Origin of the sequence: Colwellia sp. MB3u-41, from assembly GCF_014076845.1 — a bacterium.
Lineage (GTDB): Bacteria > Pseudomonadota > Gammaproteobacteria > Enterobacterales > Alteromonadaceae > Colwellia_A.
In genome coordinates, this window is the sequence record NZ_JACGUT010000047.1 from 346,030 (window position 1) to 403,700 (window position 57,671).

Here is a 57,671-nt window from a genome sequence, read left to right on the forward strand (position 1 = left end):
CGGTAATAACATCCGGATCACGTATGCATGAAACACCAATACTCACGGTGATCTTTGGTCCATTTTCCGAGCAGTATCTACTCACTTCCATTCGTAACCTTTCTGCCATTTCAGCGGCTGAATCAATCGCAGTATCAGGGAAAACAATAACGAACTCTTCACCTCCATAACGTACAGGGAAATCGGCATCACGAATAGTTTTTTTGGTTATTCTCCCCAGTTTTTGTAGTATCTCGTCACCAAATTGGTGACCATAAACATCGTTCACTTGCTTAAAGTCATCGATATCTAACATAAGCAGGGAAAGACTTTTGTTATATCTACTATGTTCAGCAACCATCTGTTCCAACATAAAGTCCAATACACCATGCAAGTATAGTCCGGTCAACGCATCACGGGTTGCCATAGCAGCTGCGGCTTCAATGCGCAGATCCCCCATTATTTTTGGGCTCGAAATATCGCCAGAAATATTAGAGAGATAGTCAAGCGCGGACACAAGCATACCCATATCACGGTTAAGTTTATTTTTTAAATCTTTCCTATGTTTAACGATTTTATGCCAAAGATTCGATGCTTTTTTTTCTGTATAAATTTCATGCGTCAAACGAAACATCAATTCTGAAAAGGTATGGCCAGTAGAAGCGTCCAAATAGCTCTTTAACAAAGCAGGTTTACGCGAGAACTTATCAATTGAATCTGAGGTAAGTCTGTCAGTTGATTCAATATCAACGAGCATTCGTTTTGTATTATCATCCGGTAATGAATTGTTAGAGTTCATGAGAGCCTCCTTTATGTCTAAAGCGCTAAGTAAAATTCATAAAAACCTAATAAAAAATACCAAGCGAATGGTGAATAATTTTTTGTTTAACTCATTTGTCATCTCTGTTTATAATCTGTCCTTGAGATCTTGTGAGTATTTTGAATTTTTCGAAAGATCATAATACTGACGAAGGTGAACCTCATACTGAGGATCAACAAGTCGTTATAAATCAAAAGGTGGACTTTCCTTTATATTTTTAGCACTTACATTAACCTCTATAGATCCCCCAGCCCAGTTTACTGCTTCGATACATTTATGACTAATCAGAACTTTATATCCACTGGGTAACCAATTACGCGTATCAACAATAATATAAGGAAGACTCCAATCCTCATCATTTAAAATAAAACCGTCAATATGGCCAATTTTTTGGTCCGTAGCATGTATCTCATATCCCTTTACCTCATCTGTTGATCGCAAATGCCAATCTTCAGCTTCATCCGTCCAATGATTACCGTAACCATAGTATTTAAAAAACTCAGATTCATATAAATGAGATACCGATTGATGATCATTAAGGACAGGACTATTTTTAACTTCTTCTCGGGTTAAATTAATCGGAAATTAATGTTCTTCCCAGTTAGGAGCAAAGAGTGATATGGGCTGATTAATATTTTTCTCCCACCAGGAAGCCATTTATTGGTGTCAGCCACCATATAACTTACTCTCCCAGAACGTGTGTCAAAGAGAAAATATTTACAACGGCCTATTTCTTCATCAATACCTTGACGTTGGAAACGTATAATTTCATTAAAACTTCGTAACATCCCCTACCCTCCTATATTCATTAAGGTTTTATTTATAAATAAGTAATACCTTTACCATACAAGGTGGTATGACTTTTTGTATGTACGCCAGAACACAGAGGCTTAAAACTTTTAACCATAAACATTCAGTGTGATCATGACGGGTTCACTATTAACTTCACTGTCTATGCACAGCCTTAATTTTCAATGATGTTGCCAATATAACGTGACGTATTACTCGTTGACTAAGCGGCTTTTTTCTTGGATCTCGTGATGCAATATTCTGTCATTTTCTGAGTAATCCACAGCAACATCAATAACATGAACCCCTGCTGTGGCAAAGCAAACGTCCAGTAAGGGAATAAGTGCATCACTACTTTCAACTCGATGACCATATGCACCGTAGCTTTCAGCATATTTTACAAAGTCAGGGTTACCATAATCTAAGCCGAAATTTTTAAACCCCATATTTTCCTGTTTCCATTTAATCATGCCATATGCATCATCTCGAAGAATTAGCACGGTGATATTTACTTTTAAACGTACCGCAGTTTCAAGTTCCTGAGAGTTCATCATAAAACCACCGTCACCACAGATCGCCATCACTTTTCTATCTGGGTAAACAATACTTGCGGCTATTGCAGAAGGTAACCCGGCTCCCATTGTAGAGAGTGCATTGTCGAGTAAAACCGTATTCGTTTGATAGGCTTTATAATTGCGAGCAAACCAGATTTTATATACTCCATTGTCTAGTGCTATGATCCCATTTTCTGGCATTACTTTTCTGATATCGGCAACAATACGCTGTGGATACATCGGGAACCTACTGTCATTTATTCCTTCACTTAAATGTTGTTCAACATGTTCTTTTACGCTCAAAAAGTATGAGAAATCCCATGTTTCTTGCACGTTAATATTTTCACATAATTGCCAAACACTATTAGCAATATCACCAATAACCCCCTGTTGTGGATAGTAAACAGCATCTACTGATGCCGTGGTGTAATTTACGTGAATAACCTTAAAGCCTCCTTTTTCCATAAAAAAAGGCGGCTTTTCAACTACATCATGGCCTACGTTAATGATTAGATCAGAATGTTCTATAGCGCAGTGTAAAAAGTCCCCTGAAGACAAAGCGGCATTACCTAAAAAGAGCGGATCACGTTCATCAATCACGCCTTTACCCATTTGTGTACTAAAAAAGTGAATGCCAGTTTTACTGACAAATTCACGTAACATCTTTGAGGTAGTTTTTCGGTTAGCCCCTGCACCAATTAATAGCAGCGGGGATTTGGCTTGTTCAATCATTTTAACCGCCGCGCTGACTGATTTTTCTTCTGCTATTGGTCGGCGAAAAGAGCTCTTTTGAATGATAGGTACATCAGTAACATCACTGGCAATATCTTCTGGAAGTTCTATGTGTGTCGCTCCTGGGCGCTCTTCTTCTGCGAGTCGAATAGCCTCACGCACCCTAGCGGGAATTAAATCAGCGCCGCCGATCTGACGAGTATATTTTGTGATTGGCCGCATCATGTCAACCACATCAATAATTTGGAATTGCCCCTGTTTACTGCTCTTAATGGGTTTTTGCCCCGTAAGCATCATCATAGGCATAGCACCTAATTGTGCGTAAGCTGCCGCTGTAACTAAATTAGTTGCGCCCGGTCCAAGTGTAGACATGCAGACCCCAGCTTTTCCTGTCAAACGACCATAAGTGGCTGCCATAAATCCAGCCGCTTGTTCATGACGAGTTAAAATAAGTTTGATTTTAGAGTTGACAAGTGAGTTAAGAATATCGAGATTTTCTTCACCAGGTATACCAAAAATGTATTCAACACCTTCAGCTTCTAAGGCTTTTACAAATAGATCTGATGCTTTCATAAAGCGTCTCCATTAGACAAAAAGTCACGGCCTTTTTGGTTATTCTGCTGACCGACATTTATTTCAACTTCATCTTATACTACTACATAAATTAGCTTATACATTTAATCAGCTGACTTAAATAGCAAATGAAATAGCAAATGAAATAGCAAATGAAATAGATCTATAGTTAAAAAAATGTAGGTCGAGTTAAATGAAGTTTATGTGTAAAAACGACTAAAGCGGATAATAAAAAGTGGGTAATAACTTACTGCACTCATTATTCTGCGTTGCCCTAATCCATTCATAGGGCAATGAGTGGTGAATCAATCATTAGCAAAGATAAGAATTGAATGAACAATTTTGTGACTACGCATAATGATTGATATTAGTCTCATTTACGGTTGTCTATTTTTAAAGGGATACAGCCAAGATCGCTTTTCTCAAAAGACGACTTTTCAGTTATAATACTTGAGACTCAATCAGCAATATTTAGGATCACTTTGTGCGCATTCCTGACATAAAGACTTCCTGAATGTTAAGGACAACTTTCCGATCATATAGCGGACATAAATTTCTACTTCTATGGCGAATAGGGGCACAGAGCAAGATAGAGTTACAATACTTCTAGTCGTATTTCCTATTTTATTTTAAGCAACACTTTTATTTAGATAAATTTTTACGCTAAGAGAAAACAATGCGGAGTAAAGGATTGGTAATAACATGGCAGCGGCATAAGGTCCTACATTTTCAATACCCATATCCGATGATAAACCATACATAAAGTAGCTAACACCTAATAGGATACAAATATTAAAACTAAACGACGATACACTTGATAATTTTTGTGATTTATTATTACTTCCTCTGTATACGTAGAATGAAACTAACAGCGCAATAATAAAAATTGGGATTGCAATAAAGTCTGTAAAAATGTGAATAATTAACATAGGTTGTTTTTCCTTTAGTTACCTAAAACGCCTCACTAAGAGGCAAATAATTGTTGGTTAAAATTAACGAAGAAGCAAAAAAAAGCAACTGCTTTTTTCCTTGTTTAATGGCTTACTATGTTTCTGAATTAGAGCTTTGTATATACCTGAATACACCATAAATCACTTCAGCCATCTTTTCATAATTAAGCTTATCAAAGGTATCCGCATCAGTATGATAAGATTTATTCCGATAAAACGATGTGTTTGTAATCATTACAGCAGGAAACCCCATGGCCCAATAATTTCGGTGATCAGACCAATCAACTCCGGTTAAACTGTGTGGAGCATTAATCGAATAAGCATTAATATTAGTATGCATATTTATTGCTGATTTAACTTCAAACGCTTTATTTGAAAAAATCTGATCAACTATAGCGACGAAATTACCAGTTGATGGGTACATTAAACTTAGCATAGGTATTGGAAAAGTTTGAGAATTATCTTCATCACTGAAAAATCCGATCATTTCTAAACTGATCATTAAATCGATATTGATCCCAGCTTCTTTTAAGCTTTTTGCGTGAATATAACTTCCCATTTTTTCGGATGCAAAGTACGGAGGTTCTTCTAGACTAAACGCAACCAAATGCACCTGCTTTTTTAGGTTCATTTTTTTTAGCAATCGACTTAGTTCAAACAATCCTGAAACCCCTGATGCATTATCATCAGCAGCAGGTAAATTTGAGTATGAATCATAATGAGCGCCTATAACTATGACATTGTCAGTGTTGGGCCCAAACTTGGCAATAACATTCCTATATTCGTGCCCTCCAGCTTTAAACTTCTGAAACTCTACCGTTTTGGTATTTGTTTTAAACTTTGTAAATATATACTCAGAAAGGCTAGCTAGTATTTCAGGATTTTGGCTATCTCTTGGATAAAAATCTTGACTAATCCTTCTCACTTCTTCTTTTAAAAGTTTCGGATCAATATCATGAATTTTCACTGAATGTGATGTGATAAATGGTCTAGCAATTAAAATCCACAGACTAATTAAACAAATCATTATTACGGTTAATAATCGAGGCAAAGATTTCATTTAGGAAATAAACTCCTGTTAAAAAAAACATAACGTCTCACGAAGAGACAAATAATAGTTGGAAAAATTAAATGACGAGTGAGCAAATAGCAACTGTTATTTGTCTTTTTTGAATGGCTTATATTTATAACACAAGAATGAATTATAGTATTAGATATGATGCACCATGGTAAGAGTCTCACATCAAAGTCATTTGATTACAAGGTAACTTAAACCTAAAGTAACTTATCTTTCTGATAATGCATTAAAAGCAGTGAGTTTGAGGAAACAGCTATTCTTGACGTGCACTGGTATATTATCGATTTTTGGGCTGATTCATATCCTGACAAACAGCCCAGCGATGACGCGGTTCAAGCTCTTTTTGTGAATAGACATTACAAATGAGATTATCTCAACAAGTCGGCCCATTGAAATCACACCTCCATGAGATGATGTTTTCGAACTAAATCGATTTTTAGTCATCGAGTTGAGATTCGCTCACAAGTTGTCGAGACAGAAAGATATTAATGATCACTTTGTGCGCAAAGGGGGAAGTTAGAACATCATTATACCTAACGTCCGTTTCAAGCTCTTAGCTGCCGTTAACTTAATTTGAGTTCGAAATGATTTGTGCGTATAGAAAAATTAAAAGTTTAGCAGTTTAAATATTGCTTGAAGCTCAATATTTACCATTCACAACAGGGTTTCCTAGAAGGTGAACATTTGGTGTTTATTTTCTACCTATTGCTTCGTATTTTTACTGTGTTATAAATAACTAACTGATTTCATAATATTATAAGGATGAACTTTGAAATTTAATATATTTGTTTTTTGTATACTAGCTAGCTTTTTTCCATCTCACGTTCAAGCAAAGGGATCTGATGAGGATATACAGCCTATAAGTGTAGGGCTTCAACCTACTGTCCGTATAAAGGGTAAACCTTCAAAGCTTAGTAGTTTAAAAGAACGAATGGCACATTATAAAGTACCTGCTGTTTCAATAGGATTTCTAAAAGATAACAAAATTAGCTGGACGCACACTGAAGGCGTTATTGACCTGAACAGTAATCGACCTATTGATGAGAATACTGTTTTTCAAGCGGCAAGCATTTCTAAACCCGTTTTTGCTAGTGCATTGATGAAATACCGTCAAAATAATGGATTAAATATAGATGTAGATGTAAATACATTACTTAAAAGCTGGAAACTACCTGCTCATGAATGGGCTAGTAAAAATAAAGTTACATTACGCCAATTACTCAGCCATTCTGCGGGTACTACTGTTCATGGCTTCGCAGGCTATACAGATGGTTCTGATGTCCCTTCTATTACTTCATTACTCAATGGTGTCAAACCTGCAAATTCTGCCCCTGTTGTTATAGATATTGAGCCAGGCACTCAATTCAGATATTCAGGAGGAGGAACAACTTTAGCCCAACTTGTTTTGCAAGATCAAACTAAAAGCTCATTAACCGAATTAGCTAAAAAAACTATTTTTGAGCCTTTAATGATGCAACATAGTAGCTTTAGTCAGCCTTTAGTCGGTGCTTTAAAAAGTAATGCGGCAGTTGCCCATAATGCGGACGGTAAACCTGTAGTTGGTGGTGCGCATACGTATGCAACTTTATCTGCTGCGGGGCTATGGACTACACCATCTGATTTATTACGCTTAGTTTCACAAATACAGCTTGCAGACTTAGGTAATAAAGACTCTTTTTTCTCTAAAAGTACCATTGATGAAATGCTAACCCCTCAAATACCCCCTATGGGGATTGGTTTTTTCTTAGAAGGTGATGGTGAAATTAGTTCTTTTAGTCACGGTGGCGCTAACGAAGGTTTTATGGCGCATTTATTTGCTCACACAAAAACGGGCGATGGAATCGTGATTATGACTAATGGCGAAAATGGTACTTCACTGATTGATGAAATCATGATTAGAGCAAGTGAAATTTATCATTGGAATGAATTTAAACCGACAGAAAAAGTTGAATCCACATTAGCACCTAAGTTATTCAAGTCTATCCTAGGTGAGTATAAAATAACGGAACCATTTGAAACTACTTTAGTTATAACCGAAGAACGTGGTAAGTTTTTAGTTAATATTGGAAAGTTTGTTAAGAATGAAGTATTTTTTCCTGAAAGTGAACAACAGTTATTCTCCATGACTGGCATGAGTTTATTCTTACATCCTAATGATAAAGGAGAGGTAAACTACATTTCTTTTTGGGGTGGAATTAATGCAATTAGAGAGAAACAATAAAAAGAATTACCTGAGGACTTAATTACTAAAATGTTAAGCCCTAAAGTTTGTACGTAAAGCCTGATGGTTTTTTGTGATAATACTAGTAAGTAGTAATGCCTCAAAGTGATAAGAACAGCATGCCAAATCAGGGCCATTATATCTGCTATCCAGGCAGTTCAGTCGCTTTTATTTGAAGTCTATGACCGCTTTGGTGGCCAAGCGGACTATTGGTTGTGGTGAATTCAATTCGAAATTAGGTCTTCATTGTGGCAAAAGTGATCATTGCAAAGGCCAATAACTTTAGCCTTTTTTCTATAGGTGTTAAGTCTAAATGTAGTGGATATGGTGATTAAGTAGACCGCAAAAAAAACACTGAACATAAAGACGCTCAGTGTTTTATATTTAACAGCTACTTTATTGGGTTAACGCTAGAAAAGCGTTAAACATCATCTTCAATGTTATCTATGCCTTTCGTGCGTTCTATACTCTCAAGCTTGTGATGAATAGCCGCTTTAATCATCATATAGGCACTGATGGGTGCAGTAAGCAATAAAAATAGCGAGATCAGTATTTCTTTTACACTAAACCCTGTATGAGTGGTACTAAAAAAGATCATCGCAGCAGTTAACAGCGATGCCATGCCGAGTGTTGTAGCTTTGGTGGGCCCATGAAGCCGCATAAAAAAATCTGGCATTTTTACTAAGCCAATAGAGCCAACGAGTACAAAAGAGCCGCCAATTAATAATAATATTGAAATAATCCATTCTGCCATAACTTACCCCTTACTCTATAATATCGCCACGCAGCAAATACTTACATACCGCAACAGTACTAACAAATCCTAACATAGCGATTAACAGCGCTGCTTCAAAATATAATGCAGTGCCCATACTCATACCGTATAAAATGATCAATGCGATAGTATTGATGTACATCGTATCGAGGGCAAGTATTCTATCGGGTATAGAAGGCCCCAATAATAAGCGCCATACATTTAATAATAACGACAAACCTATCATCGCAAAAACAATTGAAATCACAGTTTCTAACATTGAAACATCTCCTTAAGAGGCGCTTCATAACGTTGTTTAATCATCTTTATTAAGGCCTGTTCATCTTTTAGATCTAAAACGTGTATTAGTAAAAACTGTTGTTCAAGCTTTTCACCTTCACTCAAGCTTTCTCTCCAAGGGTACACTTCCGCACTGACAGTGCCTGGGGTTAATGACACGGTACTTGCCAAAATAGTAATGGGCAGACTATGTGTTAAATCTAACGGTACTTTAACAAACCCAGGCGTTAATTTTTTAGTGGGTCCTAATATTAAAATAGCAACCTGAACATTTGCCGTAATAATGTCATATAAAACCAACGCTAAATGGCGTAACGCTAAACCAGGCTTAATAATGATGGGTTGCTTTGTTCTAAACGGGCTAGTCACCAAAGGAATGACTATCGCTAAAATAGTGGCTAAGAAAATATGCCCTGATGACAGGCTGTTATTTAACACCAACCAGACAATAAATAATACCAGACTCATTAAAGGAGCGGGTAGCCATTTAAATCGTGTTTCTAATCGCATTACTGTCCTCCTGAAAGGATAAGTTTAATATTGTTATTAAAGTCATGTAACTGGGTAGCTGCATCAATGGCATACTCACTTAGTGGTCCAGCAAAAACAGTCATTAATGGTGCGCCAGAGATGAGAATGAGCAATGCGACTAATTGCGCTGGATGAACTCGTTGTTGCCTTGTATCAGTGGTTATTTTAGCATGATGATACCAAAACAAAGTGCTACCAGCTTTAGACACAGCAAATAATATAGCTAAACTTGCAAAGAGATATATTGGCCAAAACACCAAGGTATATTCAGCATTTAAGGTTGCTTTAAGCAGCCATACTTTTCCAATGAAACCAGACAAAGGTGGCATGCCTATCACTGCAATTGCTGCAATCAAAAAACAAGCGCCAAGTAACTTCGGCTGAGAAACAGCAGAACCTGCAGAAATACGGTCGGCAACTTCACCACGTTGGCGGCCAATTAAATCCGCTAAAATAAAGAGTGCTGCTGTAACCAACGTTGAGTGCACTAAGTAATAGATAGCCGCGGAACTTGCTTCAATAGTTTGTACCGCAACTAATGCAACCAAGGTCCCCACAGACACTATCACCAAATTAGCGGTTAACTTTCTTAAATCTTTACTGGCTAAAACACCTACCGCGCCCATAGCAATGGTAGCAATCGCTAACCACCACAACCAACTTTGCGCCATATGAGTTAATTCGCCCGCTTCATCACCAAATATAAGTGTATATACACGCATCATTGAATAGACACCCACTTTTGTCATAATGGCAAATAATGCAGCGACAACAGGCATTGCTGTTGCATAAGTATTAGGTAACCATAAATGTAGTGGTAACAAAGCGCCTTTTAAAGCAAATACTACCAGTAATAACATCCCACCTATTTTGGCTAAGTAGACATCATCACCTTGTAAAAGTGCTACTTTCTGAGCCATATCAGCCATATTTAGTGTACCTAATACACCATATAAAACCCCTAAAGCAATCAAGAATATCGCTGAGCCTACAAGATTAAGGATCACGTACTGTAAAGCAGCACGGGTATTTTTTTTATCTCCACCATGCATTAACAACGAATAAGAGGCGATAAGTAAGACTTCAAAAAAGACAAATAGATTAAAAGCATCACCGGTTAAGAATGCGCCATTGACCCCTAAAATTAAAAAATGTACAAGTGGATGAAAAAAACTCCCTTTGTCGTCATCTCCGGCACTCGCATATAACACACAGACAACACCGAGTAATGTCGTTAAACACACTAATAATGTAGAGAGGGGATCAGCAACGAGTACAATACCAAAAGGTGCGCTCCAATCGCCGATAGCATAAACCTGAGTACCTTCAGCTTGGACTTTGAGTAGTAAAGCCAATGAGACGGCAAATGTAAAAACACTGAGTACAACAGAAGCCACTCTTCGGGTACTTAAATTCGAGCCAAAGGGAGGCATCAATAAAATAACACCCGCAAGTATGGGCAATAAAATCGGTAAAAAGGTCAAATTATGGGTCATACGTTTACCTTTTTATCTTTTTCTGGCTCGCCATCTACATGGTCACTGCCTAAATCTGCTCGTCCTCTAATCGCTAAAATAACCACGAAGGCAGTCATTGCAAAACCAATAACTATCGCAGTTAATACTAAAGCTTGTGGCAATGGATCCGTATATTCTGAAGAGGTTCCAAGCACTGCAGCATTATTAATGCTAAGCCGCCCAGATGAAAACAGAAATAAATTAACCGCGTAAGAAAACATAGTTAGCCCTAATACGATAGGGAACGTTCTAGAACGTAAGATTAAAAACACGCCACAAGATACTAAAAGCCCAACGCAGGATGCGTAAAGTAATTCCATTAAGTTTTCACCTCTTCTTTAGGGCCGCTCGCTAATTGACCAAGACTTGCCAAAATCATTAATGTCGCGCCTACAACTGTAATATAAACACCCAGATCAAAGATCAGTGCACTGGCAAGTTCAATTTTACCAATAATGGGAATGTCGAAGTAGTCAAACCAAGTAGTCATGAACGGCCTACCATAGAACCAACTACCCACACCAGTAAATGTCGCAATAGCAATTCCTGAGGCAATAATTTTCCGATAATTAATCGTTAAACGAGTAGATATCCAAGTTGAGCCGTGTGCAATATACTGTAAAATAAAAGCAACCGCGGTCACTAAACCTGCAATAAATCCGCCACCGGGAAGATTATGACCACGTAAGAAAATATAAAAAGAGATCATTAATGCCAAAGGGAGTAATGATTGAGAAATACTGGCTAATAAAATAGGGTAACGCTCTTTCGCCCATAGTCGCCCTTCACTATCCCTAACTGGAAGAAGTAACGGCAGGTTGATTAAAAGTTTATAAATACCCAGCGCAGCAATACCTAATACGCAAATTTCACCTAACGTGTCAAAGCCACGAAAATCAACCAAAATAACATTAACGACGTTGGTACCACCGCCACCTGTTTTAGCATTGGCTAAGAAAAATTCTGATATTGACTCAAATGGGCGGGTAATTAATGCATAGCAAATACTCGCGACCACAACTCCTAAAGCCGCTGAGATCCCTAAATCGCGAACCACACGTAAAGAGCTAGACTCTTTGGGTGAATGCTGTGGTAAGAAAAACAAGGCTAGCATCAGTAAAACAATAGTGACAACTTCAACCGTTAATTGCGTTAAGGCTAAATCTGGTGCTGAGAAACGAGTAAACACAACAGACACCATCAAACCGACAACTGATATCATCAACAACGACACCACTCTTGCACGGTACCAAATCACCGTACTTATTGCGCCAATCATTAATAATGCTGCGCCAATCGCGTTATGAAGATCAATTGGCGTCAATTCTTTTTGCCCGCTTAGTTGGTGCATTTCAAATAATGGCCAACCGGCAAAGATTAAAACAAAAACAAACATTAGCATTAGATAACGTTGTAAAGAACCATTTTCTATGTCATTTATTTTTCGCTGACTCCACTTTGTGATGAGATATATACTGTCATCAAAAGCCTTTTTGGCGTTCAAGCTAGGCATAGATGCCTGAAATTGAAACAGATAACGTCGCTGGGTATATAGAAATAAACCACCGATTACTGCTATAGCACTCATCAAGAGTGGCAAATTAAAACCGTGCCATAACGCAACTTTAAATTCAGGAACATATCCACCGAGTACGGCAAAAGACGCTGCTTTTAAAATGTCATCAATAATAAAGTTAGGGAAAATCCCGACGACTAAACATAAAGCGACCAGTATCTCGATAGGAACTCGCATATAACGCGGTGGTTCACTGGGTTGTTTAGGTAAATCAATAGGGTCGCCATTAAAGAAAACATCGTGGATAAAGCGAGCTGAGTAAGCTACAGCTAATGCACCTGCAACGGTAGCAAGTACAGGTATAAGCCAAGACATAGACCCAAGTAATTGTTGATGCAGTGTTTCAGCAAAAAACATTTCTTTAGACAAGAAACCATTTAACAGCGGAACACCCGCCATCGCGGCCGCAGCAACCATTGCTAACGTCGCCGTATAAGGCATAAATCGCCACATACCGTTAAGTTTCCGCATGTCACGCGTACCCGTTTCATGGTCAATAATACCTGTTGCCATGAATAATGAAGCTTTAAATATGGCATGATTGATTATATGAAAAATGGCAGCAACAGCAGCAAGCTTAGTGTCCAAACCGAATAATAAGGTGATTAACCCTAAATGACTGATCGTTGAATAGGCTAACAGCCCTTTTAAATCATGTTTAAATAACGCAATATAAGCGCCGAGTAACATGGTAGTTAATCCAGTTAAACTCACCAGAATAAACCATATATCGGTACCCGCTAATGCAGGATAAAAACGCGCTAATAAGAAAATCCCAGCCTTTACCATAGTAGCAGAATGTAGATAAGCACTTACCGGCGTTGGCGCAGCCATAGCATGAGGTAGCCAAAAGTGAAAAGGAAACTGTGCCGATTTTGTGAAAGCGCCCAGTAAGACTAAAATTAGAGTGACTTCATACCAAGCATGCGCTTGAATAATTTCTCTGCTCGCTAAGATCGCATCTAAATTGTAACTACCAACGATATTACCCAGTAAAAGCAAACCCGCCAGCAATGCTAAACCACCACCACCGGTTACGATTAAGGCCATGATTGCGCCCTTTCGTGCCTCGGGTTTATGCCACCAATAGCTAATTAACAAAAACGAACTAATACTGGTTAGCTCCCAAAAGAACCAGAGCTGAATGATATTATTCGACATGACAATACCAAGCATCGCTGTCATAAATAACATTAAATAAGCATAAAGCTTGGGCATAGAGTCTTTACTACTGAGGTAATAACGGGCATAAAAGATAACTAATATGCCTATTCCTAAGATCATAAATACAAACAACAGCGCTAAGCCGTCTAAACGGAAGGCGATATCTATACCTAGTAAAGGGATCCAAGAGATTGTTTCCCTAATAACGTTGCCAGCAAAAATAGCTGGCGCTAAGCTAATTGTCATGAATAATGCAATGATCGGCATTAACAACGTCAACGCAGTTGATTGATTACGTGTTAATTTTCCCGTTCTTGAGGAAATAATACTGCCGAGTAACGATAGCAGGGGTATCCAAAGCAAAGTCATAGAGTAGCCTTTTTATTTTTATAATGAGAAGTAATGACATCTGAACATAGACATAATATGTCGCTAAACTAAATTTAACAACATTATCTCCTTATAAAAGTGTAATTGAAATTAATTTAAAAGCACTTTAGTACAAACTGAATAAAAGTTAAACGATGAATATTCGGAAAAGCATTGTTTATTCGACGATTGTTTGATTAATAAACACAATGCATTGGTTAATAATACAATAGTCGGTATAGTTAGTAATTTACTATATAAATGGAAGACTTACCATAATGAAAAAATTAGATGATATAGATTTACGCATTTTAACCATTTTATATCGCGATGCTGATATCACTAATAAAGAGTTAGCTTCACAAATAGGTGTTGCGCCCTCTACCTGTTTAGAGCGCGTTAAGCGCATGAAACATAAAAAAATAATTAATGGTGCTTACATTGAAATTGATTTCAAAAGTTTAGGTGGAAATATAGAAGCGATTGCAGCTATCCGCTTACAGCCCTATTCTGAAGATATTGTTAACAACCTTCGTGATGATTTACTTAAGCTACCCGAAATTGTTAGTTTGTATCACATGGGAGGGAGCTACGATTACTTTATTCATATGTCAGTTAAAGACAGCGAACATTTACGACAATTTGTTTTCAAGGCGATCACGTCAAGAGATGAAGTAACAACAGTAGAAACTTCGCTTATTTTTGAGCACAGTCGTAGTGGTGTTCTGCCAAATTTTGATGACGAATAAACATTCTACCGGTTAGCCCTGTAGTGACTTTTCATAAAAATATGACTCATTAAAAAACTACAATCAAGGCGACTATTTTTCAAAGTCTTGTGTTTCAAAATAAAGTGGTTTAATGGTGCCACAATTTAAAAATTTATATAGAAGTTCAGTTTCTTTTGGCACAGCTGACGATGTACGAAAACGTGTTAAACACCCGGCTTCGAGATCGAGGCCAAGTAAATGTCCAAAACTTGGGGCCTGTTGGATTTTATGAATATAAATTTTATAATTTTTCTTTAAATCTATTACCGCATACTCTTGCTTGTTGCTTGATTCACTGATGTCATCAAGTTTGCGAACATATAATTTTTTAGCAAACGTTAATGGTATATTTTTATACACAAGCATTCCATCACGAGCAAAGTGTCCTGCGTATACGTCAGCCATAATCACCATTTCTTCACCATGCATCAATCGTTGTAAGTTAAAAGCCTTCGTTTTTATTGTCGTTAATTGCCCGTCACGAACAGTTTGCAACAGCGCTAAATCTTTATTCTCAATTTTATATAATAACTGCACATTACTTGGCCTATCATATGTTGTCATCACCACAGCATATATAGCAGAGCGCTGAACAAAGAGGACCATATTATGTTCGCCCATATATGTAGGGTCTATTGGCGGTAACTCTTTAACGTCTTCACGAGCAAAGCTTGTTGAATTTAATACCATCAAGAGTAAAGTCAGTAAAATTTTTTTCATCAAAAATAACTCGGTAAAGTATGTATAGCGTCATACCAATAAAAGTTATTGGTACAAACAGATAATCTGATTATAAACTATCTAAAAAAAAAGGCTAAATGAATTAACATTTAGCCTTTGTCCATAATTCTGTTTAGAAGCATTCGCTTTACGTTATGGTAATACAAATTTTTCAGATCATTACATAGCGCTGTAATCCCTACTTTTATATAAACATAAAAGTATTACTCTTTATTTCGTGCTTTAATAAGCGTTGAACGATTACTTTTAACCGATACTTGTCGATGGGTTTTTAGCTGTTTCACCTGATGCTTAGTATGCCTTTTTGATCTGTTTTGAGATTTAGCATGATGTTTTTCTGCTTTTTTTTTATACATCCCTGATATCACCTTAGCTGAAGGTTCTTTTTTTAGCGGTGCATTGGCGTGATAAAGCTTTTCAGGCCTAGGCTGCTTAAGTATAGACTTGGTGGCTCTTGTTTTAGTTAACGGTACTTTACTGTTATTTAACTTAGCAGTCATCAACAATGGTCTGCCCTTTACCTTAGGCGACACGTTCTTTTTGGGTGCACGATAAGATTTGTGGCCAGTTTTTCGTATTTTCACTCGCTTATGGTCATATCTCAAACGGGTATGCTTGCTCCTATAAGCAACACCTTTTCTATGCGCTATCTGATGTGTCCATCGCTTTGCATATCCGCCGTTAACGATTAAACGCCGAGGACGCTGTTCATAATAACGATGTTTAGCATGATGAGAACTCGCCACAACCACATGACGATTGTTCCAATGAAATGCACTAAAGAAATAATTGAACGAAATATGAATACCTGAATGCCAATAGAAGGGTCTTTTGTCGCTGACATACATACGATGATGGGGTTGCCAATAAACTGGTGGGTAAGATACCGAATGCCAAGTACCATAAACCCTGCGGGTGTCGTAGTATGGAATATAAACAATTTCCTTTTTTATTGGCTCAATAACAATATTATTTTCTTCATAGCTAACATCCATGTTATCCATTTTTTTAAGGTTACCAGCAAGCGCTGCTTTTTGTCTCAACACTTGAATACTTTCTAACAGCTGAGATTCGTCTTGTAGAAAAGCATCACCGAGTTGCTGAGTCCAGGTTAAATTCTCACTTAATCGGGTCAGAATACGCTCAAAAGGGACTAACGCTTTAACACTAGCGTCCCAATTAAAGTCTTCTACCGAACGAGCGGCCACTTCACTGCTAACCCCTTCATTTTTTATTAGCCAGCGATGGGCTGTTATAATTTCGATAGGGTAAGTAGCAGCAATTAATATATGGGTAAGTAAACTGTCAGGGTACAGCGCAATAGGCGCTAACATTTGTGCTAATTCAGCATCACTGAATGATTGTTGTTCCTGTTGCTCAATATAGGGCTGTGTAGATAGATTTTCTGCGAGTACATTAAAACTTACTAAAGCGCTGACAGCAAAGCTAAATGAAAATATAAAATCTTTCATCGTTATGATCCTCATGACTAATTCTAGACAATAAGGATAACAAGACAAAACTGAACGTAACCTGAACAGCTTTTTTAGGTAAGCATTGCCACTTTCAACATATGCTTAGTTTTTTAACAAAGGGCTAACGAGATGAATGAAAAACAAGTGTGAAAACAGCCCCCAAAAGTATCGCTGAATTGCCAATAGTTAATTGCCCCTGATAACTACTCACTAAATCATTAACAATGGCTAAACCAATGCCGTGGCCCGCTTGATAGGTGTCTGCTCTTCCCCCTCGAGATAAAATAAAGGCTTGCTGTGACGCTTCAATACCAGTGCCATCGTCAGCTATCTCAATGGTTAATTTTTTATCTACGGTTATAACGTTTATCATGATTTTGTGTTTTGCAGCTTTACAGGCGTTATCAAGAATATTACCTAAAATCTCCATTAAATCAGCTTCATCACCTTTAAATATAGCGTTTGGAGCAACGTTAACCCTAAAAGATAAGTTTTTATCGTGATAAATTTTAGCTAACGTAGCGATAAGCTTATTAACAACTTGCTCTATTTCAACCCCTAAATGCCATGACGACTGCCCTGCACTTTGCGCTCTTTTAAGTTGATGTTCGATTATTTTATTGATTAATTGTAATTGTTCAGTCGTACTCGCTGAAATATTAGCCTGACTTTGAATAACCGCTAGCGGGTTTTTAAGGCTATGCGCTAAATCAGCCAAGGCGTTGCGGTAACGTTTTCGTTGGTTCTCTTCTGTCGCTAATAGTGTATTTAATTGTTGTGTAACAGGTTGCAGCTCAAGCGGATAGTTTGCATCTAACGCTTTCTTTTGCCCTTTTTCTATGTGCTCAAGCTCTTGAGATAATAACGTTAGCGGCTTTAATGTCCAGAGTAGCCACACAATTTGTACAGCAATAAACACCACCATTAATACCACTAACCATGTCCAAAGCTTTTGCTTAAAATCGTTAAGCGCCATTAATAATGTTTCTTGGTCTTTAATAAGATGAAGTGTTATATCAAAGGCTTGACCATTGTCAGAAAAGCTAGCACTAAAGCTATAAAGTAAATGGCTGTTACCCTCTATGTTTATTTTTGAAATAAGTGTTTGCCCAACAGCTGGTGACGGTAATACTGACGGTAAAGGCAACGTTAGCAAAGAGAGCGACTGCCATAGGGGGTCAATTGGTGTATCACTCACTTTACTATCTTGCGGTAACGTTGCTATTAATGCATATAAGCCAGATTTACTGATATTAAATTGATTTTCCAACATCAGCTCAGGCATCAATAAATGATTATTTTCAACTTCCGCAACTGTAAAAATTGAATAGCTGTAAGCTTTTAGCTCATTTTTTATCGCTATATTTAACTGCCGTTCAAAGGCATTAGTTAAGGTTAAGCCAATAATAGGTAACATAACGACTGTCATCACTAAAGTACTTAATAAAAGCCGAACTTTTAAAGAGTTCATTCGTTAGGTATATCCATGCGACTTCATAGATCTAATCGCTTTAATTTATAGCCATGTCCACGCAGTGTTTCAATGAAACCGTATTCGTTATCCGGGTCGATTTTCTTCCTTAATCGCCGAATAAAGACTTCAATAACATTTGAATCAAGATCGAAGTCTTGGTCGTAAATATGCTCAGTGAGTGTTGCCTTTGAAGTAACTTCATCAAGGTGATGCATCATATACTCAAGTAACTTATATTCTGAGCTACTTAATTTTACCGACTTATTACTTACTTCCACGAGCAAACTTTTGGTGTTCAAGGTTAACGGACCATTTTTTATCAGTGGGCTTGCCTGCCCTGCCGACCTTCTGATCAGTGCATTTAACCGTGCAAGTAATTCTTCCGCTTGAAAAGGTTTCGTTAAGTAATCATCTGCGCCTGCATCTAAACCGGCCACCTTGTTTTGCCAGCTATCGCGTGCAGTTAACACCAATATCGGAAAGTTGATATTCTTCTCGCGTAGCATTCTAATAACACTAATACCGTCAAGTAACGGTAGGCCCACATCAATAATAGCTGCATCGTATGGATATTCTTGTCCTTGAAATAAACCCGTTTCACCATCACTCGCTAAATCAACTAAATAATTAGCAGCAATTAAATGACGATGCAAGTTTGTCTGTAGGTCAATATCATCTTCAATAAAGAGTAAACGCATGATGACTAGCCTCCATTAATTTTGCCTGTTTTAGCATCAACGTAAACAGAAATGATATGACCGTTCGCTTTGATTAACTTAACGCGATAGCCCGCTTTTTTATTCTCAACCTTAAGCACTTTTCCACCAAAACGACTTTTAGCAAGCTTAGCCGCTTGTTTACTGCTTTTTACGCTTAACGCAGCCTTATTTTGCTTACTAGCTTTAATAGTACTTGTTGATGACACAAATTTTCCTTGTGCCATCGCGTTAATAGAGAGCGCAAAAACAAAAAGAAAAAACAGGGGTAAAGCAAATTTCATTGTTATTCCAAAGACAAAGTTAAAAGTGTGCCTAGCTATATATACCCGTAGCTTATTTAAAATTATAAACCTTAGCAACTGAATATCAGCTGAACAATTATTAAAAGCGCTTGTATCAAGTGTATAACACGGTCGTTATTCGATTTAACCATGATAAATCAATAGTTATATAAACCGTATGGCAAGGAAGTGTTCAGCTTGCATTCAGCTTTACTGCGTTTTAATAGCAACACTTAATAAAGCCTGCAGGATATATTATGTTGTTAGTTAATAATGCAACTCAAACAGAACGTACAACTTCACTTAAAAAGTTACTGTTATTGGTAACTTTTAGCATACTTCCTTTAACTGATGTCACCGCCAACGAATTGAATGTTGGTCCGTATACAGTTTCACAAGGCGCACTAAAAAATAGCATCAGTGAGCAACAACGTAAAAAGATGATTGAAACAACTAAGCTTATTGAGTTACCTGACCAACTCAGCGGGAAAGCAACCACTAAATCTAGGGTTGATATACTTAAGAGCCCAATAAAAACCATTGAAAAATCAAATGTTGGTCATATCGCTAAAACAATCAGTCATGACTATTACGCTGACTTTTCTATTTATAGCGCGATGAGTTTTTTACATGATGATTACGACGAAGATGGTTACTATCAAACTTTTAGTATAACGTTTGATGCAGATATATATAGCTATACCGATGTTCAATGGGGTGAAGTTTATGCTTTACTTTACCTCAGTAAAAATGGCGGACCTTGGGCACACTATTTCACCACAGACAACTTTATTATTGAAGGGAATTCTGATGTAGACGCATATGAAGTGATATCTACTTTTATGTCTGGTTATGCCAGTGATCACTACGATGTATTAATCGATTTATACCAAGTAGGCTATAGCGAAATTGTTGCCAGCTATAGTGCCGATGACACTAATGCGTTATATGCACTCCCCATAGAAAGTGCCGAATACGACGAACCTTATATTGAAGTTATAGAGGTTGTTGAGGTAAGTGGTGGCAGTATTTATTGGTTAATATGGGGGGTATTCAGTATGGTAATATTACGCAATAAAAACAAAATCATTTAAGTGGCTAAAAACAAAAAAGCCACAAAATATTTTGTGGCTTTCTTTTAATTTTACATGTCTATAACATTCAACTAGGTACTCACAAAAATTAATAATAACCTCGTCATGCTGAACTTGTTTCAGTATATTAACAACAAGCTCCTGAAATACAGGTATTGTTCATTACTAAACCTAAGTACCTACATCCTTGTAGAAAAATTCAGGATACTGTCTTTATAAAAATATTTCTGAGCTATAATCATATAATTTTATAGGGTGGACATCAGCTTGGCTCATCTCAAGATTAGTCGACGCTAATTCCCCCTATCTAAAAGTAACTTAGCTTTTTAAGTCATCAAAAAACTTTTTAACGCCATCAAAGAAACCGGTTTCTTTCGGGCTATGTTTTATGGTGCTTTTACCCATTTTTTCATCTAACTGACGCAGTAAATCAGCTTGGTCACCAGACAAGTTAACCGGTGTTTCAAGCACAACTTTACACATTAAGTCGCCAATTGAATGGCTACGTACTGACTTAACACCCTTACCACGTAAACGGAACATTTTACCGGTTTGTGTTTCTTTAGGTATTTTAAGTTTAACTTTACCTTCAAGTGTCGGTACTTCTATTTCGCCACCTAATGCTGCTGTAGTAAAACTAATAGGGACTTCACAATAAAGATTGTTTTCATCACGAACAAATATTTTATGGTCACGAACGTTGGCTTGTACATATAAATCACCTGCTGGTGCACCATGCTCGCCAGCTTCCCCTTCGCCAGACAAACGAATTCTGTCACCCGTGTCGACACCTGGAGGAATTTTCACTGAAAGCGTTTTAGTTTTTTCAACACGGCCTTGACCGCGACATGAAGTACAAGGGCTAGCAATAACCTTACCTTTACCACTACATGTTGGACACGTTTGTTGGACAGCAAACAAACCTTGACGCATTTGTACTTGGCCATGGCCATGACACGTTGTACAAGATTTTGCACTAGTGCCTTTTTTAGCGCCAGAGCCATCACAAGGCTCACAACTTACATAAGTAGGTACTTTAATTTCTAAGGTTTTACCCCGAACGGCATCTTCAAGGCTTAGATCTAGATTGTAGCGAAGATCTGAACCGCGTTGTTGACGTTGCTGACGACCACCACCGCGGCCACCACCAAAAATATCACCAAATATATCACCAAAATCTTGACCAAAGCCTCCACCGCCATGTCCACCACCACCATGGCCACCTTGTTCAAATGCCGCATGACCATACTGGTCAAAAGCAGCACGCTTTTGGTCGTCATTTAGAATTTCATAAGCTTCTTTAACTTCTTTAAATTGCTCTTCTTTGTCTTTATCACCGGCATTACGGTCAGGATGAAGCTTCATCGCTAAACGTTTGTAGGCTTTTTTGATATCACGCTCAGAAGCATCTTTTGACACTTCTAGCACTTCATAGTAATCGCGTTTTGACATAGTGACTTCTTTTAACTGGTATTTAAATTTTTAGATATTAATTGAGTAAAATGACATTATAAATAGTTAGCTATTTTCAATGGCATTTTATAACGATTTTTAACGTAAGAAGCGCTGGTGTTTAAACCAGCGCTTTTATTTTTTCGTTAACTAAAGACTATTTGTCTTCTTTAACTTCTTCAAACTCAGCGTCAACAACATCGTCATCAGCTGGCGCAGCGCCGTCTGATTCAGGAGCGCCTTCTTGAGCACCCGCTTGAGATTTCGCTTGAGCGATTTCCATTAACTTAGCTGATGCTTCAACAACGGCTTGAGATTTAGCTTCAATCGCTTCTTTATCTTCGCCTTTAATTGCAGCTTCAAGTTCTGTTAATGCAGCTTCAATTTTTTCTTTGTCTTCGCTTGGTAAGTCTTCGCCCGCTTCTACAATTTGCTTGCGAGTAGAGTGAACAAGACCATCAGCTTGGTTACGTGCTGTTACTAATTCTTCAAACTTAGCATCTTCATCAGCGTTAGCTTCTGCGTCACGTACCATTTGCTCTACTTCTTCATCAGATAAACCAGAAGAAGCTTTAATGGTAATTTTTTGTTCTTTACCTGTGTTCTTATCTTTAGCAGTAACATGCAAGATACCATCAGCATCAATATCGAAAGTTACTTCGATTTGTGGCGTACCACGTGGTGCTGCGTCGATACCTTCAAGATTAAATTGACCTAAAGATTTGTTGGCAGATGCTTGCTTACGCTCACCTTGAACAACATGAACCGTTACCGCAGCTTGGTTATCATCAGCTGTTGAGAATGTTTGTGATTGTTTCGTTGGGATAGTGGTGTTTTTATCGATAACTTTCGTCATCACGCCGCCCATTGTTTCAATACCTAGTGATAATGGCGTAACGTCTAATAAAAGAACGTCAGTTACATCACCAGAAAGAACACCCGCTTGTATAGCTGCACCCGCTGCAACAGCTTCATCTGGGTTAACATCTTTACGAGGTTCTTTACCAAAGAATTCTGTTACTGCTTTTTGTACCATTGGCATACGTGACTGACCACCAACCAAAATAACATCATTGATGTCACTTACTGATAAGTCTGCATCTTTAAGTGCTTGTGCAAGTGGTATTAGCGTTGCTTTAACCATGTCTTCAACTAAAGACTCTAATTTAGCACGCGTTACTTTGATATTCATGTGCTTAGGACCACTGCCATCAGCAGTGATGTAAGGTAAGTTAACATCAGTTTGCTGTGCTGAAGAAAGCTCACACTTTGCTTTTTCTGCTGCTTCTTTCAAACGTTGCATTGCAAGTGGATCAGTTGTTAAATCCATGCCTTGGTCTTTCTTGAATTCAGCGACAAGATAGTTGATTAAACGGTTATCAAAATCTTCACCACCTAAGTGGGTATCGCCGTTAGTCGCTAATACTTCAAACGTGTGCTCGCCTTCAACTTCATCAATTTCAATAATTGAAATATCGAAAGTACCACCACCTAAATCGTAAACCGCAATAACTTTATCGCCTTCTTGCTTGTCCATGCCGTAAGCAAGGGCAGCAGCAGTTGGCTCATTGATAATACGTTTAACTTCAAGACCCGCAATACGACCCGCATCTTTAGTTGCTTGGCGTTGTGAATCGTTAAAGTAAGCAGGAACCGTGATTACAGCTTCTGTAACTGCTTCACCTAAAAAGTCTTCTGCTGTTTTTTTCATTTTCTTTAAAACTTCAGCTGAAACTTGTGGTGGCGCAACGTTCTTATCACGTGTTGTAACCCAAGCATCACCATTGTCAGCTTTAACAATACCAAATGGCATGATTTTAATATCACGCTGAACTTCTTCGTCTTCAAAGCGACGACCAATTAAACGCTTAATAGCATATAATGTATTTTTTGGGTTTGTTACAGATTGACGTTTAGCAGGTTGACCTACTAATGTTTCGCCTTCTTCTGTGTATGCAATAATTGAAGGCGTTGTACGATCACCCTCTGCATTTTCAATTACACGTGCTTTGCCGCCATCTAGTACAGCAACACAAGAGTTTGTTGTCCCTAGGTCAATACCGATTATTTTGCCCATCTTTAGGATCTCCGAATACTAATTAAAATAAAGCTTATTAAAGTAAGATTTTTTAATAAACCTGTTGATGAAACAAATAGTGGGGGCAGGAAAATTCTTTTCAACTATTTTGAAAGAAAAAAGTAAATTTATTTCTTTATTTAGCTATTTATGAAGTTTTTTTGATTCTTTTACTGAAATAACGATAAAACAGCTTAATAAAAAATTTTTATCCTTAAATACAAAAAAGCGGTAAGAAGTTTATGAGCAACTTCTTACCGCTTTTTATTCTGTTTTTAATTATACTGTTGTATCTACTGCCGGAGCAGATTTAGAGACCATCACCATCGCTGGACGAATTAAACGACCATTGAGCTCATAGCCTTTTTGCATAACAGCAATAACGGTATTAGGTGCAACGCCTTCAACTTCTTGCATTGACATCGCTTGATGCAACTCAGGGTTGAAAGGTTCATTTTGTGGGTCAACACCTTTAACACCAAATTTCTCTAAAGAAGCAATTAAGCCTTGAAGTGTTAATTCAACACCTTCAATAATAGCGGTATTACTTTCATCTTCTTTATCAATATTCTCTAAAGCACGTTCTAAATTATCAACTGAAACTAACATTTCAGCAGCAAATTTCTCTAAAGCAAACTTACGTGCTTTATCAACGTCTTGTGCGCTACGACGGCGAATATTATCAACTTCTGCTTTAGCACGAACCACAGAATCTTTTTGATCAGCAATGGTCGTTTGTGCTGAAGAAAGACTGAGCTCAAGCTTATTGATTTTTTCTTGTTCTGCGCTAATTACGTCATGCACAAAAACATTTTGTACTTCACCTTGCTCTTCAGCTTGATCAATAATTTCTTGTACCAAAGTTTCTTCAGGCATTAAAGCTTCAGTTGATGGTTTAGCGGTATTTTTATTTTCTGTTGACTCATTAGTCATGAAAGCTCCAAAATAAACTAATAGTATATTTAACAATATAAGGGTTATATAAATCTGATAACCGTAATTATGGGGACTTCTTGCTACGTTTCAAGCATTAATGCCTATTTAATTAACTTTGTTTACACTTAGAGCTTGATAGCACCTTGAAAAAATAGCATATCTTTTATATAGACATTCTATATTAAAGAAATAACCTGTAGTTATCGATTCGCTGACCAAGGCACAAAAGGCAAGTTTAAGCTACATTATTGATTTGAGAAAAAGACTATTGCCGTTAATCAACACATTATCTTTAGCCTATTGAATTTTGCTAAATACAAAATACGGGCTCAAATAGCTATAAAGTAAATCATTTATAAAAAGTCAACTTTACAAGCCATTAAAATACAGCGAAACTATTATTAACCCTAAGACAAAAATAATTTACAGTGTAGACATGAGTAAAATTTTTAATACCATAGGTTTAATTGGCAAACCAAACCATGAAGGAGCAAGCGCAACAATCACCGCGCTTTATCAATTTCTGACAGAACAGAACTACAAAGTATTAATTGAAAGCTCTGTTGCCCCTTCAATTGATATCGACAAGCTCACCGTTAACACCTTAATGGAGATTGGTGAACAAGCTGACCTCGCAATTGTTGTTGGTGGTGACGGTTACATGTTAGGTGCTGCGCGTGTTTTATCGTGTTACGACGTTGGTGTTATAGGAGTAAACAGAGGCAACTTAGGCTTTCTTACTGATTTATCGCCTGATGAATTACTTGAACCTCTCCAAGAAATTCTACAAGGTAAATCTCGCTGTGAACAACGTTTTATTATAGAAGCGGAAGTTTATCGTCATGGTAAGTTGAAAAGTTCAAACAGTGCCGTAAATGAAGCGGTACTTCATGCTGGAAAAGTTGCCAGCATGATTGAGTTTGAAGTTTATATTGATGGCAGTTTCATGTTTAGTCAGCGCTCTGACGGCCTAATAGTATCAACACCTACGGGGTCAACTGCCTATTCAATGTCTGCAGGTGGCCCTATTCTGACACCTAATTTAAATGCTTTATCTTTAGTTCCCATGTTTCCACATACTTTAACCAGTAGACCGATAGTTGTAGACGGCAACAGTGAAATAAAATTAGTGCTTGCCAATGAAAATTATGAAAACTTACAGGTAAGCTGTGATGGCCACGTAATATTGGCTGTTATGCCTGGCGATGAAGTTATTATCAGAAAAAGTGCATACACCCTTCGATTGATCCATCCACTCGATCATGACTACTTTAATGTACTACGCAGTAAATTAGGCTGGGGTAATAAACTTTATTAATTTTTAATAAATTCAGCCTGTTGAATTTTTATGCGATTAATACTTGCACAAACCCAAATTACTGTATAAATTAACAGTTATATATTTACACAGTAATTTGGCTTCGAAATGCTTTTACAACTTAACATTCAAAACTTCGCAATTGTCCGATCTTTAGATATAGATTGGCGCAAAGGTATGACAACAATTACCGGAGAAACAGGCGCAGGTAAATCGATAGCGATTGATGCCTTAGGTTTATGTTTAGGTGATAGAGCGCTGAATAACGTTGTAAGGCCAAATACTAAAAAAGCAGAGTTAGCGGCAACCTTTGATATTAAGAAAAATATTTCCGCACAAAAATGGCTTAAGAACAACGATCTTTCCCTTACCGATGAACACGACCCTGAGCAAGATTACGAATGTATTTTACGCCGAGTAATATCGGCAGAGGGCCGTTCAAAAGCTTATATAAATGGCAGCCAAGTACCGCTTACTCAACTAAAAGATATTGCACAATTTTTAATAAGTATTCATGGCCAACATGACCATCAACTCATTGTAAAGCCAGCACAACAACGAAAAATACTTGATGAGTATGCCGATCATCAGCATTTATTAGACGACGTTCAATATTATTATCAGCAGTGGCGAAATCTAAAAACAGAATTAAAAAAGTTGCAAGAAAGCAAAGAACAGCGTCAAGCTAAACTGCAATTATTACAATACCAAGTAAATGAGTTAGACGAATTTTCATTGCAGATGGAAGAATTTGAAACGTTAGAAAGTGATTACAAGCGTCATAGTAACGGTCAGACATTATTAAGTGGTGTATTGGAATCATTGCAGGTCTTATCTGAAAATGAAGACTTTAATATCACAGATAGCCTGAGAACTCATTGTGAACAATTGAATGACTTAGCACATATGGATCCAAGCTTAGCTGACATAGCAAAAACATTAGCAGAAGCGCTGATTCAAATTGAAGATGCAAACGATGAGCTAAAGCATTACTACGATAGGCTTGAACTCGACCCAGAAGCTTATCAAATGATTGAAGACCGCTATTCACAGGCGATTAAATTAGGTAAAAAACATCAAGTTGCACCAGAATACATACCAACATTGCATATGGAAATTAAACAAGCATTGAACTTAATAAACTCAGACGGTTCAAGATTAGACACTGCATATATCGACATTGAAAAAGCTAAAGCTCATTATCTACAGTCGGCAAAAACGTTATCAACATCAAGAGTAAAGTCAGCTAAAATAATGAGTAAAAAAATTACACTTAGCATGAAAGAACTCAATATGAACAATGGCGTATTTGAAGTTTCAGTCAATCAAATTGAAGTTGAGGCATTATCACCGTTCGGGCTTGATGAAATAAACTTTTTAATCAGCCTTAACCCAGGTCAAAAAATAGAAGCGATGAATAAAGTTGCTTCAGGTGGTGAGTTATCACGCATTAGCTTAGCGATGCAGGTAATATTAGCTGATAAAGTTATTACGCCGACACTCATATTTGACGAAGTTGATGTTGGTATCAGTGGTCCGACAGCGGCAATGGTGGGTAGCAAACTGCAAGAGCTAGCAAAAAACACCCAAGTAATATGCGTTACTCATTTACCACAAGTAGCCAGCAAAGGACATCAGCAGTTATTTGTCAGTAAATTAACAGATGGAGAATTTACTGAAACAAAAGTGACGGAACTAAGTGAGAATGGTAGAGTCCAAGAAATTGCTCGCTTATTAGCGGGAAATAAAATTACTGATAATAGCTTAGCTAACGCACAAGAGTTGCTTGCCGGTTAATAATACAATTTAACGTAAAGCAGGTACGTGTCATTAAATAAACAGGAACAAAATAAATTGAAAATAGTTTTGTATCTGTCCGCTTGCTTAGTTATTATCCCTTATTGAACTTATTAGGATAAATGAATAATCATGTTGTTTCGTATTTTAGCCCTTACTATCGCCTTATCTCTTTCTGCCTGCTCAAGCTGGGTTTTTCGTATCGACATTCCTCAAGGGAATTTTTTAGAACAAAAGAATATTGACAAACTTCAAATAGGTATGAATAAAGAACAAGTAAAATTTGTATTAGGTAGCCCCGTTGTTGTCGATGCATTTAACAACGACACTTGGCACTATGTTTACTCATTAAAATCAGGGCGAAGTGAAGAACTAAACATTCAGAAAAAGTTTATTCTATCTTTCGACCAAGACTCATTAATTAGTGCTGAAGGTGACTTTGAATTATCGGAAAGTTTTTATGTGCCAATGGTGAACTAATTGGTACTGTACTTTTAGTTCAATAAAAAACGGCCTTAACAGCCGTTTTTTATTTTACATTTTGCAGTAAATTTTTTAGCTGGCCTTATTTCGTCGAGGATCAACGCGACCACCCGTAACTTTATCGGCACGCCCTTCATTTTTTGCTTTTTCAGCTCTGCGCTTTCTAACCTCTTTTGGATCAGCAATTAACGGTCGATATATTTCAATACGATCTAAATCTCGTAAAGTATCTGTTAACTTAGCCACTCGATTCCAAATACCAACATTATTTATGGTTAGGTCTATTTCTTCAAAAACAGATAAAATGCCTGATGCAATAATACCTTGCTCTAACAAGGTGCCTTCGTCGACTAAAAACGTCAATAGCTCTTGTCTATCGGGTAGTCCATAAACAACTTCTATTTGTATTTTACGTTGAGCAAGTTCTTGCTCTATTTCTATGCTATCAACCATTAGAATGATAAACCTCTTTAGCTCTTTGTGTAAAAGCTTGTACCATATTATTCGTCAAACTTGTAAAAACACGGCCAAATGCCAAATCGAATACTTTACTCGAAAACTCATACTCTAAATGCAGACTAATCTTACAAGCTTCTCCAGATAATTCAGTAAGTTGCCAGTAACCCGTCAACTTTTTAAAGGGACCATCAACTAAATCAAGTTGTACTTTATTATCACCAATCAAGGTATTCTTGGTGGTAAACCATTTTTTTAGCACCCCCTTCGAAACCATCAAAGCAGCAGTAACTTCATTACCTTGCTGAGAAATTATCTTACTGTCACCACAATTTGGAATAAATTGAGGATAAGCAACAATGTCATTAATTAATTGATACATTTGGTCAACGCTATACATCACTAAAGCGCTGCGACTAATTACGGGCATTTATATTCCTCAGCTTTAAAGGGTAATGATAACAAAGCCGTGAGCAAAAGGCATTAAACAGAAAAATTGAAATTAATCATTCAAATATCAATAATTCTCCGTATAATGTTTGTGATTGCTATTTTTGATAGCAAACAAAATGGAAATATAATGGCACAGAAAAAAAAATCAAACAGCAATACTATTGCGTTAAACAAAAAAGCTCGTCATAACTATTCTTTAACTGATAAGTTTGAAGGTGGGATGAGCCTGCAGGGTTGGGAAATTAAAAGTATCCGTAGCGGAAAAGTTAATATTTCTGATTGTTATGTACACGTAAAAAACGGTGAAGCTTATTTACTGGGTGCTGAAATAATGCCGCTCAATGCTGCTTCTAGTCACGTAGTATGCGAACCTAATCGTGACCGCAAGCTACTGTTGAATCGACGCGAATTAGAGAAAATAACCGCCGCTGTAGAGCGAGATGGTTATTCATTAATTGCCACGGCGATGTATTGGAAAGCCAATTGGGTCAAACTCGAATTTTATTTAGGTAAAGGAAAGAAAGACCACGATAAGCGGTCTGATATTAAAGACAGAGAATGGGCTGTTGATAAAGGCCGATTAATGAAAAATAAGAATTTAGATCGATAACAAGTTAACAATTAACACGTTGTTTATTTAAAAGAAGCGCTGTACAATGCGCTTTATAGACTGAATAAGTTTATAATTAAGATGTAAAAACTTTGGGGCGGATCTAGGATTCGACAAGATTCATGAAACCCGAGGTGCATGCCCAGGGGCGGTTTGCCTGGTAAAAAGCCGCAAAACTATAATTGCAAACGACGATACGTTCGCACTAGCCGCTTAGGCTAGCCATCGCCTCAAAAATTCTCCTATTGTTTAGAGGATCGATGGTCACCCCAAATAGGATAGCGAGGGAAGCACGCTTAAGGCTGAACCGCGAAATAGTATTAAGCTCACCATGACGAAGCCTGTCGGTTGGCGTCTAATTGGTTAAACAAATAATCGACTAAGCATGTAGTACCAAGGATGTAGGCTTTTTGGACGGGGGTTCGATTCCCCCCCGCTCCACCAAATAATACCCTTTACAATCAACAGGTTGTAAAGGGTTTTTTATTTTAGTACCAGAAAAATACCTCTCAATAAAAGTTATAATAAGTATTTTGATATGGAAGTCTTAAAAATGAAAGAATCTATACAAACAGAAGAAAAACTTAGGTTAGGAAATATAGCTAAGCAACAATTAACATTAATTAAAAATCACTATTTAATATTTGTTTCATTAACAATCTTATTGATTACTTCGTTTATATACATAGATACGAAACACCTATTAAGTGATTTAGGTGTTAAATATTATGAACACTTCGCTTTCACTGACATTTTTCAAATAGCTAATACTCAAAACATTATGCTTAAAACCCTTTCGTACATACTTGGGAGCGTTGTTGGTGTTTGGGGTTTAATTTATTTAAGTAAGTGCAAGGAAGAGATAAGAAAAATAAGAAAGCTTGAAAATCCTAGTAAAGAAAAAAAGAAAGTCCCCCTTTCACATTTCCTAATAATGAAAGTTTTAACAGCTATTTTGCTTTTCAGCATGGTATCTCAAATATATATAGCATTTACACTGCACAAATACGAAGCAAAGGGTATTAGTAATGGATATATAGCTAGATATGACGTTACCTTAAAAAGTGGACAAACGATAAAATGTTTAGGTGGTATAGTTAGTAACGGAATAAAAAAAATGTTCTTAGACTATAAAAATGATGAGGTACTCTTCATTTACAACACAAATATAGTTTTGGAAAGGCAAGTAATACCTAACTATACAAATGAACATTTTTATTTTTTCACATCATCCGAAGAAATTAAAAACAAAAAAAATGAATGGAAATATATACTAGAGAAAAAGTGCGCTAAAAAAATAGAAAAAACAAAAATCTAAAAGCCTTAGTACATAGATCTTACAACTGAACTCTAAAAATACTTTACCCCCGTATTACTAGACGGGGGTAAGAAAAAAGTCACCTACCGGTGACTTAAATGCAAAATATCTATATACCTAATCTAAACCTAATTAAGGCAGTAAATGCCACAAAAGAGACATTAGCTATTACAGCTAATTAGATAGGTTGGATTAGATTTTGTATCGCTAACGCACCATTAAGAGGCAAATAATAGTTGGCTAAAGAAGGAGCAAATAGCCAACTGTTATTTGTCCTGCTTGAATGGCTTGATGTTTATTTTAACGACATAGCTTTAAGAAGGATCTTAGATTGCTCTAGAAACAAATTAAAACCTATTTGGTTAATAGTAAATTGTCCATACTCGTCTTTTTTGGTAACGGCTTCCATTCTAGCATCTGAATATTTTTTATAAGCCGATATTATTTTACTCGATTCCTTATCTCCTAGTAGAGACACCAATTTAACAATTTCTTTTTCATTGATTCCATCATCGTAACTTTGATCAGAGAGTGAATCTATTTGATGTATTAATTTTTCTCTTAGATGGTGAATTGCATTATTAAACTCTTTACGTTTATCACGACCTAAAGCAAACCGGTTCCCTATGAAAACACCTATAAAAAGTGTTAAAAAAGGAATTGCATATTCGACTTCTATCACCTGATAACTCCATAAACATAACGCCCAATTAATGGGCTAAAATGGAGCGAAGCGAACAGCCCACTGTTTTTAGTCCTGTTGAATTGCTTGTTAGGTGCCGTTATTTGCATACAGTTCCTTTTATACTTTGAAATAAAGTATGCTTACCCTCTATATGAACCCATCGTTCTTTCCCATCACCCCAAGCTATAAATTCACGTTCAACGCCATTTGACTCGTACAAAGAACCACAAATTACTATAGGTTCATAGAAAGAGTTATAAATTTTAGTATCACTCAATTTAATACTGAGATGACTACCATAAATTGCCTTTAAAGGAGCTATAGCCTCGTACCCCCTATAACTAACGAAAGTAATAATTGGTATGAGAATAAGTAATATGATTAACGATAGCTTCTTCACGTTGATTGCACCTAACGCCCCATTAAGAGGCAAATAATAGTTGGCTAAAATAAGCGACGAAGGAGCAAATAGCCAACTGTTATTTGTCCTGCTTGAATGGCTTGTTATGTGTAATTTACTAAACTCTGTATTATTTCTAAGATTTCTTGCGAATAATCAACTAATTCAGAAGGGACCTCAATATTTTGAAACCCATCAGAGATGTTTTCAAATACTTGTGATACAAAATCTTTCACAGCCTTTTTAGCATCAACCGGAATACTACTAACACCTTCTACAGCATCTTCGATCTGCCCAACGGTAACAGTTACAGATGGTTCACCGAATTTTATTTCGCCTAGAGTTGCTTGTACATCAATACTTACAGTTTCACTCATGATAATCCTTTACACATAAAAGTTTATTATGGAGACTTCTCAGTAATGTCCGCCCCATAAATATTATTTAATTGACATTAATATCCCATAATTTCATAGCTTTAGGAAATACAAATTTTGTATTTTTATCAGAACTTGAATATTACTGAGACTTCTCACTAATATGACACGACTAATTCATTAGAAAATATATGGCAAATATTTTAAAGTTAATGTCTCCAATGCGCACCAAGAAGACCTTAGCCAACAATCATTAAATTGCGACAGAGAATGAGATATAGCGCTAACTAATGACAAATTATGGATCACGTTAATAGGTTAGAGGTTCTATAAGTTAAATTAAATTCGACAGAAGTATTCCAGTCTTCAAGCAATTCATTAAATTCTTTTAATTCATTACGTGAAGCTGTTTCATTAAGCGCTTTTTCAGAGAGGGAGTTTAGGCGGTCGAATTCATCAGAAGTCATAATTAACAATCCTTGTTATTTGTTATGTTAATTATGCGCTAAACACTGAAAATAACAAGTAAAGGCTGGAAGCGAGTAAAATAGTAGGAGTTATACCCCGTAATACAGTACGGGGTCTTTTTTACTATTTGTTGAGTCCCTCCCGCAAGCGGGTCCCTCCCTTCCAAATAATAAAAAATGAGAGTAAAAGGTATTTCTTAAGATTTAAGGCAAATAAGTTAATGAAGATAAGCCTATAAATATAATGAAAGGGTTAAATTATAAAAACTAGCGCAATCGCAAAGCTCTTTTGCTTACTCATTAAAATATTTCAAAATAAAAAAACATTTCAAAATATTTTAATCGAGTTAAATTTAAAGACAAAAAAGCTTAATTACTCGCAAGCTCTCCAACAACAGGAACACCAGCTCCCTGCCTTGGCGCATCACACGTGATAAAATCTTCATAATCTAAATATTTAATTTGTACCGCACATTCAGTTAGCACCCTGACATCATAACCAGCAAGTAACAAATCAACGCTTTTTAATGTAAAAACATGCTGCCCGTTTTGATTCGCTGAAAAGTAAACGACCTTTGTTTTCCTTCCGTTCTCTTTATATTCTGCATAGCCTGAAATAGACAAATTGATTTTATAAAAAGGATGATACTTTTTAGATTCTTTTAACATGCTTGAATATTCTTGTTCACGCGCTGTTAATCGTTTGGCTGTTTTTTTATCAGTGGCTTTTGTGTCTTCTGGTAAATCACTTTTTAACGCTGGATTTTCAACTACAGATTCAGTAGATGGTAATTCTTCATTTATCGACTTTTCTTCAATATCAGCAAAGGCTTTTGTAAAAATAAAAATAGCAAAGATAAAGAAGCACACAGAAGCTTTGATTGACCAGTGAGAATACCACGTTTTTATGTCAGCAGATTTTGACTCATCAACGCTAACATCTGATTTTGTGTGAGACTGATAGAAAGCAAAATACTTTTTTTCATAGGTTCTTTCATGTGTAGCAACTTCTGAGGCTTTAGAGCTGGACGCCCCATCGTGCACTTTTAAAATATATTTATCATCTTGACCCATCATCGACTTTTTAATCGCCCGATAATGATTTTGGATCATGTCTCTAATATCTCTATTCACTTTTCTAAAGTTTTGAGTGATTAGCATAATGTCAAAACCGTAGTGTCTGTGCATTGAGTAAAATTCACATAGCGCTTTGTCCGTTCCTTGCATTGGCATCGCTAAATGACATTCATCTATAAAAAAATAAACCTTTTGGCCTTTGTCATTCTGCCAATCTTCATATTGTAAATAGTGCTCTTTTTGTGAAAAAGGACGTTCACCGCCATAGTTATGGAACTGGCCATCAACGACAACAATCAACTCTCGGCAATATTCGCCATACACAGAGCAAAAGTGTTCAATATTTAAGGGTAAATTAGTCACCACCTTTCTTTTTTCAACGGTAATGACTTTTATAATATGAGTAACAACAGCCTCGTAAGATTTACCGCCCCCAGGCTTACCCGAAATTCCATTTAACATATTATGAACCCCATCTTACAAACGGTATTAATTGAAGTAAAAAACGAATACCTAAACATGTTATGACCATCCCCATAGCTTCACTAATGCCAATTAAAGACATGGTATGGGCTGTTTCAGGGGGTAAACCGCTAATGTATTGAGCAACATTTAAACCCGACATTAATGAACCAACACCATCAAGTAGAAGAATACCAACCGTAAAAAGCTGTTCCATTATCCAAAAGAAAAAATCTTTAAGAATGTCAAAAAATGACAGAACAATTTGCCATAAAAAATCTACAAAGCCATTCCACATTTCAATAAAAAAATTAAGCATTTTCTTCTCCTATATATTGATAAAATTGAAACCATCTATAAGCCTCAACATGCGCGTCTAATAAAATCATATTAACCACCAAACAAAATACGACGACAAAGAAACACCGCTGTTATTAAAATAAATATCTTTATCGCTGGGAATGTTCGAGGGTCAATATTGAAATTGTGACAACCAAAATCACCCATTGAACCTAAGTTAAAACACATATCATAAGACGCACTTGAGCCACCGACACTTATTTGAAATTGGTCTAAAAAGGTAAAAAACTGGGTACTTTGTACTTCTGCCATTTTTGCATCAACGACACCCTGTAAACCTTCTGGGTAGTCAGTTTCCCAAAAACCTTTTAAACCTTCTGATGGTTTATCAATTTTAATCGCATCAGATTCAGTCAATGATTCCTTTATATCTTTAAGGTCATCAGAAATCACATCAACCCCTTCACCAATACCCGTTAACTCTGTATTGGCTTTCTTTAATTCATTAACAACAGGAGAAAAATCAACCTCTATTTGTATATCAGCTTGCTTTGCTTTTGATAAATCAATGGAATCATCAATACCGTCTCCGTTATTATCTAAATCTAATTCGTTTCTAATCCCGTCACCATCTACATCAGGGTCAAGATAATCGGGTAAACCATCTCCATCTATATCAGCATCAATACAAGCAAAAACACCGTTAACAGTCCCACAGCCTTCATTGCAATTACCGTACATATCGCAAACATCTTCTCTTTTTTCTGGGCATATCATTCCAGTACCGCCCCAAGGCTTACAATTATCATCTGATGAAGTGGGTGTATCAGCATCACCTGGTAAACCATCAATATCAGGTAAATCGTTGTCGCTATAACAATCACCCTCTAAATCAAGTGCGTATGCCTCGACACCGTTTCCAACATCAACAGAATTATATTTGCACTGGGAACCATTTGAAGTAGTAAAGCAACCGACAGGAGCAACCACAGGAACCGATAAATATTCATCAGTTGAATTAATACTGCAATCGTCAACTAGGCTTGCTTGAGAAGCATTGAAACAACCGTTAATCTCTCCATCTTCTCCAAAGGTTGGGGATAGGTAAGAAGGAAAAGACTCAGGCGGACAGAACTTTTTTTCGACATCAGCAAAGGAAAAAGTACCTAAATCAACATCAGAATCACCATCATGGATCCAAGTAGGAACCCAATCTATTTCTCTTTTAGACCATCTTTCAAAAGTACAATGTAATCTTTTACTGACAGAAGTAACATCATCATAATACCCGTTAATATTTCTAATATTATTGCTAGCTAATCTCCAATCATTTGCGTAATAAGTAGTACAAGCACTCTCAGCGTTGGGGCCACAGGGAGCACCAACAAAATAACTTAATTCATTCGGGTGAGCACCAGTAATTGCACATTCAATTTCAACTTTAGGTGGCTCAACATTTACAGTGCCATCTTGAAAAATATCGGCGTGTAAAAAAAAAGGCGCTACCAATAAAGACAGCGCCATAATTAAAATTTTCATTTTTTAACCCTTTAACCAAGTGCAGAGCAAACTTCTTTGGCACACATCGCGCCAAGCATTACTATGCAGACATGAAAAAGGGCGAGCATAATACCCGCCATTTCAATTAAGCCGCCGCGATTGCACGTTTAGCTAAACCAATGCCTTTAAAAGCAAGGTAAACGCCAACGATTAAAACGCCTGTTGCACCAACGAATGTTGCTACTGTACTTATATCTACTGCTGTGAAAATATCAGCCATTTTTTCTCTCCAAAATTTACAGTTATATGGACAAAATTGTCCGTTTTATTCTGTTTCAGAAGCCCCCGAAACGAGAATCTTTTTATATCAATTTGATGGTTTTTTTAGCGGTTCTAATAACATAAGAAAACCACCAAAAAGATAAATAGGTTCCAAAGCCCCAAGTAAAACTAATGGCAATATCTGCTGAGGTAATCTCACCAACATCTACATTCATATTGTTATAATCGGTCTTTGAAAGTAGAACCAAGCCACTAGGACAAGCCTCTACTGAGGTACTGTCAATGCTCAAATTTCCGTTACCATCTTCAATAAGGCAATAAGCCGCATCAACATTTGAAACGAAAACAAACAGTGTCAAAAAAATAAAAATCTTCAATTTATTGTTTGACGTGTTCATCATCATTAAGCGCCTTTAAAGTTCTTTAACGAAAGCGTGAAATGTTCTTTTAACTGAGCATCTACAGGCGTTATTTCAATGACTTCATTTTCAAACGTGTCGTCATTAAAAGAGAATTTGAGGTCGTATTGCTTATCACCGACGAACGCTTGAGAATCAATTAACAAATGCGCGTATTTCGCGTTAATCGAGATGGCTTCCTTGCCAAAAGGGGTTGACGTAGTACGACCCGCCGCTTTACGTTGAAACTTAGGCGAATCAACAGCCTCTAAGGGATACAACACTTCTAATTTTGCATTTTCAATATGTGGGTTTTTAGATTCAGGAAAACGCGTAATACCAAGACCAGCAATTACAATAGCCATTTTTTAACACTCCAGTGCATGATTAATTAATTTCTTATACGTGGGAGGAATTCCCAATTTTTCACCCAATACTTCATCAGGTAGGAGTAAGCCGAAGGCTTTAGAAATATCACCGCCAACTAACTCAATAACATCACCCAAAGCACGACCCGCCGCATGACGAAACCAACGAACGCGACTCGCTAATTCTAAACAAGCCTCTTTCGTTGGAGACATGGACTTAGTACGAATACCTTGTGTATTTTCCATACTTTGAGAAAAAAAATTAATACCGGCAAAGGTGGCGTCAACATCAAGCAAACAATCAACAGACCATTTTTTTAATTCAACCTCAGAGCGATACCAATTAAGGTCTTCATTCACAATTTTTTGTTCTAATTTTTTATTGTAAATACGCCAATAAATAGGACTTGTGCGTTTACCCACCGTGACCATTTCAACATCAAAGTTTTTTTGAAAGTCTTTGGTATAGGTATATTCACTGGCGTTTTTAAAAACAGACATAATGCCGCCCTTACCTGTTCTAAAAGCGCCATCTCTATAAGCTTTGTCCGCATAATCACAATCAAAAATGCCGTCGTAATCATCACTTGCCAAATCAACACGTGACAAAAAAGAAATCGATAGAACGCTATTTAGCCAATGATGAAGTTTAAATTTATCGGTATAGCCAAATAAGTTTTTACACCCTAAACCAGAAATTTGAATGTAAGCCGTATCGCGTTGACCACCTAAACCAATAAAGCCAACATCAACACCCGTTTGTGATTTCATCGTTAGCGAGTTGCTATAGCCATGAAACCCTTTGTCTCTCGGTGCGGAAAGGGTAAAACCGAGAACATGATCAACAAAAATCTTAAGGGTTCTAAAATAGAAATCTGACAGTTGCTTTTTAACAAAGAGTGCATGTCTTTCAATTTCTTCTAATGACTTACCCTCAGAGTTTTCAACCTTGGGTGGCAATGGAAAATAAGGTTGGTTTTTAGGGCTGTAACCAGCAAAACCCGCTTTATGACAATGACGAAGCTGTGACAATGGAAAACTAAAAGCTAAGTGGTCAACAATGATATTGTCTTTTTTTGCAACAAGGCGCTTACTAATTAGTTCATCAGCCAGAGGTGATAAAGCATTGTTTATAACATTTTTCATATGACCCCCTTTTGAACTAATTGCCTGTAATTTGAATCCATGATTTCTACTACGTCTGAATTACCCATTTCATACGAAACCCACTGTTTGAATTTAGACAGTGACGAAAAGTAGTTATATTGGCGTACACCTGAATCATCATCATGTGTTGAGTTAACGCCTAAAACCCTTTCGTATTCGTAATAGATAATCATTTAAGTCACTTAATAAGTTTCTTTATTTTTAAACTACAAGCTGAGCTTCGGCACGAATGGCGAGCATGTTTATAAATGTTTTTTCACGTGCTTTTAGTTTTTTACGAATGGGTAAACGCCCTTGATGAACCTGTTGGCGAACGTTGCCTGTAGTGTCGTTAGTAATACGTGCGTAGTCTTCTACACTTAGAAAAGGGAGGTTTGCACATACGATATCGCGCTTTAGTGTTTCAAATTGTCCGTCAGTAAGTGTAATATTGTTCGTTAACATAACTATTCGCCCCAAAACATACAAAAAGTTACTTCAAGTAACTCGATGACAGGATAGTAAACGAACAAAAAGTTACTTTCAAGACTTTTTGTTACTTTATATTGGGTTTTTTGATATGCAGATGATTTCTAAAGATATTTTTTCAAGGTTGCTGAGTACATCAGGAATTACTACGTTAACAGCCCTATCAAATGATCTTGGCTATAACGAGAACTGGGGAACAACCACACGAAAAAGAGGAAGCATTCCATATGAAGCCTGCTCTAAGGTGTCGCAAAAATTTAATGTATCTATGGATTATCTTTTATATGGGATTGATAATGCTAGAAAAAAAATGGATATAAATGAATTGAAAGTATCAGTGACAGAAGGGATTTTTGCGGCTGTGCAGCAAGAAATGATCACATTAAATAAAGGGGTAAAAATATCAACTATGGCAAATATGATTACAAATGAAATAATAGAAAATTGCGATATTGAAACACAAGAGAACATAAAGAAAGCTATTTAATATTATCAATAGACTTTAAATGTATAACTTTATTAATTTTACTTTTAGTACTTTCTTCAATAGCTTTAAGGGCATTACTTTCCCAATCACGTAAATAGTTAATTCTATAATCAGGATTAATATTTTTTATTTCAAAATAACGTTCCAACAACTGTTTTTCATTGTGAATATAATAATTTTTTTCGTACTTTACTGCTTTCAAAACAGTAAATATGATTACAAGGATAAACGTCCAAATGGCAATTTCCATTTAATTAAGCCTCCATAAGTAAGTACACAAATACTTAAAAAATACAGTGTTAAAGTAAATACTGAGTGTGCATTTATTAACCACATTATATTTTCATCGGAATCAAATATTACAACTCTAACTCTATGTATAACCATAAAACTTATTGCTATTAATATATAAAGTACATAAATCAATAACGTTGTTTTTTCATGTCTAATCCTAAAATACCGATGAATGATTAAAGAGATAAGCAACAATATTAAAACTTGAAATGCCGCTCCTAAATAAAATGTATAAAAATCTAAAGCTTCTTTTAAGTATTGATTGAATATACAGTTAACTAATGCAATTGTTGCAATTATTAAGTTGGATTGATTGATATGCTTATTTTTATAACTAAATAAAAAACAAACAAAATATCCTGCCAAATAAAACTTAGCAATAAAATAACCTAACTCTAAATTTATCATTATGGTTTAGTCGGTTTAGTTGGTCTATCTGGATGACCACCTCCATTATATAAAGCTTGTGCTTCTGGAGAGATATAAACACTGTCAGATAAAGAGACTGCACTTTCGATAATCTGTTGAGATTGAGTTTCTAATTTTTCATCTTTTAGCTTCTCCACTTTAGTATGCTGTTGAGTAGAAATATTTGTGTGTATATCTTTAATATCCATAAATCACCTGAGCCTAAAACAAAAACACCACGAAATTAACATAATAATAACATTTATATTTATCGATATATATGTGTATGCTTTAATTAAGTATTAAAAAGTAGATCAATAAAATGAAAAAGCTTAAAAAAATTCAAGATGGTATTTGGAAAACTGACTCCGATAAAACACCTTATCAATTAGACTGTCGTCCTAGAGGGCATAATGGAAAACGGTTTAAAAAGGCATTCTTAACACTAGGTGAAGCAAGACGTTTTTTGAACCATAAAATATCAGAACAAAATAACTTGAAGGATTGGGAACCTGACCCAGAAGACGATAGACGTTTAAGTGATTTAATAGAGTTATGGAATAAACTCCATGGTAAAAGCTTGAATGATATTGGTAAAAGGTTACCGAAAATGAAAGCCGCTTGTAAAAGCTTAGATAATCCAATAGCACGAAAATTAACTCCAACAGATTGGGCAAATTATCGAGCTGATAGGCTTGAAACAGTTTCAATAAAAACTGTTAACAATGATCAAAGTTACATTAATGCAATGTTCAACGAGCTAATTAGATTAAACGAAATCAATACAAATCCAATTAAAAATATAAGATCACTAAAATACAAACAGCCTGAAATGGGTTTCCTAGAACCATCTGAAATACCAATGCTATTAGAAGAGTTAAAAAAATCTAGAAATAAAAGCACTTATTACGTAGCAAAAATTGCACTTTCAACAGGTGCCAGATGGAGTGAAGCTGAAAGCTTAACAGACAAACAAATATCTAATAACCGTATAACATTTACCAATACAAAAGGTGGTAAAAATAGAACAATTCCTATATCGCAAAAACTTGCTGATGAAATACCAATGATTAAGGGAAAGTTGTTTTCTAGTTGTATAGGTTCATTCAGAAAAGCAATTATTCGAGCAGGAGTTCTTCTACCGAAAGGACAATCTACTCATGTTTTAAGACATACCTTTGCTAGTCACTTTATGATGAATGGCGGCAACATTCTGGTTTTACAACAGACTCTAGGTCATGCAAGCATCAACGATACGATGAAATATTCACACTTTAGCCAAACACATCTAGAGGATGTTATTAAATTTAATCCCTTGTATGAGCCATAACATTTACTTTTTCCTTTACTTTTCATAGATTACCCTTATATTTCTCTGCTTAAATTTTAATATAAACTTAAAGGATTATTTAATGTTATTTGGACAAATTGAAATTAACATACAAAACACTACATTGTTAATAGCATTTCTAGCTATTGTTTTTCCATTTCTATTGAATATTCTTGCGAGAAAAGATAAGAAAAAGGAATTAAGGCAAAAAAGTATTGAATTACTTATTAGTCTTGAAAATCATCAGGACAAATCTAGTTTCGAACATATATATGCAAAAAATGATTGCTTACGAACAATGACAGATTTCAAAGGTGACGTTAGTTTTTACGAACATTTAAAGAAATTTAAAGATCCTATAAAATCTTTAGAAACATATAAAAAGTTTGGTCTTAGAATCAATGATTTTCCTGAGAACGCTAAATTAAAAAACCGACTAGAAGCAGTTTTTAAATTTCTATTACTATTTACTCTTAGTAGTTGCTTGTTACCTATTTTGAGTCAAACGACTTTCAATAATTATTCAACATTGAGTAATGAATTAGATAAAAGTAATAAAAAAGAATCCAAAGGCTTACTCCAAGGAAAGATGATTATCACAAGCAAAAGTGAGTGGGTAATAGATGCTAATAGTTCAACATTAAGTTTAAATGGAAGACCAGTAATTTCTTTAGATAAAGTAGCTAATAACCTGACTCCCCCTACTATCAGCATATCAGAAGCTTCCCCAAAAGAACCTGACCAAAATAGTAAAAAACAGGAAATAAATATAGTTGATTATTTTTCGGAAGGTAAGAAATTCATTCACTTTTCTGTATTGATAATATCAGTAATATTATCATTTATTGCCCAAATATTTTTGTTCGTTTTAATTATTGGTTCATTAATTAAGGCAATGGATTATTTACTTGAACCCTCTGACACTATTAGAAAGGGAATAGAGTTTGAGAACGCGCCCATCAATAAAACAACTATTAAATCAGGTAACTTACAGACAAATGCTAAAGAGAAAACTAAGTTTTCAAGTTGGTATAAAACCATATTTTTTGGTATTTGGTTTGGTTTTAAGTGGCTATTTCTATCCACAGAAAAATCAATCTCATCTTTAAACAGTTATCGTAAGTCCGCGGTTGATGCGTATTTAGGAAGATAAGTCGTTTTTATTAATGTAGTTTGATTCAAAAAAATACGGACGTTGGTTCGATTCCCTAATGAGCAATCGAACTGACTATGAATCATAAATAAGTACCACATTAGTACAACACACTTTTAACAAACACAGATAAAGACTAACACCACATAACAGTAACCGATTGATATTATTGTAAGTTGTTGTTTTTGCTGGGTCGTTAACAGGGTCGATTCCCCCCCGCTCCACCACACAATGAATTAAAGACGTCCTAGGACGTCTTTTTTTTCACTTTAAATCAGTGACTTAGCCATAATAGCGTCTATTAACCTCCATTACTGTTTTACGACATCCAAGTTTTTTAGTAACATTAGATGTAACACCAGCCCAGTGTTACTAAAATGGAAATATTATGGCTCGCATCGTTAAACCTCTAACAAATACCGAAGTTAAAAACGCTAAAGCTAAGGATAAGGAGTTTAACCTTGCTGATGGCGAAGGTTTATCATTAAGGGTAAAGCCAAATGGCTCTAAAAACTGGATTTTTAATTACACACATCCAGTATCAAATAAGCGGGCGAACATTGGTTTTGGTATTTACCCCGAAGTAACACTTGCAATTGCAAGAGACAAACGACTTAACGCAAGATCTCTCCTCGCTAAAGATATAGACCCTAAAACACATAAAGCCGAAGCCATTAAACAAAAAAAAGAAGTCTTATCTAATACTTTCATCAATGTAGCAAGTAACTGGTTTGAAGTTAAAAAAACTTCAGTTAGTCAAGATTATGGGCTAGATGTATGGCGCTCTTTAGAGCTACATATATTACCTTCTATTGGTAAATATCCGTTAACAGAAATCACCGCACCTTTGGTGATCTCTATAATGAAGCCTATAGCTGCTAAAGGTAGTCTTGAAACAGTCAAACGCCTATCACAGCGTTTAAACGAAATTATGACCTATGCCGTTAACACTGGTCTTATTCATGCCAACCCATTATCAGGCATTAAAGCCGCTTTCGAAAAGCCAAAAAAGCAAAATATGCCTACACTCGCAGCTGATCAACTTCCTGAATTAATGACAGCATTAAGTCGAGCTAGCATAAAAATAGTCACTAGAACGTTAATAGAATGGCAGTTACATACGATGACCCGACCAGGTGAAGCCGCTGCGACCAAATGGAATGAGATTGATTTTGAAAACAAGCTATGGAACATTCCTGCTGAACGTATGAAAAAGAAACGCCCTCATACAATTCCATTATCTGTGCAAGCTTTAGGCTTATTATCGAGTATCAAACCCATATCAGGTCACAGAGAGTATGTATTCCCTGCAGATCGCAGCCCAAGAGATCACGCTAATAAAGAAACAGCCAATGCTGCGTTAAAACGAATGGGCTTTAAAGGAAGACTAGTTGCTCATGGTATGCGTGCACTTGCTAGTACTACCCTAAACGAACAGGGGTTTGATCCTGATGTAATTGAATCTGCACTTGCTCATGTAGATAAGAATAAAGTACGCAGGGCTTATAACCGTGCTGAATACATTGAACGACGTAAAGACATGATGACTTGGTGGTCACAACATATTGAAACAGCCGCTACAGGAAATATGAGTTTAGCAAATAAACTATCAGTGCATTCGTAAGCACAAAATAGAATAAGGCAAAGCCAAGTTAAACTTTTATGCTACCTGTGTGGCAGTGAACTATTGTCTTTACCCCAGAGTCGCAATTAATTATTTCTAAACAGCCTTTGCGACAGTGAACATGTGATACTTTTACGGGCTGTGAAGTTTACATTTATAAGCTGCCTGTGCGGCAGTGAACCATCTTTAACAACTGCTATCTCTATATCTGCTTTTCTAAGCTGCCTGTGCGGCAGTGAACCTCACTTTGCTGGACGAATTGTTCGCTGGCTTTTTCTAAGCTGCCTGTGCGGCAGTGAACGAATAGCCATATCAGGTGTTGTTGTTGTTGGTTTTTTAGTCGAGATGGAAATACCAATACTATATAACCATGCTCCTAACCACCCTTTAATCTCTTTCAGTGCTTCTACTGAGGTAACAGGAAATACGACCGTTAAATAATCAATAGCTGTCATCATTTTTGTGACATTATTTTGCGGACAATGTGTCTGCATTAAATACCCTAAGTAGTCAAAGCTACAGGCGTTACTTTCACTGACGTTATAACTATTAACTGTCTGTAAATAAGATCCAGTGGTGATCTGACTAGGTTCAAAGGAGTTCTTTTTCAGAAGTGTATTCATCTTAAATCCCCTGAACTAATTGGCTACGCTTTGCTTTAAGCTCTGCCACAAGTTCTTTGATTTGTTCTGATGAATAACCAGCGCACATTGCCGCAAGGACGGCTTGAGTTTCGTGTTCTATCCAACCGACGGCACGATGGCCTCCGAGAGAAATAGGCTCAGGCATTAAACCTTCGTTTATTCGAGTGTATAAAGTAGATTTTTATAACCTGTTTGGTGAAGTAATTCAGGTTGGCGTTGTATTCTTATTTGGGCTATTTGAGCCATGTTCGATCCTTAATGGAATTTGAAAACATGACTAAATTACTAAGCTGATCGGATCGACCTGCGCGCAGGTGATCCGTTTGACTAAATTAATTCTATTTTTTTAAACATTGATAGAAAAAAGTTGCAGTTAATTTAAAGCCCATTAAGTTATCAGGCTGTGCTGGGCTTCCATAGAGGTTACCTTCAATTGTTAATCTATCATTAATATTTTTTTGTATTTCTTCTTCTGATATTTTACCAAGACGTACATCATCTTCAGCCATCTCTAACAGCCACATGTTCGCAGCATCTTCCCCCTCTCTCTTGCGCCAGGGAAATTCTTTCCTGTTCTTTTTATATTCACAATCTTCAATGTATTTTTTATTCGCCCATGTTTTAAGATCATTTTTATATTCCTTCAACATTTCTATGTCAATATTGCTGACGGCTTCATACCTTTTATTAGCTGTTTCTTTAGCACCTTTAGTAATAAACACATCCTTAATGCCCCGTACCGTCCTTTGTTTTTCAATAAGTAGCCCAAGCATTCTTTCAAGATTGAATAAGCCAGAATCTCTGAGTATTACAGATAAATCGTGTACTAAAACTTTATCCATTTTATAATGATTGTTTTCTACCTTCGTTAATTCTATATCTGCCATTAACAACTTTTCGTAAAGTATTGCTTGAGCTAAAACAATACCTTTTTCTTGGGTTGCTGCTTTAATCTTTTTAGAAAACTCATTCCTAGCATAACTATCAGCTGCGCCAACAAGTGATGTTGGTTCTATGGGTTCAACAAGAGTTTTGTGGACAGGTTTGATAAAGATCACTAACGATTTAATATCGTCTCTTCGTTTCTCTTGGCGCTGTTTTTTAGTCAACTGAGCCATATTTATTGATTACCCCTAATACAATAAGTTAAGTACACTATAATAAATCGAATTCCTTTAAATCTCAAAATTGATTTAATCACCTCAATGATTATTCAGGTGGTGGGGTGAACTTAAATTTTCGTATTACTTTGTTAAACGTTGGCACACCTTCATCCGGCAATAGGTTTGCCTTGTGCTCTTCAAGCGTCTCTCTAGAGTCCCCATAGGAATCCCAGTCGATTGATGCTGAATAATGCTGTAGTTGGTAAAACACTTTCGCAATGGTTGCGAACTTACCTGATCTGGTCGCTTTTCTTAATCCGTTGAGGTAGCTGTCTCTATGAACTGTCGGTACGATAATTTTATGTAGATCTACAGAGTGCAATTCCCGATTCATCATGATGCGTGATAATCGACCATTACCATCATCAAATGGGTGACACTCAGAAATAATGAATTGCATAAAAATAGCACTTTCAAGACCTTTGGGGAGGGTTATATATATATCAAAGGCTTTAGTTAGCGTGCCGACTAGCTCGCTTGGGTGCACAAACACACTGCTACCTGCTTTGTTAACACGTTCTTTAAATTTACCAGGGCGTTTATTTTTTCTTTCGCGCATAAAATCAAAATGTGACTGTTGAAGCGCTTCAATTAGTTCGTCTGCTGTAGAGGGGGTAACACTCATGCTTTGTAGGTCACTTACTTGATTGAAAACAGCCAAAACATCGTGACTGTCTTCGTGCCTTTCATGAACCGTGCTACCGGTGAATACTATTTCTTCTGCTTCATCTATTTCAAACTCAGTTCCTTCGATAAAATTTGAAAAATAGCTTTCAAAAAAGGCGAGGTGTTTCCAACTGCTTTTATTGTAAGTATACGGGACCGCTTCTAAGTTACATCTTAGCAAGTAATCAGCAAGTGATTGAAATAGGTCTATTCGCCCTACATCGAATGGAGTGTTTTGTGATGTGGCAATCGCTATTTCACTTTCTAATATGCCACCATAAGGGTGGGTTGAAAGTAGTGAGCTAATGATGTTTTCTAGTGTTGAAAATTCATGTTCAAAGCCATATTTTATAGCAAAGGTTCGAGTCTGATCCCTTATATTGTTGAGCTCGTCTTCGCCATTTTGACGTCTTAAGACGGTGCTTAAATGTTGTTCAACCCATTCTTTCCCTAATGATTTTTTAACCTTTGTTCGACTTAGAGCAAGGTTTTCAAGGTACTGCCGTGCAGGAGATGAGCGAAAAATAGTAGGGAGAAATGGCTTTGTTAGTTCGGATGTATTTCCTGCTGAAAGTTCTATGGTAAGCATACCGCCAATTGAGATCTTTCTTCTTGATACACCATCTTTAACGATATAAATAACGCCATCAACAGGCCTTAATTCATGTGCTGTTCGGTAGGCGGCAATAGCGCTGGGGAATAAGTAATTTACAATCTCATGCCATTTGGAGTATACGATTTTTTCTACATCAGCATAAGAAGCATCAGTGTATATTCCACGATATATTCTGATTAACTCCCCTTTTTTTACTTTGGCGATAAGCGAGCGACTTGTATCATCAGACGTTGAAAAATAGAGTTTGGCCATGGTGCATCCTTATTCAGTGCGCTTTGCTATAATTCAGTAGAGCGACTATTTATTTATATCATTCAAACTTGCAGCCAGAATACACATAACACTCGAATAAGACAATTAATTACGTGTAACTATAAAATAAGACCACTGAATAAACATAACATTAAAACAAAGGGGGGAAAGTAGCAAAGAAAGCATGCAATAATTCATCCGTATAACATTTTGGGCAATTACATAAGTTGTGCCACCTAATTGCACCAGAACTGCCAGTCATTATCATCTAATACTGTCACCTATTAACATTTACTGCGACCACTGAATAGCATTAGCTTTGCCACTAATAAATATGTTCACTTTGTGCGCATTGCTGATGTTAGCAACTGGTTGATCTTTATATCAAAAGATAGCCAAAAGCGGAAGTTAGCTTTTTAGTTATTAACGCCAGTTCAGAGCCTATTGCGGTCATTCTAATTTAAATGCTTTTGTTTATTTGTACCCAAAATCTTACTAAATATTTAGCATCCGATTATGTACACAATCTCAAAAGCGGACATTAGAATCATCTAAGGTCCACATAAAGTAGAGTTGTTAAATCTAAGGCGCTAATGAGATAGTGCTAACCGTCACTATTGCCACTAACCAGTCGTAAGAATCAGCAGGGGTTTGAGATTGCCTGTGGTAGGTTTAGGGCTTATAGTTAACATTACAAAATCACATTCGTCGAATAACGCAGCTTTATGAGCAAAAAAAGCATCAACCTAATTGGCAGATGCTTCTTGATGATTATCGACAACATTGGGTTACATGGGTTTATTCAGGCATACCGTCGTCGATAATCGATTTTGATAGAGAAACTAATTTTTTAAGATTGTTTCTTAAATCGACGTGAAACTAAAGCCATTAAGCCTAATGCAAATATCGCTAGTGTTGAAGGTTCAGGGACCTCGGTTCCCAAAGGCGCGTAAGCCGATATTGTCAACGGACCGGAACCCTCATTAACATCACTATATCCTCTCATCCATATGTTAAAACGTATAGTACCTTGCGCGACTGGGTCCACACCGATATCGTAAGCCATCATCATTGTGCGCCGCTGTTCTATGCCGGTCCCCAATAATCCTAAATCCGTATTCCAGTAAATCATTTGGAATTTCGTTAGAACACCGTTTGCCATAGTATACTCATTCAATTGATACCCATTAAATAAATTTAAACGCTTGTGGTACCCGATAACCAGTCACTGTTATATGTCTCCATCGTAATATTGGAAGCCTGTCCCGTAGTATTGTCCTCAAGTCCGTAAATCTTTCCGGTAGTTGTGCCCAGAACATTATTATACGTGTGAGTAAATGTGTACTGGTATATCAACCCCGCGTGGGCCGACGCTGATGCTGTAAGTAACACGACAACTATAGTCATAAATTTAGACCAAGTGTTTAAAAATTTATACTTCATGTGATTTACCTTTTAATCCCTTCACAACACTGATATGCGAATTGAATTGTTAAAAAGTGACGCGTCATCACTTTATGATTTTTAATCAAAAGCAAAATACATACCAAAAAATTAATATTCTATACTTCAATTAGATACAAAAGATCAATGATATAAGTCAGTTAGAAGTGTAAAATAGCCTGACACTAAAAAAGTTTATGATTTTGTCATTGGCGATGCTCCATGGAGCCTCTGATAAACGGTTCGTTAGATAAGTTTCGGTGTAACAACCATGATGACAATCCTCATTTCATCCACCAAACCCAAAATCGTCTACGCTCACCGAGCAGCAAAACAAAGACCAAACACTATATTTGATTAACCAACTGGAACCGCTCTTGGAGGTTATATCTGAATGCAGTCACTGTTACACTCGCTTGATTAAAGGTTACAGCAGGGAATTAGGTAGGAAATGTTATCACTGTAACCATGATGAAAAAAATTTTCATTAATACACCTTTGATTGATACACCTAACTATATAAGGTCAGCAATACACCCTTTAGCTGACCGTAAAAAAACTGACGCTATCAAATAATTAGTTCCGCTAACGGAGGAGTCTTTACTCTTGAATTCATTAATGTCAGCTATCGTATCAGAGAAGACCTTTTTGGTGCTGATTTAGGGTGTTAGGAAAGGTCTCTATTGTGGCAAAAGTGAGCATTAGAAGTGTTCAATTTATCCAAAGAGACAGCTTTAATAAAGCCAAAAAATTGTGGCATAGTTAAATGTAATTGGTTGGCTTAGGTAAATGAAATCAAGTGGCACTGCTGCTAGAGATTTTCCAACATTTGATAAGATGTCACTTATTCCGTTAAATAAGAGCATCAATTATATTTATTTACTTTTTCACAGTGTTCCATAGAATGTTAAAATCAATACCTTAGTTAAGTTCAGCCCCTAGCTTGATACAACTTTAACGTTCAGTGGTAGCGCACCATTTTTGGTTAGCGACAACAGCCCAATGAATAAGTTAATTTCGATTACTTTCAGCATTGATAAAATGACGATTAAATCAGTAATTACCGCTAACCAATCAGCGTCATTAACATTAAAACGTTCAAGTAATTTATTTATTTCGTTTAACTATTTTCAATTTGTCGTGAAGTGAGAACAATTCAACTAAATAGACAGGTTTTACATTCCCCATAATATCAGCCAAGATTACTTGGCAGTGATGGCTTATACAAGACAGATGATTGCTTAACTGCCCAGATAAAAACATCAAATTTACTGACTTTTATCCATAGTAAAAAAATGATGACTTAGTCACAACGTAACACCAGAAGTAACACCAAAGAAAACACAATAAAATAAAAACCATAAATATCAGTAAATTAAACAACAAACAAGGAAGTTCCCGCGTTCCACCAAAAAAAGACCTTTTTAATCGATTAGTTATACCTAGTAACTTTTAGATTTGGCGATAAACAAACCACCGTTTATGATAAAAAACCGCTTAATTGCGGTTTTTTTATATCTAAAATTATCCGAACGCTACTTTAATATTTAGCGTCAAAGCCAATTAACGAACAACATCAGTAACTCTCACTCTGTTAATTATCTTTCTCTATAGCTAAAAGCCTAAAGTGTATATAGCTGTCTTTATTCATTATTTTACAAAAGTAACATCTGGGTAGACCATTAAGACCTCTAATGCTCATCTCACCTCCTGCAAATAAACATATTTAAGGTTTTTATTCTCAGCTAAAAATGAAAAATCTAATCATATACATTGCCAAATAAGCAGCTAAGCAAAACGAGAGCCAAATGCACCATATCCACAAAAATTAAGTTCATGGAATCTGAACCAAGAAGTGTTGCGGTGCAAGATAAGTGTGAAATAGATTGGTGATTAAAGCCTAAAGGTCCGATAGAGTTAATAAACCCCGTAACGAATGCGAGACAAACAAACCATATTCTACTCATCAAGTTGATTTTGAAATCACGATAATCCTTAAGCAGTTTCCCATGCTAATGCCAATAGGAAAAACAGTCTACTAAGATGATGAGGAGTGGAATGAAAATAACAAACTTCATTATGAGCTTCCCCCGATAAAAAAGACACCTTTGCTTACACTGCCAGGGCTTAATATTCTATTGACAAACAATCACTACCCCTGAGTACATCCCAAAACGTTGTAGTATTTGTTAATGTAACTGCCAAGTGTTCCGCGCAGTTCTTTATCACTTTGAAATACATTACCACGAATAACCTCAGTCTTCATTGAATGTAAAAATGACTCCATATGCGCATTATCAGTACATTTTCCCGCTCGGCTCAAGCTATGAATTATCCCATGTCGTTTCAATACTCTTTGATAAACGTGTCCACGATATTCTACGCCTCTATCAGTATGGAGCATTAAATCACCGGACGTTTTTCGATGAATCGATATCGGCTTGATGTTCCTCGGCAAGAAACCGTTGCCACTTTTTTAGGAAATACAGCTCCTCCTTGAAATGTTCGCTCATCGGCATTCTTTAATCACTAAAACGCGCACTAACTAAATGATTATTTTGATACTATCAAGTCATTACTTTACAAAAAAGGACTTGATAGTTCATTAAGAAATCACTAACTATTGACTTATTCTTCAACTAAATACTGAAAATCAATGTTTCTATTATACTGAGGTGGCTTCGTTAATAAGGGATGAGGTTCAATGACTCTCCAACTTCATGAACGACTGCGGCAATAGTAAAGTAAAAGCATTAATTAAAGGAAGAAATCTAATATTAAGTAGACAATATATTTTCCATATATCGAAAAATCAGATTATTACTTTGCAATTGCTGTGATTTTATTAATACACTATTTATGTACTAACACCACTCACTAGAGTCAATAGATACTTTAGCCTTTCTTCAATCACAATGAGTAATAAAGCTAGTATGAAAAATATATTTAAGAAAATTATTTTTTGCCTCTTTATTTGTTTATTTTTCATTAGTAAGCTATGTAAACCAACTCACTTTTGTTGCTCAAAAATTGCCACCCTTTCACTTTTTGGGTGTCGATAACAAGCCTACTGGAGTCTTAGTTGAGGTTATTGAAGCATTAAGGGTTCGAGCCAAACTTTCTGGCAGTATTGAATTAATGCCCTTTGCTCGCAGTTATAATCAAACATTAAAGGAAAAACACCTTCATGATTTCTTTAATGAAAAGTACTGACCGCAAAAATAGCTTTCAGTGGATTGGCCAAATGTTTAAAAGCAAAGCTTTCTTAGTTGGGCTCCGTAGCCGTTCAGATATTAATATTAGTGATATTGAAGAAGCAAAGTCGTTTATTGTTGGTACAATTCGTGGTTATCATTCAGAAAAACATCTGAAGAACGCCAGTTTCTTAGTTAAAGACAACCTCTATTTATCAATTAATTATAAATATATGTGTGGGATGTTATTTGAACAAAAAATTGATTTCATTTTAACTAACTTTGTTGTTATTGACAGTAAAATGAAAAGTATTGGATTCAATAAGAAAGATATTAAACCCTTCGTTGAGCTACATAATTTCCCAGGTGATCTATTTATTGCTACTGGACTCAAGACATCAAACACAACAGTTGCTAATTTATCCGACGCATTGCAACAGATTAAAGTCGATGGAACCTATAAAAAATCAGGGATAAATGGGGGATATAAGTTGAACCAATTTTATAAATGCAACCCACTTTTTATATCAAATTCAAACACCCACGCTCGCCTTTACTAAAAATATTGTACTATTTACCATTCAATTAAAAAAAATTGCCAATAATTTTAACGGCTCCATTAAAAATAAACACTATACTTTGGTTAATCATCGCTATTTAGGCTTTATAATTCGAAACCAAAAGCACACAAGATAATTGACCATACATTTGACGAAATACAGCGAACTAATTGCTGGTTATTTTTAAAGCCTAAAGCAAGAGTCTAAATAACGGAAAGACTTACATATATGGGTTATGAGCAATATGGAAAAATTTCGTAAATTAATTATTTCTTTTATTCCAATTATCATAGGGATAATGGTGAGTTTTGCTAATGCTGAAAAAAACCATTATGAAGCAGCACTCCAAGCTTATAATCAGCATGATATTGAAACAGCTTATATTCATTTAAAAAATGCTTTGCAGCAGGGTGAGAGAAATTTACCTGCAAAATTGTTGTTAGCAAAAGTTTTGATAGATAAACATTCATATTCGGCGGCAGAGCAAGAACTAAATGATCTCATTAAGTTAGGTGTCGATAGTAATTTAATTGTTTTTCCACTTGGGGAAAGTATTTTAAATCAAAGTAAATTTAAACAGGCATTAATTTTTGCTGACCAAATGACACTAAAAGAAGAAGGCGCTCTCGCTTATAGCCACATAAAAGCAAGAGCTTACATCAGTTTAAATAACTTGGACAACGCAAAAATAGAATACCAAAGTATGTTAACTCACGATTCCAATAATACAGATGCTCTATTAGGGTTAGCAACAGTTTATATTTATCAAAAAAATAATGTTAAAGCTAAAATGCTACTGACCAAAGCTGAAAAAAAAGATCCTGATAATGGAATATTATGGCAATTAAAAGGTCACCTTGCTCGTAGCAATAGTCAATTTAGTAAAGCTATAAAATACTTAGTCAAAGCGAACAAGCTTGATCCAAACAATATTGAAACATTACGAATTTTAATTAGCTGTTATGTCGATATTGAAAACTTTGATATGGCTGATCAATTTGCGGATCAAGTACTTAACATTGCAAGAAATGACCCGCAAACAACGTTTATGAAAGCCCTTATTTTAAAAGAACTTAACCAGCCAGAATTATCAGAAAAAATACTGGTGGAACTTAGTAATCAATTATCTAAGATTGATGAATCTTACCTATTATCTCAACCACAATTATTATTACTTGATGCGATGAGCAGTTATGCCCAAGAAAATTGGAAGCAAGCTGAAAGTAAATTTAAAAGATACCTAAGTCAAACCACCGCTCAAAGTGAAGTCAGTGAAATAATGCTATTAGCTGATGTTTACCAACAACAACAAGAACCTAAACATGCTTTATTATTATTAGAAAAAAATGAAAAAAAACTCATTTTTAACAAGCAATATGCATTGGTATTAGCAGGCTTATATCTTAAATTTGATCAAAACTATAAAGCTGATTTTCTTTTATCAAAATTACGAGTTGATTATCCTCAAGATGAAGCTGTATTAATTCTATCAGCTAATGTATTAGAAGCCTCTGGCCGAGTTGAACAAGCGTTAGCTTTATTAGAAGAGGCAAAAATAACAGGCAGCGAAAATTATCAATACGCGTTATCACTATTATCATTAAGAATAGGAGCTTTCCAAAAAAGCTTAAATTATATTAAGCCACTAACAAATACTGATCCAAAAAACATTAGCTATCAGCTAGTAACAGCTCAAATATTGATTGAATTACAACGATTTAATCAAGCCCAAGAAATTATAGAAAAGTTGTATATTGCGCAGCCAAAAAATAGTGAAGTTGGCACAAGTTATGCCTTGCTTCAGCTTAATTTAGGCAAGCTAGACATAGCAAAAGAAATATTAACTAACGTTTTAAAGAGCAACAAAAATAATAACCAAAGTGCACTACTTCTTGCAAAAGTAGAGTATCAGCTGGGTAATAAAGCAGCAGCAATTGCAGGGTTTGAGCAACAAGCTAAAGTATCATCAGTAAAAACAGTCGCACTTACTGAATTAGCTAATATCTATATTGCTGAGCAAAAATGGGAAGATGCTCTCTCTGTGATTAACCAAATACTTAGAGATAACCGACTAGATGTTCAGGCACTTTTTAAAAAAGCAGAGGTCTTATTAGCATCAAACCAGCCAAAAAAATCTAAACGTAAATTAAATATACTGGCTGGATTAGTGGGTAAAAACCCCCCTAGATTAATGAAGTTAAGCCAACTACAACTGCAAGTTGAAGACTTTTCTGGCGCAGAATATAGCCGAGAACAAGCATTAAAATGGGCGCCTAACTCATTACCGATCGTTATTGAACTTATTAAAATTAAGATTCAACTCAATAAAATTGATGAAGCTATAAAATTACTTGCTGAGACTCAAAGAAGAATGCCTAAAGAGAATGTTCGTCTTACTATTTTACAGGGAGATATATTTAACGCGAGTAACAAAACGCTTGAAGCTTTTACTGCATATTTAAAGGCAGTAAAACAAGAACATAATAACGTCATAGCACTAAGTAAGCTGTATCAAATCAGCAAAGGAGAATACTTATCAGTAAAGTTTATTACTGAATTAAGCACACTTATAGATAAATACCCTGAACTGTTATTACACCGTCATCTATTAGCTGATCATCTGTTGGAAAATAAACACTTTACACAAGCACAACATCAATATGAAACCCTCTTAAAAAATAACATACCGTCAATAAAAAGAGCCCTAGCGCTCAATAGTTTAGCAACTATTTATATCCGTGATGGTAACTATACCCTAGCAATAAAAACATCAAAGCACGCTTTGATGTTAGACCCTAGCGTGCCAGCTATTATAGACACCGTTGGTTGGGCATTAGTGCTATCAGAAGAGTTAGACCTGGGGTTGTCTTACCTAAGGCAAGCCTTTAGTTTATCGTCGACTAGCCCAGATATTCAGTACCATATTGCTTATACATTGCTAAAACTAAAGCGTGTAGATGAGGCGAAAAAAGTACTAACTAAATTAGTAGCTTTACCGGCTAATTTTGAAGAATATCAACTGGCGAAACAATTGCTGGATAAGTTATTAATTAAATAATTTGTTATTACAACACCTTGTCGATTAATCGTTCGAATTACGAACAATACTCCCTGTATTCTGCTATTATAAAAGAGTGTAACTTAGGGATGAGTTTTTTATCTTATAAGGATTAAGTTTTTTTATATTCTGAAAATATCAGATATACAAAATGGTGTCTAATTTGAAGCTCATATATCCATTCCTATTTATCTCGGTGTTATTTGCAGTGTCTAGCGCACAAGCGAGTTTTCAACCCTTGTTAGATTCGGACCTCAAGAACCAGTCGCTCTATGCCAGCGGTTACATGACAATGGGCGCGCGTACAACGGTTGGTGGTAATGTTCAAAGTGCTACTGCAATAACGCTCGCCGCAGATGCAATTGTGGGTGGCAATGTTGAAGCTGGAACCGCAGTAACCCTTGGTGCTGCTGCTGGTGTCGATGGCTATATTCAAGCGGGAACTACTGCAACACTTGGAGCTGCTTCTGGTGTCAATGGCTATATTCAAGCGGGAACTACTGCAACACTTGGAGCGGATGTAAATGTTGATGGTGACCTGATTGCGGGTACAACAGTAACAATCGACTCAACTGTAGATATTGGAGGTAGTGTTCTGGCTGGAACTACAGTAACCGTAGGTGCTAATTCAATTTTTAGAGAAAATATTGATGCAGGTACAACAGCGACTATTGGCGCTGGTGTTCAAATAGAGGGTGTCCTTACCACTAATTCGTTACAGGTTTTGCCCCCTTCCCCTGTAGTAACAAATCAAGAAAGTCTAATTACGTCAGTACAAGAAACACTAAAAGCATTGGGAACAGGTACTGAGTTAGTTTCTACTACTTTTGGCACAGATAATGAAACTCTCGAAGCCGGTATTTACAGCAGTATAAATTATCTGACGATTGCTATCGGAAAAACCCTCACATTAGATGGCAAAGGTATGGATGGCTCTTGGGTTTTCAACATAGCAAACTATCTTAGCTTTGCTGCCGACTCTAAAGTCGTATTAAAAGATGTAACAGATAACAGCAGTATTATTTGGAATGTTCTAGGCGACAAACTTGGCGCAACTGGTTACACACAACTTGGCGCAGGTGCAGAGGCCAGGGGATATATCCTTGCAAAGGGTTTTGTCCAAACAGGTGCCAACGCTCTTATCACTGGCATAGGGAATGATTGTGGTGGAGCTTATTCAGCAACTAATTTTATTGAATTTGGTGCAGATAGCGTAATAGGGCGAGAAGGTTGTACAAACGGTGAAGTTACGGCCACAACGAGAGTACCCGAGCCCACAACTTTTTGGTTATTAAGTTTAGGGATTATTGGCTTAGTGACTAAAGCTAGACAAAAGAAAGCATAACCTGTAGATATTAATAAAACGACTCTGGATACAGTCGTTTTTATTTTTGATGTCAATTTCTTATTATTACTGCACGAACTCGCTGAAATTAAAGAGTCTGTTTACTTACCAATTTTACCAGT

Annotated in this window: 54 protein-coding genes, 1 other RNA gene and 1 pseudogene (1 of these 56 running past the window's edge); 16 read left to right on the plus strand and 40 right to left on the minus strand. The window is 36.3% G+C overall.

Features of this window, described 5'->3' with window-relative positions; genetic code table 11:
• The 5 genes from H4J73_RS03905 to H4J73_RS03925 form a co-directional block, all read right to left on the minus strand.
• Window positions 1-778, minus strand: the 5' portion of a protein-coding gene (locus H4J73_RS03905) for a GGDEF domain-containing protein (protein WP_182179795.1). The gene continues 95 nt to the left of window position 1, outside the view; the window shows 778 of its 873 coding nt (coding positions 1-778); its start codon is at window positions 776-778; its stop codon lies beyond the left edge, outside the window.
• A gap of 204 nt (window positions 779-982) precedes the next feature.
• On the minus strand, window positions 983-1,240 hold the full coding sequence (locus tag H4J73_RS20180; RefSeq protein ID WP_220460042.1) for a hypothetical protein: 258 nt from the start codon (window positions 1,238-1,240) through the stop codon (window positions 983-985).
• Between the two features lie 560 nt (window positions 1,241-1,800).
• Window positions 1,801-3,447, minus strand: coding sequence for an acetolactate synthase large subunit (locus H4J73_RS03915; protein WP_182179793.1), 1,647 nt, complete (start codon window positions 3,445-3,447; stop codon window positions 1,801-1,803).
• Between the two features lie 629 nt (window positions 3,448-4,076).
• The gene (locus H4J73_RS03920) at window positions 4,077-4,376 is read right to left on the minus strand and encodes a hypothetical protein (protein WP_182179791.1); all 300 of its coding nucleotides are present in this window, start codon (window positions 4,374-4,376) and stop codon (window positions 4,077-4,079) included.
• 115 nt (window positions 4,377-4,491) lie between these two features.
• Entirely contained in the window at window positions 4,492-5,457 is a 966-nt protein-coding gene (locus H4J73_RS03925; protein WP_182179789.1) for a M28 family peptidase, read from the minus strand.
• 787 nt (window positions 5,458-6,244) lie between these two features.
• Here H4J73_RS03925 and H4J73_RS03930 point away from each other — a divergent pair.
• Window positions 6,245-7,696 (plus strand): serine hydrolase, encoded by a 1,452-nt coding sequence (locus H4J73_RS03930; protein ID WP_259366746.1) that lies wholly within the window; start codon window positions 6,245-6,247, stop codon window positions 7,694-7,696.
• A 421-nt stretch (window positions 7,697-8,117) separates the two neighbouring features.
• Here H4J73_RS03930 and H4J73_RS03935 read toward each other — a convergent pair whose 3' ends face one another.
• The 6 genes from H4J73_RS03935 to H4J73_RS03960 are packed head-to-tail and all read right to left on the minus strand — an operon-like array spanning window position 8,118 to window position 13,907.
• Window positions 8,118-8,450 (minus strand): Na+/H+ antiporter subunit G, encoded by a 333-nt coding sequence (locus tag H4J73_RS03935; RefSeq protein ID WP_070374293.1) that lies wholly within the window; start codon window positions 8,448-8,450, stop codon window positions 8,118-8,120.
• Between the two features lie 10 nt (window positions 8,451-8,460).
• Window positions 8,461-8,730 (minus strand): K+/H+ antiporter subunit F, encoded by a 270-nt coding sequence (locus H4J73_RS03940; RefSeq protein ID WP_182178098.1) that lies wholly within the window; start codon window positions 8,728-8,730, stop codon window positions 8,461-8,463.
• Complete coding sequence (locus H4J73_RS03945) at window positions 8,724-9,260, minus strand: Na+/H+ antiporter subunit E (RefSeq protein ID WP_182178100.1); 537 nt, start codon at window positions 9,258-9,260, stop codon at window positions 8,724-8,726. The genes H4J73_RS03940 and H4J73_RS03945 overlap by 7 nt, the downstream gene beginning before the upstream one ends.
• The gene (locus tag H4J73_RS03950) at window positions 9,260-10,777 is read right to left on the minus strand and encodes a monovalent cation/H+ antiporter subunit D (RefSeq protein WP_182178102.1); all 1,518 of its coding nucleotides are present in this window, start codon (window positions 10,775-10,777) and stop codon (window positions 9,260-9,262) included. Before H4J73_RS03950 ends, H4J73_RS03945 begins: the two co-directional genes overlap by 1 nt.
• Window positions 10,774-11,118 (minus strand): Na+/H+ antiporter subunit C, encoded by a 345-nt coding sequence (locus H4J73_RS03955; RefSeq protein WP_182178104.1) that lies wholly within the window; start codon window positions 11,116-11,118, stop codon window positions 10,774-10,776. Before H4J73_RS03955 ends, H4J73_RS03950 begins: the two co-directional genes overlap by 4 nt.
• Window positions 11,118-13,907, minus strand: a complete 2,790-nt coding sequence (locus H4J73_RS03960; protein WP_182178105.1) for a monovalent cation/H+ antiporter subunit A — start codon at window positions 13,905-13,907, stop codon at window positions 11,118-11,120. The genes H4J73_RS03955 and H4J73_RS03960 overlap by 1 nt, the downstream gene beginning before the upstream one ends.
• Before the next feature lie 278 nt (window positions 13,908-14,185).
• Here H4J73_RS03960 and H4J73_RS03965 point away from each other — a divergent pair, with 278 nt between their 5' ends.
• Window positions 14,186-14,656, plus strand: coding sequence for an Lrp/AsnC family transcriptional regulator (locus H4J73_RS03965; protein WP_182178107.1), 471 nt, complete (start codon window positions 14,186-14,188; stop codon window positions 14,654-14,656).
• A gap of 72 nt (window positions 14,657-14,728) precedes the next feature.
• On the opposite strand, the gene H4J73_RS03970 is transcribed toward H4J73_RS03965, so the two are convergent.
• The 5 genes from H4J73_RS03970 to H4J73_RS03990 all read right to left on the minus strand — a co-directional run bounded on the left by H4J73_RS03970 (window position 14,729) and on the right by H4J73_RS03990 (window position 19,367).
• Window positions 14,729-15,397: a hypothetical protein gene (locus H4J73_RS03970; protein ID WP_182178110.1), complete on the minus strand. Its 669-nt coding sequence runs from the start codon at window positions 15,395-15,397 to the stop codon at window positions 14,729-14,731.
• Between the two features lie 224 nt (window positions 15,398-15,621).
• On the minus strand, window positions 15,622-16,890 hold the full coding sequence (locus H4J73_RS03975; protein WP_182223238.1) for a DUF3300 domain-containing protein: 1,269 nt from the start codon (window positions 16,888-16,890) through the stop codon (window positions 15,622-15,624).
• A 124-nt stretch (window positions 16,891-17,014) separates the two neighbouring features.
• Window positions 17,015-18,364 (minus strand): ATP-binding protein, encoded by a 1,350-nt coding sequence (locus H4J73_RS03980; protein WP_182178114.1) that lies wholly within the window; start codon window positions 18,362-18,364, stop codon window positions 17,015-17,017.
• Window positions 18,365-18,387: 23 nt separating this feature from the next.
• Window positions 18,388-19,065 (minus strand): response regulator transcription factor, encoded by a 678-nt coding sequence (locus H4J73_RS03985; RefSeq protein ID WP_182178116.1) that lies wholly within the window; start codon window positions 19,063-19,065, stop codon window positions 18,388-18,390.
• Between the two features lie 5 nt (window positions 19,066-19,070).
• Window positions 19,071-19,367 carry a PepSY domain-containing protein gene (locus H4J73_RS03990; protein ID WP_259366573.1) on the minus strand — a complete coding sequence of 99 codons (297 nt, stop codon included), beginning with the start codon at window positions 19,365-19,367 and terminating at the stop codon, window positions 19,071-19,073.
• A 257-nt stretch (window positions 19,368-19,624) separates the two neighbouring features.
• Between H4J73_RS03990 and H4J73_RS03995 the strand changes: the two genes are divergently transcribed.
• A complete protein-coding gene (locus tag H4J73_RS03995; protein ID WP_182178118.1) occupies window positions 19,625-20,461 on the plus strand; it encodes a choice-of-anchor H family protein in 837 nt (278 codons plus the stop codon).
• A gap of 318 nt (window positions 20,462-20,779) precedes the next feature.
• Here H4J73_RS03995 and dnaJ read toward each other — a convergent pair whose 3' ends face one another.
• From dnaJ to grpE, 3 genes are all read right to left on the minus strand, one after another.
• On the minus strand, window positions 20,780-21,913 hold the full coding sequence (dnaJ, locus tag H4J73_RS04000) for a molecular chaperone DnaJ (RefSeq protein ID WP_182178120.1): 1,134 nt from the start codon (window positions 21,911-21,913) through the stop codon (window positions 20,780-20,782).
• A gap of 157 nt (window positions 21,914-22,070) precedes the next feature.
• On the minus strand, window positions 22,071-23,990 hold the full coding sequence (gene dnaK / locus H4J73_RS04005; protein ID WP_182178128.1) for a molecular chaperone DnaK: 1,920 nt from the start codon (window positions 23,988-23,990) through the stop codon (window positions 22,071-22,073).
• Between the two features lie 279 nt (window positions 23,991-24,269).
• On the minus strand, window positions 24,270-24,923 hold the full coding sequence (gene grpE, locus H4J73_RS04010; protein ID WP_404851836.1) for a nucleotide exchange factor GrpE: 654 nt from the start codon (window positions 24,921-24,923) through the stop codon (window positions 24,270-24,272).
• A gap of 439 nt (window positions 24,924-25,362) precedes the next feature.
• Here grpE and nadK point away from each other — a divergent pair, with 439 nt between their 5' ends.
• The 3 genes from nadK (at window position 25,363) to H4J73_RS04025 (ending at window position 28,521) form a co-directional block, all read left to right on the plus strand.
• A complete protein-coding gene (nadK, locus tag H4J73_RS04015) occupies window positions 25,363-26,244 on the plus strand; it encodes an NAD(+) kinase (protein WP_182178130.1) in 882 nt (293 codons plus the stop codon).
• Between the two features lie 108 nt (window positions 26,245-26,352).
• A complete protein-coding gene (recN, locus tag H4J73_RS04020) occupies window positions 26,353-28,041 on the plus strand; it encodes a DNA repair protein RecN (RefSeq protein WP_182178132.1) in 1,689 nt (562 codons plus the stop codon).
• Window positions 28,042-28,173: 132 nt separating this feature from the next.
• Window positions 28,174-28,521, plus strand: coding sequence for an outer membrane protein assembly factor BamE (locus H4J73_RS04025; protein WP_182178134.1), 348 nt, complete (start codon window positions 28,174-28,176; stop codon window positions 28,519-28,521).
• A gap of 75 nt (window positions 28,522-28,596) precedes the next feature.
• Here H4J73_RS04025 and H4J73_RS04030 read toward each other — a convergent pair whose 3' ends face one another.
• The gene (locus H4J73_RS04030; protein ID WP_182178136.1) at window positions 28,597-28,977 is read right to left on the minus strand and encodes an RnfH family protein; all 381 of its coding nucleotides are present in this window, start codon (window positions 28,975-28,977) and stop codon (window positions 28,597-28,599) included.
• Window positions 28,970-29,410: an SRPBCC family protein gene (locus H4J73_RS04035; RefSeq protein WP_182178138.1), complete on the minus strand. Its 441-nt coding sequence runs from the start codon at window positions 29,408-29,410 to the stop codon at window positions 28,970-28,972. The genes H4J73_RS04030 and H4J73_RS04035 overlap by 8 nt, the downstream gene beginning before the upstream one ends.
• 150 nt (window positions 29,411-29,560) lie before the next feature.
• Here H4J73_RS04035 and smpB point away from each other — a divergent pair, with 150 nt between their 5' ends.
• The 3 genes from smpB (at window position 29,561) to H4J73_RS04050 (ending at window position 31,361) form a co-directional block, all read left to right on the plus strand.
• Window positions 29,561-30,043 carry an SsrA-binding protein SmpB gene (gene smpB / locus H4J73_RS04040; protein WP_070377008.1) on the plus strand — a complete coding sequence of 161 codons (483 nt, stop codon included), beginning with the start codon at window positions 29,561-29,563 and terminating at the stop codon, window positions 30,041-30,043.
• A gap of 94 nt (window positions 30,044-30,137) precedes the next feature.
• Window positions 30,138-30,487: a transfer-messenger RNA gene (gene ssrA / locus H4J73_RS04045) on the plus strand.
• A gap of 109 nt (window positions 30,488-30,596) precedes the next feature.
• The gene (locus tag H4J73_RS04050; protein ID WP_182223237.1) at window positions 30,597-31,361 is read left to right on the plus strand and encodes a hypothetical protein; all 765 of its coding nucleotides are present in this window, start codon (window positions 30,597-30,599) and stop codon (window positions 31,359-31,361) included.
• A gap of 295 nt (window positions 31,362-31,656) precedes the next feature.
• On the opposite strand, the gene H4J73_RS04055 is transcribed toward H4J73_RS04050, so the two are convergent.
• From H4J73_RS04055 to H4J73_RS04100, 11 genes are all read right to left on the minus strand, one after another.
• Window positions 31,657-32,043, minus strand: a complete 387-nt coding sequence (locus tag H4J73_RS04055; protein WP_182223236.1) for a hypothetical protein — start codon at window positions 32,041-32,043, stop codon at window positions 31,657-31,659.
• A gap of 507 nt (window positions 32,044-32,550) precedes the next feature.
• Window positions 32,551-32,823 (minus strand): hypothetical protein, encoded by a 273-nt coding sequence (locus H4J73_RS04060; protein ID WP_182223235.1) that lies wholly within the window; start codon window positions 32,821-32,823, stop codon window positions 32,551-32,553.
• 305 nt (window positions 32,824-33,128) lie between these two features.
• Entirely contained in the window at window positions 33,129-33,290 is a 162-nt protein-coding gene (locus H4J73_RS04065) for a hypothetical protein (protein ID WP_182223234.1), read from the minus strand.
• A gap of 369 nt (window positions 33,291-33,659) precedes the next feature.
• Window positions 33,660-34,829, minus strand: a complete 1,170-nt coding sequence (locus H4J73_RS04070; RefSeq protein ID WP_182223233.1) for a zonular occludens toxin domain-containing protein — start codon at window positions 34,827-34,829, stop codon at window positions 33,660-33,662.
• Window position 34,830: 1 nt separating this feature from the next.
• A complete protein-coding gene (locus H4J73_RS04075; RefSeq protein WP_182223232.1) occupies window positions 34,831-35,148 on the minus strand; it encodes a DUF2523 family protein in 318 nt (105 codons plus the stop codon).
• A 71-nt stretch (window positions 35,149-35,219) separates the two neighbouring features.
• Complete coding sequence (locus H4J73_RS04080) at window positions 35,220-36,668, minus strand: hypothetical protein (RefSeq protein ID WP_182223231.1); 1,449 nt, start codon at window positions 36,666-36,668, stop codon at window positions 35,220-35,222.
• Between the two features lie 106 nt (window positions 36,669-36,774).
• Entirely contained in the window at window positions 36,775-36,909 is a 135-nt protein-coding gene (locus H4J73_RS20350; RefSeq protein WP_259367927.1) for a hypothetical protein, read from the minus strand.
• A gap of 82 nt (window positions 36,910-36,991) precedes the next feature.
• Window positions 36,992-37,315: a hypothetical protein gene (locus tag H4J73_RS04085; protein ID WP_182223230.1), complete on the minus strand. Its 324-nt coding sequence runs from the start codon at window positions 37,313-37,315 to the stop codon at window positions 36,992-36,994.
• Window positions 37,315-37,674 (minus strand): DUF1293 family protein, encoded by a 360-nt coding sequence (locus H4J73_RS04090; protein ID WP_182223229.1) that lies wholly within the window; start codon window positions 37,672-37,674, stop codon window positions 37,315-37,317. The genes H4J73_RS04085 and H4J73_RS04090 overlap by 1 nt, the downstream gene beginning before the upstream one ends.
• 3 nt (window positions 37,675-37,677) lie before the next feature.
• On the minus strand, window positions 37,678-38,823 hold the full coding sequence (locus H4J73_RS04095; RefSeq protein ID WP_182223228.1) for a replication initiation factor domain-containing protein: 1,146 nt from the start codon (window positions 38,821-38,823) through the stop codon (window positions 37,678-37,680).
• A gap of 222 nt (window positions 38,824-39,045) precedes the next feature.
• A complete protein-coding gene (locus tag H4J73_RS04100; RefSeq protein WP_220460649.1) occupies window positions 39,046-39,288 on the minus strand; it encodes a hypothetical protein in 243 nt (80 codons plus the stop codon).
• 115 nt (window positions 39,289-39,403) lie between these two features.
• Between H4J73_RS04100 and H4J73_RS04105 the strand changes: the two genes are divergently transcribed.
• Window positions 39,404-39,799: a hypothetical protein gene (locus H4J73_RS04105; protein ID WP_182223227.1), complete on the plus strand. Its 396-nt coding sequence runs from the start codon at window positions 39,404-39,406 to the stop codon at window positions 39,797-39,799.
• Here the strand turns inward: H4J73_RS04105 and H4J73_RS04110 are convergent.
• The gene (locus H4J73_RS04110) at window positions 39,792-40,049 is read right to left on the minus strand and encodes a hypothetical protein (protein WP_182223226.1); all 258 of its coding nucleotides are present in this window, start codon (window positions 40,047-40,049) and stop codon (window positions 39,792-39,794) included. The genes H4J73_RS04105 and H4J73_RS04110 overlap by 8 nt on opposite strands.
• A gap of 451 nt (window positions 40,050-40,500) precedes the next feature.
• Window positions 40,501-40,710, minus strand: a complete 210-nt coding sequence (locus H4J73_RS04115) for a hypothetical protein (RefSeq protein ID WP_182223225.1) — start codon at window positions 40,708-40,710, stop codon at window positions 40,501-40,503.
• Between the two features lie 113 nt (window positions 40,711-40,823).
• Between H4J73_RS04115 and H4J73_RS04120 the strand changes: the two genes are divergently transcribed.
• From H4J73_RS04120 to H4J73_RS04130, 3 genes are all read left to right on the plus strand, one after another.
• Complete coding sequence (locus H4J73_RS04120; protein ID WP_182223224.1) at window positions 40,824-41,831, plus strand: tyrosine-type recombinase/integrase; 1,008 nt, start codon at window positions 40,824-40,826, stop codon at window positions 41,829-41,831.
• Window positions 41,832-41,913: 82 nt separating this feature from the next.
• A complete protein-coding gene (locus H4J73_RS04125) occupies window positions 41,914-42,984 on the plus strand; it encodes a hypothetical protein (protein ID WP_182223223.1) in 1,071 nt (356 codons plus the stop codon).
• 388 nt (window positions 42,985-43,372) lie between these two features.
• Entirely contained in the window at window positions 43,373-44,608 is a 1,236-nt protein-coding gene (locus H4J73_RS04130) for an integrase domain-containing protein (protein ID WP_182178140.1), read from the plus strand.
• A 242-nt stretch (window positions 44,609-44,850) separates the two neighbouring features.
• On the opposite strand, the gene H4J73_RS20895 is transcribed toward H4J73_RS04130, so the two are convergent.
• From H4J73_RS20895 to H4J73_RS04155, 6 genes and pseudogenes are all read right to left on the minus strand, one after another.
• Entirely contained in the window at window positions 44,851-45,231 is a 381-nt protein-coding gene (locus tag H4J73_RS20895; RefSeq protein ID WP_182224143.1) for a hypothetical protein, read from the minus strand.
• A 1-nt stretch (window position 45,232) separates the two neighbouring features.
• Window positions 45,233-45,397, minus strand: coding sequence for a hypothetical protein (locus H4J73_RS20355; protein ID WP_259366574.1), 165 nt, complete (start codon window positions 45,395-45,397; stop codon window positions 45,233-45,235).
• 193 nt (window positions 45,398-45,590) lie between these two features.
• The gene (locus H4J73_RS04140) at window positions 45,591-46,370 is read right to left on the minus strand and encodes a hypothetical protein (RefSeq protein ID WP_182223222.1); all 780 of its coding nucleotides are present in this window, start codon (window positions 46,368-46,370) and stop codon (window positions 45,591-45,593) included.
• Window positions 46,371-46,461: 91 nt separating this feature from the next.
• Window positions 46,462-47,949, minus strand: coding sequence for a Fic family protein (locus tag H4J73_RS04145; RefSeq protein WP_182223221.1), 1,488 nt, complete (start codon window positions 47,947-47,949; stop codon window positions 46,462-46,464).
• A gap of 850 nt (window positions 47,950-48,799) precedes the next feature.
• Window positions 48,800-49,021, minus strand: coding sequence for a PEP-CTERM sorting domain-containing protein (locus H4J73_RS20360; protein ID WP_259366575.1), 222 nt, complete (start codon window positions 49,019-49,021; stop codon window positions 48,800-48,802).
• A gap of 2,523 nt (window positions 49,022-51,544) precedes the next feature.
• Window positions 51,545-51,817 (minus strand): annotated as a pseudogene (locus H4J73_RS04155) (integrase core domain-containing protein); the annotation flags it as partial.
• A gap of 762 nt (window positions 51,818-52,579) precedes the next feature.
• Between H4J73_RS04155 and H4J73_RS04160 the strand changes: the two are divergent.
• The 3 genes from H4J73_RS04160 to H4J73_RS04170 all read left to right on the plus strand — a co-directional run bounded on the left by H4J73_RS04160 (window position 52,580) and on the right by H4J73_RS04170 (window position 57,549).
• Complete coding sequence (locus tag H4J73_RS04160; RefSeq protein ID WP_182178146.1) at window positions 52,580-53,146, plus strand: hypothetical protein; 567 nt, start codon at window positions 52,580-52,582, stop codon at window positions 53,144-53,146.
• Window positions 53,147-53,390: 244 nt separating this feature from the next.
• A complete protein-coding gene (prsT, locus tag H4J73_RS04165; protein WP_182178148.1) occupies window positions 53,391-56,204 on the plus strand; it encodes an XrtA/PEP-CTERM system TPR-repeat protein PrsT in 2,814 nt (937 codons plus the stop codon).
• Between the two features lie 163 nt (window positions 56,205-56,367).
• On the plus strand, window positions 56,368-57,549 hold the full coding sequence (locus H4J73_RS04170) for an ice-binding family protein (protein ID WP_259366576.1): 1,182 nt from the start codon (window positions 56,368-56,370) through the stop codon (window positions 57,547-57,549).
• Window positions 57,550-57,671 lie beyond the last annotated feature (122 nt).

Excerpts from the sequence above, each read along its gene's own strand:
- H4J73_RS03915 (WP_182179793.1), bottom strand. The coding sequence starts at position 3,447 with ATGAAAGCATCAGATCTATTTGTAAAAGCCTTAGAAGCTGAAGGTGTT.
- H4J73_RS03920 (WP_182179791.1), bottom strand. The coding sequence starts at position 4,376 with ATGTTAATTATTCACATTTTTACAGACTTTATTGCAATCCCAATTTTT.
- H4J73_RS03925 (WP_182179789.1), bottom strand. The coding sequence starts at position 5,457 with ATGAAATCTTTGCCTCGATTATTAACCGTAATAATGATTTGTTTAATT.
- H4J73_RS03935 (WP_070374293.1), bottom strand. The coding sequence starts at position 8,450 with ATGGCAGAATGGATTATTTCAATATTATTATTAATTGGCGGCTCTTTT.
- H4J73_RS03940 (WP_182178098.1), bottom strand. The coding sequence starts at position 8,730 with ATGTTAGAAACTGTGATTTCAATTGTTTTTGCGATGATAGGTTTGTCG.
- H4J73_RS03945 (WP_182178100.1), bottom strand. The coding sequence starts at position 9,260 with ATGCGATTAGAAACACGATTTAAATGGCTACCCGCTCCTTTAATGAGT.
- H4J73_RS03950 (WP_182178102.1), bottom strand. The coding sequence starts at position 10,777 with ATGACCCATAATTTGACCTTTTTACCGATTTTATTGCCCATACTTGCG.
- H4J73_RS03955 (WP_182178104.1), bottom strand. The coding sequence starts at position 11,118 with ATGGAATTACTTTACGCATCCTGCGTTGGGCTTTTAGTATCTTGTGGC.
- H4J73_RS03960 (WP_182178105.1), bottom strand. The coding sequence starts at position 13,907 with ATGACTTTGCTTTGGATACCCCTGCTATCGTTACTCGGCAGTATTATT.
- H4J73_RS03965 (WP_182178107.1), top strand. The coding sequence starts at position 14,186 with ATGAAAAAATTAGATGATATAGATTTACGCATTTTAACCATTTTATAT.
- H4J73_RS03970 (WP_182178110.1), bottom strand. The coding sequence starts at position 15,397 with ATGAAAAAAATTTTACTGACTTTACTCTTGATGGTATTAAATTCAACA.
- H4J73_RS03975 (WP_182223238.1), bottom strand. The coding sequence starts at position 16,890 with ATGAAAGATTTTATATTTTCATTTAGCTTTGCTGTCAGCGCTTTAGTA.
- H4J73_RS03980 (WP_182178114.1), bottom strand. The coding sequence starts at position 18,364 with ATGAACTCTTTAAAAGTTCGGCTTTTATTAAGTACTTTAGTGATGACA.
- H4J73_RS03985 (WP_182178116.1), bottom strand. The coding sequence starts at position 19,065 with ATGCGTTTACTCTTTATTGAAGATGATATTGACCTACAGACAAACTTG.
- H4J73_RS03990 (WP_259366573.1), bottom strand. The coding sequence starts at position 19,367 with ATGAAATTTGCTTTACCCCTGTTTTTTCTTTTTGTTTTTGCGCTCTCT.
- H4J73_RS03995 (WP_182178118.1), top strand. The coding sequence starts at position 19,625 with ATGTTGTTAGTTAATAATGCAACTCAAACAGAACGTACAACTTCACTT.
- dnaJ (WP_182178120.1), bottom strand. The coding sequence starts at position 21,913 with ATGTCAAAACGCGATTACTATGAAGTGCTAGAAGTGTCAAAAGATGCT.
- dnaK (WP_182178128.1), bottom strand. The coding sequence starts at position 23,990 with ATGGGCAAAATAATCGGTATTGACCTAGGGACAACAAACTCTTGTGTT.
- grpE (WP_404851836.1), bottom strand. The coding sequence starts at position 24,923 with ATGACTAATGAGTCAACAGAAAATAAAAATACCGCTAAACCATCAACT.
- nadK (WP_182178130.1), top strand. The coding sequence starts at position 25,363 with ATGAGTAAAATTTTTAATACCATAGGTTTAATTGGCAAACCAAACCAT.
- recN (WP_182178132.1), top strand. The coding sequence starts at position 26,353 with ATGCTTTTACAACTTAACATTCAAAACTTCGCAATTGTCCGATCTTTA.
- H4J73_RS04025 (WP_182178134.1), top strand. The coding sequence starts at position 28,174 with ATGTTGTTTCGTATTTTAGCCCTTACTATCGCCTTATCTCTTTCTGCC.
- H4J73_RS04030 (WP_182178136.1), bottom strand. The coding sequence starts at position 28,977 with ATGGTTGATAGCATAGAAATAGAGCAAGAACTTGCTCAACGTAAAATA.
- H4J73_RS04035 (WP_182178138.1), bottom strand. The coding sequence starts at position 29,410 with ATGCCCGTAATTAGTCGCAGCGCTTTAGTGATGTATAGCGTTGACCAA.
- smpB (WP_070377008.1), top strand. The coding sequence starts at position 29,561 with ATGGCACAGAAAAAAAAATCAAACAGCAATACTATTGCGTTAAACAAA.
- H4J73_RS04050 (WP_182223237.1), top strand. The coding sequence starts at position 30,597 with ATGAAAGAATCTATACAAACAGAAGAAAAACTTAGGTTAGGAAATATA.
- H4J73_RS04060 (WP_182223235.1), bottom strand. The coding sequence starts at position 32,823 with ATGAGTGAAACTGTAAGTATTGATGTACAAGCAACTCTAGGCGAAATA.
- H4J73_RS04065 (WP_182223234.1), bottom strand. The coding sequence starts at position 33,290 with ATGACTTCTGATGAATTCGACCGCCTAAACTCCCTCTCTGAAAAAGCG.
- H4J73_RS04070 (WP_182223233.1), bottom strand. The coding sequence starts at position 34,829 with ATGTTAAATGGAATTTCGGGTAAGCCTGGGGGCGGTAAATCTTACGAG.
- H4J73_RS04075 (WP_182223232.1), bottom strand. The coding sequence starts at position 35,148 with ATGCTTAATTTTTTTATTGAAATGTGGAATGGCTTTGTAGATTTTTTA.
- H4J73_RS04080 (WP_182223231.1), bottom strand. The coding sequence starts at position 36,668 with ATGAAAATTTTAATTATGGCGCTGTCTTTATTGGTAGCGCCTTTTTTT.
- H4J73_RS20350 (WP_259367927.1), bottom strand. The coding sequence starts at position 36,909 with ATGGCTGATATTTTCACAGCAGTAGATATAAGTACAGTAGCAACATTC.
- H4J73_RS04085 (WP_182223230.1), bottom strand. The coding sequence starts at position 37,315 with ATGATGATGAACACGTCAAACAATAAATTGAAGATTTTTATTTTTTTG.
- H4J73_RS04090 (WP_182223229.1), bottom strand. The coding sequence starts at position 37,674 with ATGGCTATTGTAATTGCTGGTCTTGGTATTACGCGTTTTCCTGAATCT.
- H4J73_RS04095 (WP_182223228.1), bottom strand. The coding sequence starts at position 38,823 with ATGAAAAATGTTATAAACAATGCTTTATCACCTCTGGCTGATGAACTA.
- H4J73_RS04100 (WP_220460649.1), bottom strand. The coding sequence starts at position 39,288 with ATGTTAACGAACAATATTACACTTACTGACGGACAATTTGAAACACTA.
- H4J73_RS04105 (WP_182223227.1), top strand. The coding sequence starts at position 39,404 with ATGCAGATGATTTCTAAAGATATTTTTTCAAGGTTGCTGAGTACATCA.
- H4J73_RS04110 (WP_182223226.1), bottom strand. The coding sequence starts at position 40,049 with ATGGAAATTGCCATTTGGACGTTTATCCTTGTAATCATATTTACTGTT.
- H4J73_RS04115 (WP_182223225.1), bottom strand. The coding sequence starts at position 40,710 with ATGGATATTAAAGATATACACACAAATATTTCTACTCAACAGCATACT.
- H4J73_RS04120 (WP_182223224.1), top strand. The coding sequence starts at position 40,824 with ATGAAAAAGCTTAAAAAAATTCAAGATGGTATTTGGAAAACTGACTCC.
- H4J73_RS04125 (WP_182223223.1), top strand. The coding sequence starts at position 41,914 with ATGTTATTTGGACAAATTGAAATTAACATACAAAACACTACATTGTTA.
- H4J73_RS04130 (WP_182178140.1), top strand. The coding sequence starts at position 43,373 with ATGGCTCGCATCGTTAAACCTCTAACAAATACCGAAGTTAAAAACGCT.
- H4J73_RS20895 (WP_182224143.1), bottom strand. The coding sequence starts at position 45,231 with ATGAATACACTTCTGAAAAAGAACTCCTTTGAACCTAGTCAGATCACC.
- H4J73_RS20355 (WP_259366574.1), bottom strand. The coding sequence starts at position 45,397 with ATGCCTGAGCCTATTTCTCTCGGAGGCCATCGTGCCGTCGGTTGGATA.
- H4J73_RS04140 (WP_182223222.1), bottom strand. The coding sequence starts at position 46,370 with ATGGCTCAGTTGACTAAAAAACAGCGCCAAGAGAAACGAAGAGACGAT.
- H4J73_RS04145 (WP_182223221.1), bottom strand. The coding sequence starts at position 47,949 with ATGGCCAAACTCTATTTTTCAACGTCTGATGATACAAGTCGCTCGCTT.
- H4J73_RS20360 (WP_259366575.1), bottom strand. The coding sequence starts at position 49,021 with ATGATGATGGCTTACGATATCGGTGTGGACCCAGTCGCGCAAGGTACT.
- H4J73_RS04160 (WP_182178146.1), top strand. The coding sequence starts at position 52,580 with ATGATTTCTTTAATGAAAAGTACTGACCGCAAAAATAGCTTTCAGTGG.
- prsT (WP_182178148.1), top strand. The coding sequence starts at position 53,391 with ATGGAAAAATTTCGTAAATTAATTATTTCTTTTATTCCAATTATCATA.